General features: G+C 61.5%; 56 protein-coding genes, 1 tRNA gene and 3 pseudogenes (2 of these 60 running past the window's edge). 30 read left to right on the top strand and 30 right to left on the bottom strand.

Annotation, left to right across the window (positions count from 1 at the left end; translation table 11 throughout):
- The 9 genes and pseudogenes from ureC to PAF12_RS11230 all read left to right on the top strand — a co-directional run.
- Positions 1-1,058 carry the 3' portion of an urease subunit alpha gene (gene ureC, locus PAF12_RS11265; RefSeq protein ID WP_271107031.1) on the top strand. Its footprint begins 646 nt before the window's first position, so 1,058 of the gene's 1,704 nt are visible here — the last part of the coding sequence; the start codon falls outside the window, past its left edge; it ends in the stop codon at positions 1,056-1,058.
- Positions 1,059-1,538: an urease accessory protein UreE gene (locus PAF12_RS11260; RefSeq protein WP_271107030.1), complete on the top strand. Its 480-nt coding sequence runs from the start codon at positions 1,059-1,061 to the stop codon at positions 1,536-1,538.
- Positions 1,504-2,169, top strand: a complete 666-nt coding sequence (locus PAF12_RS11255) for an urease accessory protein UreF (protein WP_271107029.1) — start codon at positions 1,504-1,506, stop codon at positions 2,167-2,169. The genes PAF12_RS11260 and PAF12_RS11255 overlap by 35 nt, the downstream gene beginning before the upstream one ends.
- Entirely contained in the window at positions 2,169-2,840 is a 672-nt protein-coding gene (gene ureG, locus PAF12_RS11250; protein WP_271109694.1) for an urease accessory protein UreG, read from the top strand. The genes PAF12_RS11255 and ureG overlap by 1 nt, the downstream gene beginning before the upstream one ends.
- Before the next feature lie 56 nt (positions 2,841-2,896).
- Positions 2,897-3,603, top strand: a pseudogene (locus tag PAF12_RS11245) (IS6 family transposase).
- Positions 3,604-3,624: 21 nt separating this feature from the next.
- Complete coding sequence (locus tag PAF12_RS19015; RefSeq protein ID WP_368045138.1) at positions 3,625-3,738, top strand: hypothetical protein; 114 nt, start codon at positions 3,625-3,627, stop codon at positions 3,736-3,738.
- Complete coding sequence (locus PAF12_RS11240; protein ID WP_271107028.1) at positions 3,722-4,429, top strand: ABC transporter ATP-binding protein; 708 nt, start codon at positions 3,722-3,724, stop codon at positions 4,427-4,429. The genes PAF12_RS19015 and PAF12_RS11240 overlap by 17 nt, the downstream gene beginning before the upstream one ends.
- Before the next feature lie 46 nt (positions 4,430-4,475).
- A complete protein-coding gene (locus PAF12_RS11235; RefSeq protein ID WP_271107027.1) occupies positions 4,476-5,693 on the top strand; it encodes an ABC transporter substrate-binding protein in 1,218 nt (405 codons plus the stop codon).
- Positions 5,694-5,842: 149 nt separating this feature from the next.
- Positions 5,843-6,643, top strand: a complete 801-nt coding sequence (locus tag PAF12_RS11230; RefSeq protein ID WP_271107026.1) for an N-acyl homoserine lactonase family protein — start codon at positions 5,843-5,845, stop codon at positions 6,641-6,643.
- On the opposite strand, the pseudogene PAF12_RS11225 reads toward PAF12_RS11230, so the two are convergent.
- The 7 genes and pseudogenes from PAF12_RS11225 to PAF12_RS11195 all read right to left on the bottom strand — a co-directional run.
- A pseudogene (locus PAF12_RS11225) lies at positions 6,540-6,865 on the bottom strand (transposase); the annotation flags it as partial. The gene PAF12_RS11230 and the pseudogene PAF12_RS11225 overlap by 104 nt on opposite strands.
- A 146-nt stretch (positions 6,866-7,011) precedes the next feature.
- Positions 7,012-8,019, bottom strand: a complete 1,008-nt coding sequence (locus PAF12_RS11220; RefSeq protein ID WP_271107025.1) for a phosphotransferase family protein — start codon at positions 8,017-8,019, stop codon at positions 7,012-7,014.
- Between the two features lie 17 nt (positions 8,020-8,036).
- A complete protein-coding gene (locus tag PAF12_RS11215; protein WP_271107023.1) occupies positions 8,037-9,245 on the bottom strand; it encodes an acyl-CoA dehydrogenase family protein in 1,209 nt (402 codons plus the stop codon).
- A 10-nt stretch (positions 9,246-9,255) separates the two neighbouring features.
- Entirely contained in the window at positions 9,256-9,987 is a 732-nt protein-coding gene (locus tag PAF12_RS11210) for an SDR family NAD(P)-dependent oxidoreductase (protein WP_271107022.1), read from the bottom strand.
- Positions 9,988-9,995: 8 nt separating this feature from the next.
- Positions 9,996-11,183, bottom strand: coding sequence for an acyl-CoA dehydrogenase family protein (locus PAF12_RS11205; protein ID WP_271107021.1), 1,188 nt, complete (start codon positions 11,181-11,183; stop codon positions 9,996-9,998).
- A gap of 44 nt (positions 11,184-11,227) precedes the next feature.
- Complete coding sequence (locus tag PAF12_RS11200; RefSeq protein WP_271107020.1) at positions 11,228-12,178, bottom strand: hydroxymethylglutaryl-CoA lyase; 951 nt, start codon at positions 12,176-12,178, stop codon at positions 11,228-11,230.
- Positions 12,163-12,537 (bottom strand): annotated as a pseudogene (locus PAF12_RS11195) (enoyl-CoA hydratase-related protein); the annotation flags it as partial. The pseudogene PAF12_RS11195 and the gene PAF12_RS11200, both read right to left, overlap by 16 nt.
- Before the next feature lie 97 nt (positions 12,538-12,634).
- On the opposite strand from PAF12_RS11195, the gene PAF12_RS11190 reads away from it, so the two are divergent.
- Positions 12,635-13,998, top strand: a protein-coding gene (locus PAF12_RS11190) for an IS3 family transposase (protein WP_271106531.1) whose coding sequence is annotated in 2 segments (ribosomal slippage) — positions 12,635-12,982 and positions 12,985-13,998 — 1,362 coding nt in all. Because the reading frame shifts where the segments join, the coding sequence is not laid out codon by codon here.
- A gap of 35 nt (positions 13,999-14,033) precedes the next feature.
- Here PAF12_RS11190 and PAF12_RS11185 read toward each other — a convergent pair.
- Entirely contained in the window at positions 14,034-14,477 is a 444-nt protein-coding gene (locus PAF12_RS11185; RefSeq protein ID WP_271107019.1) for an enoyl-CoA hydratase-related protein, read from the bottom strand.
- Positions 14,464-15,411, bottom strand: a complete 948-nt coding sequence (locus PAF12_RS11180; RefSeq protein ID WP_271107018.1) for a 3-keto-5-aminohexanoate cleavage protein — start codon at positions 15,409-15,411, stop codon at positions 14,464-14,466. The genes PAF12_RS11185 and PAF12_RS11180 overlap by 14 nt, the downstream gene beginning before the upstream one ends.
- A 619-nt stretch (positions 15,412-16,030) precedes the next feature.
- Between PAF12_RS11180 and PAF12_RS11175 the strand changes: the two genes are divergently transcribed.
- Complete coding sequence (locus PAF12_RS11175; RefSeq protein ID WP_271107017.1) at positions 16,031-16,564, top strand: TRAP transporter small permease; 534 nt, start codon at positions 16,031-16,033, stop codon at positions 16,562-16,564.
- Between the two features lie 2 nt (positions 16,565-16,566).
- The gene (locus tag PAF12_RS11170; protein WP_271107016.1) at positions 16,567-17,256 is read left to right on the top strand and encodes a TRAP transporter large permease subunit; all 690 of its coding nucleotides are present in this window, start codon (positions 16,567-16,569) and stop codon (positions 17,254-17,256) included.
- Positions 17,257-17,286: 30 nt separating this feature from the next.
- On the opposite strand, the gene PAF12_RS11165 is transcribed toward PAF12_RS11170, so the two are convergent.
- Positions 17,287-18,650 (bottom strand): IS3 family transposase gene (locus PAF12_RS11165; protein ID WP_271106531.1). Its coding sequence is split into 2 segments (ribosomal slippage): positions 17,287-18,300 and positions 18,303-18,650, totalling 1,362 coding nucleotides; the frame shifts between segments, so codons are not numbered across the junction.
- Between the two features lie 85 nt (positions 18,651-18,735).
- Between PAF12_RS11165 and PAF12_RS11160 the strand changes: the two genes are divergently transcribed.
- The 4 genes from PAF12_RS11160 to PAF12_RS11145 are packed head-to-tail and all read left to right on the top strand — an operon-like array spanning position 18,736 to position 23,105.
- Positions 18,736-19,800, top strand: a complete 1,065-nt coding sequence (locus PAF12_RS11160; RefSeq protein WP_271107014.1) for a thiolase family protein — start codon at positions 18,736-18,738, stop codon at positions 19,798-19,800.
- The gene (locus PAF12_RS11155) at positions 19,800-21,407 is read left to right on the top strand and encodes an AMP-binding protein (protein ID WP_271107012.1); all 1,608 of its coding nucleotides are present in this window, start codon (positions 19,800-19,802) and stop codon (positions 21,405-21,407) included. Before PAF12_RS11160 ends, PAF12_RS11155 begins: the two co-directional genes overlap by 1 nt.
- A 13-nt stretch (positions 21,408-21,420) precedes the next feature.
- Positions 21,421-22,179, top strand: coding sequence for an electron transfer flavoprotein subunit beta/FixA family protein (locus PAF12_RS11150; protein ID WP_271107011.1), 759 nt, complete (start codon positions 21,421-21,423; stop codon positions 22,177-22,179).
- Positions 22,179-23,105, top strand: a complete 927-nt coding sequence (locus PAF12_RS11145; protein WP_271107010.1) for an electron transfer flavoprotein subunit alpha/FixB family protein — start codon at positions 22,179-22,181, stop codon at positions 23,103-23,105. Before PAF12_RS11150 ends, PAF12_RS11145 begins: the two co-directional genes overlap by 1 nt.
- A 186-nt stretch (positions 23,106-23,291) precedes the next feature.
- Here the strand turns inward: PAF12_RS11145 and PAF12_RS11140 are convergent, their stop codons facing one another.
- The 11 genes from PAF12_RS11140 to PAF12_RS11090 all read right to left on the bottom strand — a co-directional run bounded on the left by PAF12_RS11140 (position 23,292) and on the right by PAF12_RS11090 (position 33,074).
- Complete coding sequence (locus tag PAF12_RS11140) at positions 23,292-24,233, bottom strand: AEC family transporter (protein ID WP_271107009.1); 942 nt, start codon at positions 24,231-24,233, stop codon at positions 23,292-23,294.
- Positions 24,230-25,033, bottom strand: coding sequence for an MBL fold metallo-hydrolase (locus PAF12_RS11135; RefSeq protein WP_271107008.1), 804 nt, complete (start codon positions 25,031-25,033; stop codon positions 24,230-24,232). The genes PAF12_RS11140 and PAF12_RS11135 overlap by 4 nt, the downstream gene beginning before the upstream one ends.
- Positions 25,030-25,836: a TatD family hydrolase gene (locus PAF12_RS11130; RefSeq protein ID WP_271107007.1), complete on the bottom strand. Its 807-nt coding sequence runs from the start codon at positions 25,834-25,836 to the stop codon at positions 25,030-25,032. Before PAF12_RS11130 ends, PAF12_RS11135 begins: the two co-directional genes overlap by 4 nt.
- A gap of 3 nt (positions 25,837-25,839) precedes the next feature.
- A complete protein-coding gene (locus PAF12_RS11125; RefSeq protein ID WP_271107006.1) occupies positions 25,840-26,934 on the bottom strand; it encodes a DNA polymerase III subunit delta' in 1,095 nt (364 codons plus the stop codon).
- Positions 26,931-27,668, bottom strand: a complete 738-nt coding sequence (gene tmk, locus PAF12_RS11120; protein ID WP_271107004.1) for a dTMP kinase — start codon at positions 27,666-27,668, stop codon at positions 26,931-26,933. The genes PAF12_RS11125 and tmk overlap by 4 nt, the downstream gene beginning before the upstream one ends.
- A gap of 7 nt (positions 27,669-27,675) precedes the next feature.
- The gene (locus PAF12_RS11115; RefSeq protein ID WP_271107003.1) at positions 27,676-28,818 is read right to left on the bottom strand and encodes a D-alanyl-D-alanine carboxypeptidase family protein; all 1,143 of its coding nucleotides are present in this window, start codon (positions 28,816-28,818) and stop codon (positions 27,676-27,678) included.
- A gap of 136 nt (positions 28,819-28,954) precedes the next feature.
- Positions 28,955-29,629: a DUF2270 domain-containing protein gene (locus tag PAF12_RS11110; RefSeq protein WP_271107002.1), complete on the bottom strand. Its 675-nt coding sequence runs from the start codon at positions 29,627-29,629 to the stop codon at positions 28,955-28,957.
- 81 nt (positions 29,630-29,710) lie between these two features.
- Positions 29,711-30,283 (bottom strand): thymidine kinase, encoded by a 573-nt coding sequence (locus PAF12_RS11105; protein WP_271107001.1) that lies wholly within the window; start codon positions 30,281-30,283, stop codon positions 29,711-29,713.
- A gap of 116 nt (positions 30,284-30,399) precedes the next feature.
- Positions 30,400-31,641: a DEAD/DEAH box helicase gene (locus tag PAF12_RS11100; RefSeq protein WP_271109693.1), complete on the bottom strand. Its 1,242-nt coding sequence runs from the start codon at positions 31,639-31,641 to the stop codon at positions 30,400-30,402.
- Positions 31,642-32,055: 414 nt separating this feature from the next.
- A complete protein-coding gene (gene dtd / locus PAF12_RS11095; RefSeq protein ID WP_271107000.1) occupies positions 32,056-32,505 on the bottom strand; it encodes a D-aminoacyl-tRNA deacylase in 450 nt (149 codons plus the stop codon).
- 119 nt (positions 32,506-32,624) lie between these two features.
- A complete protein-coding gene (locus tag PAF12_RS11090) occupies positions 32,625-33,074 on the bottom strand; it encodes a hypothetical protein (protein ID WP_271106999.1) in 450 nt (149 codons plus the stop codon).
- Positions 33,075-33,148: 74 nt separating this feature from the next.
- On the opposite strand from PAF12_RS11090, the gene PAF12_RS11085 reads away from it, so the two are divergent.
- On the top strand, positions 33,149-33,592 hold the full coding sequence (locus tag PAF12_RS11085) for a MarR family winged helix-turn-helix transcriptional regulator (protein ID WP_271106998.1): 444 nt from the start codon (positions 33,149-33,151) through the stop codon (positions 33,590-33,592).
- Between the two features lie 35 nt (positions 33,593-33,627).
- Here PAF12_RS11085 and PAF12_RS11080 read toward each other — a convergent pair whose 3' ends face one another.
- Positions 33,628-34,578, bottom strand: coding sequence for a 1-phosphofructokinase family hexose kinase (locus tag PAF12_RS11080; protein WP_271106997.1), 951 nt, complete (start codon positions 34,576-34,578; stop codon positions 33,628-33,630).
- A complete protein-coding gene (locus PAF12_RS11075) occupies positions 34,575-34,982 on the bottom strand; it encodes a metallopeptidase family protein (protein WP_271106996.1) in 408 nt (135 codons plus the stop codon). Before PAF12_RS11075 ends, PAF12_RS11080 begins: the two co-directional genes overlap by 4 nt.
- Positions 34,983-35,061: 79 nt before the next feature.
- On the opposite strand from PAF12_RS11075, the gene gltX reads away from it, so the two are divergent.
- Positions 35,062-36,384 carry a glutamate--tRNA ligase gene (gene gltX / locus PAF12_RS11070; RefSeq protein ID WP_271106995.1) on the top strand — a complete coding sequence of 441 codons (1,323 nt, stop codon included), beginning with the start codon at positions 35,062-35,064 and terminating at the stop codon, positions 36,382-36,384.
- A 71-nt stretch (positions 36,385-36,455) separates the two neighbouring features.
- Here gltX and PAF12_RS11065 read toward each other — a convergent pair whose 3' ends face one another.
- Positions 36,456-37,313: an inositol monophosphatase gene (locus PAF12_RS11065; RefSeq protein WP_271106994.1), complete on the bottom strand. Its 858-nt coding sequence runs from the start codon at positions 37,311-37,313 to the stop codon at positions 36,456-36,458.
- 274 nt (positions 37,314-37,587) lie between these two features.
- Here PAF12_RS11065 and PAF12_RS11060 point away from each other — a divergent pair.
- Positions 37,588-37,664, top strand: a tRNA-Met gene (locus tag PAF12_RS11060).
- Positions 37,665-37,705: 41 nt separating this feature from the next.
- Here the strand turns inward: PAF12_RS11060 and PAF12_RS11055 are convergent.
- The gene (locus tag PAF12_RS11055; protein ID WP_271106993.1) at positions 37,706-39,031 is read right to left on the bottom strand and encodes a lipopolysaccharide biosynthesis protein; all 1,326 of its coding nucleotides are present in this window, start codon (positions 39,029-39,031) and stop codon (positions 37,706-37,708) included.
- A gap of 21 nt (positions 39,032-39,052) precedes the next feature.
- Between PAF12_RS11055 and PAF12_RS11050 the strand changes: the two genes are divergently transcribed.
- The 9 genes from PAF12_RS11050 (at position 39,053) to PAF12_RS11010 (ending at position 48,000) form a co-directional block, all read left to right on the top strand.
- Positions 39,053-39,265, top strand: a complete 213-nt coding sequence (locus PAF12_RS11050) for a hypothetical protein (RefSeq protein WP_271106992.1) — start codon at positions 39,053-39,055, stop codon at positions 39,263-39,265.
- 350 nt (positions 39,266-39,615) lie between these two features.
- Positions 39,616-40,032, top strand: a complete 417-nt coding sequence (locus tag PAF12_RS11045; protein WP_368045136.1) for a GtrA family protein — start codon at positions 39,616-39,618, stop codon at positions 40,030-40,032.
- On the top strand, positions 40,029-41,666 hold the full coding sequence (locus PAF12_RS11040) for a hypothetical protein (protein ID WP_271106990.1): 1,638 nt from the start codon (positions 40,029-40,031) through the stop codon (positions 41,664-41,666). The genes PAF12_RS11045 and PAF12_RS11040 overlap by 4 nt, the downstream gene beginning before the upstream one ends.
- The gene (gene rfbF / locus PAF12_RS11035) at positions 41,663-42,478 is read left to right on the top strand and encodes a glucose-1-phosphate cytidylyltransferase (RefSeq protein ID WP_271106989.1); all 816 of its coding nucleotides are present in this window, start codon (positions 41,663-41,665) and stop codon (positions 42,476-42,478) included. Before PAF12_RS11040 ends, rfbF begins: the two co-directional genes overlap by 4 nt.
- Complete coding sequence (rfbG, locus tag PAF12_RS11030) at positions 42,478-43,605, top strand: CDP-glucose 4,6-dehydratase (RefSeq protein ID WP_271106987.1); 1,128 nt, start codon at positions 42,478-42,480, stop codon at positions 43,603-43,605. The genes rfbF and rfbG overlap by 1 nt, the downstream gene beginning before the upstream one ends.
- Before the next feature lie 9 nt (positions 43,606-43,614).
- The gene (locus tag PAF12_RS11025; RefSeq protein WP_271106986.1) at positions 43,615-44,820 is read left to right on the top strand and encodes a DegT/DnrJ/EryC1/StrS aminotransferase family protein; all 1,206 of its coding nucleotides are present in this window, start codon (positions 43,615-43,617) and stop codon (positions 44,818-44,820) included.
- A 1-nt stretch (position 44,821) separates the two neighbouring features.
- Positions 44,822-46,060 (top strand): class I SAM-dependent methyltransferase, encoded by a 1,239-nt coding sequence (locus PAF12_RS11020; protein ID WP_271106985.1) that lies wholly within the window; start codon positions 44,822-44,824, stop codon positions 46,058-46,060.
- An 18-nt stretch (positions 46,061-46,078) separates the two neighbouring features.
- Positions 46,079-47,017, top strand: a complete 939-nt coding sequence (locus tag PAF12_RS11015) for an NAD(P)-dependent oxidoreductase (RefSeq protein WP_271106984.1) — start codon at positions 46,079-46,081, stop codon at positions 47,015-47,017.
- Positions 47,014-48,000 (top strand): glycosyltransferase family 2 protein, encoded by a 987-nt coding sequence (locus tag PAF12_RS11010; RefSeq protein WP_271106983.1) that lies wholly within the window; start codon positions 47,014-47,016, stop codon positions 47,998-48,000. Before PAF12_RS11015 ends, PAF12_RS11010 begins: the two co-directional genes overlap by 4 nt.
- Positions 48,001-48,006: 6 nt before the next feature.
- Here PAF12_RS11010 and lpdA read toward each other — a convergent pair whose 3' ends face one another.
- Genes lpdA through PAF12_RS10985 form a run of 5 tightly spaced genes read right to left on the bottom strand, consistent with a single transcriptional unit; the run spans position 48,007 to position 53,969 of the window.
- Positions 48,007-49,362 carry a dihydrolipoyl dehydrogenase gene (gene lpdA / locus PAF12_RS11005; protein WP_271106981.1) on the bottom strand — a complete coding sequence of 452 codons (1,356 nt, stop codon included), beginning with the start codon at positions 49,360-49,362 and terminating at the stop codon, positions 48,007-48,009.
- Position 49,363: 1 nt separating this feature from the next.
- On the bottom strand, positions 49,364-50,662 hold the full coding sequence (locus tag PAF12_RS11000; protein ID WP_271106979.1) for a dihydrolipoamide acetyltransferase family protein: 1,299 nt from the start codon (positions 50,660-50,662) through the stop codon (positions 49,364-49,366).
- A gap of 1 nt (position 50,663) precedes the next feature.
- Positions 50,664-51,677, bottom strand: a complete 1,014-nt coding sequence (locus tag PAF12_RS10995; protein ID WP_271106978.1) for an alpha-ketoacid dehydrogenase subunit beta — start codon at positions 51,675-51,677, stop codon at positions 50,664-50,666.
- A 1-nt stretch (position 51,678) separates the two neighbouring features.
- The gene (locus tag PAF12_RS10990; protein ID WP_271106977.1) at positions 51,679-52,911 is read right to left on the bottom strand and encodes a 3-methyl-2-oxobutanoate dehydrogenase (2-methylpropanoyl-transferring) subunit alpha; all 1,233 of its coding nucleotides are present in this window, start codon (positions 52,909-52,911) and stop codon (positions 51,679-51,681) included.
- A complete protein-coding gene (locus PAF12_RS10985; RefSeq protein ID WP_271106976.1) occupies positions 52,908-53,969 on the bottom strand; it encodes a Glu/Leu/Phe/Val dehydrogenase dimerization domain-containing protein in 1,062 nt (353 codons plus the stop codon). Before PAF12_RS10985 ends, PAF12_RS10990 begins: the two co-directional genes overlap by 4 nt.
- Before the next feature lie 125 nt (positions 53,970-54,094).
- Between PAF12_RS10985 and PAF12_RS10980 the strand changes: the two genes are divergently transcribed.
- Together PAF12_RS10980 and PAF12_RS10975 are read left to right on the top strand one after the other, a co-directional pair.
- Positions 54,095-54,556, top strand: coding sequence for an Lrp/AsnC family transcriptional regulator (locus PAF12_RS10980; protein ID WP_271106974.1), 462 nt, complete (start codon positions 54,095-54,097; stop codon positions 54,554-54,556).
- Positions 54,557-54,756: 200 nt separating this feature from the next.
- On the top strand, positions 54,757-55,690 hold the 5' portion of the coding sequence (locus tag PAF12_RS10975; protein ID WP_271106972.1) for a GAF domain-containing protein. 17 nt of this gene lie beyond the right edge of the window; 934 of the gene's 951 nt are visible here — the first part of the coding sequence; its start codon is at positions 54,757-54,759; its stop codon lies off the right edge, out of view.

The following is a 55,690-nucleotide window of genomic DNA, read 5'->3' as shown; positions in this document are numbered from 1 at the left end:
GCGCGCTGAAGCTGCACGAGGACTGGGGGACCACCCCTGCGGCCATCGACTGCTGCCTGAACGTGGCAGATGAGATGGACGTTCAGGTTATGATCCACACGGACACGCTGAACGAATCCGGCTTTGTCGAGAACACGCTTCGCGCCATCGCGGGCCGCACGATCCATGCCTATCACACCGAAGGTGCGGGCGGCGGGCATGCGCCCGACATTATGCGCGTTGTCGGCAGCCAGAACGTCATTCCCTCCTCAACCAACCCGACACGGCCCTATACGATAAACACGATCGAGGAACATCTGGATATGCTGATGGTCTGCCACCACCTCGACCGCGCCATCCCCGAGGATGTGGCCTTTGCCGAATCCCGCATCCGGCGCGAAACAATCGCAGCAGAGGACATACTCCACGATCTGGGCGCCTTCTCGATCATCAGCAGCGACAGCCAGGCCATGGGTCGCGTTGGCGAAGTCATTATGCGGACGTGGCAGACCGCACATAAGATGAAGCAGCAGCGCGGACGGCTGGCGGGCGAGACCGGAGAGAACGACAATCTCCGCGCCCGGCGGTATATCGCGAAATACAGCATTAACCCGGCTGTAGCGCATGGGGTCAGCAGCCATGTCGGCAGTGTCGAGACCGGCAAGCGCGCCGATCTGGTGATCTGGTCGCCTGCCTTCTTCGGCGCGAAACCCGAAATGTCGCTCATCGGCGGACAGATTGTCATGGCGCAGATGGGTGACCCGAATGCCTCGATTCCCACACCGCAGCCGATGTACTCGCGCCCGATGTTCGGCGCACTCGGCCGGGCCGCGCAATCGGCTGCGGTCCATTTCGTTAGCGCGGCAGGGCTGGAAACCGGGGCGACCGATGGGCTGATGAAGCAGGCAGTTGCGGTTCAGAACACACGCGACATCGGCAAGCGGGATATGCGCCTGAACGGCGCCACGCCGGATATCGAAGTCGATCCGGAAACCTACGAGGTCCGGGCAGACGGCGAATTGCTCACCTGCGAACCGGCACGGGAGTTGCCGCTTGCGCAACGGTATTTTCTTTATTGAGTGAGGTCCGAGATGAATTTCATGACGAATGGCGATCAGATCGGCGTGGCGGTTTGCGTCCTTCCCGCCAATCATGGCCGCAAGATCGTGGGCCGCGTGGTCCTTGATTACGAATCCCGCTGCCTGCGGCGAAAGCGGCTGTCGACCGAAGGCGGCGCGGCATTCATGGTCGATCTGCCGCAGACGATCAGCCTCGATCCCGGCGCAGCGTTTGGCCTGTCAGACGGGACCGCCATAGAGGTGACGGAAGCGCATGAACCGGTGTTGCGGATCGAGGGTGACCTGCCGCGCCTCGCCTGGCATATCGGTAACCGGCATTGCCCTTGCGAGATTGCGCCAAATCATCTGGTGATCCGTGCCGATCCGGTGCTGGAGGATATGCTGGGCAAGCTGGGCGCAACGATCACGAAAGGCTTTTCTCCCTTCCGTCCCGAAGGCGGTGCTTATGGACATGGACGGACATTCGGTCATTCCCACTGATGCCGGTCGGCTGCTGGCTGTCCAGCTTCTGTCTCCGGTATTTCCGACCGGCGCCTTCGCGTATTCACAGGGGCTGGAATATGCGATGGATTCCGGCATCATCCGCGACGGTGCGACGCTATCGGCATGGATTGCGGATGTGCTGGAGTACGGCACCGGTTGGTCGGACGCCGTAATCCTGTCGCTCTGCCTGCGACCGGGCGCGGATTATCCGGCGCTCGACGATCTCGCCCGCGCCATGTGCCTGACCGCTGAGCGGCTGACCGAAACGGTAGAACAAGGAACAGCCTTCGTCGCAATGGCTGGCCCGCTGACCGCAACGGAGGCCGCGCCTGCCGCCCTGCCAGTGGCTGTCGGTCGAGCCTGCGCCCGTCTCGAGCTGCCGCGCAGGGAGGTGATCGGGCTCTATCTTCACGGGCTGGCGTTCAACCTGATACAAGCGGCGGTCAGGTTCATGCCGCTCGGCCAGGCAGAGGGGCAGCGGCTTCTGGCGGCATTGTCTCCCCAGATACTGAACATCGCAGCGCAGGCCGCGGACGCCACCGAAAGCAATCTCGGCGGTTGTGCAATCGGTGCAGAGATCGCCCAGGCACGGCATGAAACCATGACAACAAGGATTTTCCGCACATGATGAACCAAATAAACGGCCCCCTCCGCGTCGGCATCGGTGGGCCGGTCGGGGCTGGCAAGACAACATTGACCATAGAGCTTGCGCGCGCGCTCGCCCCTCGGCTGTCGATGGCCGTGGTCACGAATGACATCTACACGCGAGAGGACGCCGAAGCCCTTATGCGCGCGCAGGTGCTTCCGCAAGAACGCGTGCACGGTGTGGAGACCGGAGGCTGCCCGCATACGGCAATCCGGGAGGATGCGAGCATCAACCTCGCCGCGATTGCGGACCTGACTGACAATCTGCCCGGCTTGGACCTTGTGCTGGTCGAATCCGGCGGCGACAATCTCGCCGCCACCTTCAGCCCGGAACTGGCCGACCTCACGATCTATGTGATCGACACGGCTGCGGGCCAGGACATACCGCGCAAACGAGGTCCGGGGCTGACTCGCTCCGACCTGCTGGTGGTGAACAAAATCGACCTTGCGCCGCATGTGGGTGTTGATATCGGGCTGCTTCAAAAGGACGCCCAGGCTGCACGCGGCGTACTACCAGTAGTCATGACCAGCCTCCGTTCAGGAAATGGCATAGATGCAATCACTGATTTTATTGTTCTTGAGGGTGGGTTGAGGTTCGAGAGGCCGACCTTGCATCAGGCTATGTTGACAAAAGGTATTCGCTGGGCGGGCTGAGGCTCTGTCAAGAGAACCGAACTTGCGTGCGATCGCCTGCCCCCTACCTTCGCGGTATGCCGAAAACTTCTCCCTTCCGCTACTTTAAAACCTCACCCGAAATCATCCGTCTCGCGGTGATGATGTAATCCGGTTTCCGCTGTCGCTTCGAAATGTCGAGGATCTGCTGCATGAACGCGGCATCGACATCTGCCACGAGACCGTCCGGTTCTGGTGGCAACGGTTCGGCCCCGTCTTCGCCCACAAAATCCGCCGGAAACGGCTTGCCCAGTTTCACAATGGACCGCAGTGGCGTTGCCATCTGGACGAGGTCTTCGTGAAGATCAACGGTGTGCAGCATTATATGTGGCGCGCCGTCGATCACGAGGGTGAGGTTCTTGATGTGTATCTCAGCAAACGGCGGGACCGGAAGGCGGCATTAAAATTTCTCAAGAAAATGATCAGGCGATACGGCATACCTGAAAAAATCGTCACGGATCTGCTGCGATCCTACCCTGCTGCCTTGCGCGAGATCGGTGCAACAGATCGGCACATGACGGGGCGGCACCTGAACAACAGGGCCGAGAATTCGCATCAGCCCTTCCGGCGACGAGAGCGGGCGATGATGGGTTTTCGTAGCATGGGCAACCTGCAGAAATTCGCCGCTGTCCATGCTGATATAAGCAACCATTTCAATCTCGATCGCCACCTCACGCAACGCCAACATTTCAAAACGAGCCGAACCGACGCCCTTGCCGAGTGGCGTCAACTTTGCGCGGGATAAGAATGGGCTTGGGTCGGCAATTTGAGACGGGTTAGAATTCGTCTGACGCCACCTCAGGATGTCGTCAAGGACACGCGTGTCATCGAAGCATATCTTGGCAAGAAATGGAGCACGGCTCATGCTCAACATCAATAACTTGACTTCAGGGTACTCTGAAACCCCGGTGCTCAAGGAAATAACCATAGCCGTTGAGCAGGGCCAGTTCGTATCTATCGTGGGGCCGAACGGTGCGGGCAAAAGTACTCTTTTCAAAACAATCTCGGGCACGGTAACGGCCATGTCGGGCTCGATTGAGTTCCTGGACCAGGATCTGCTTGCGCTTGAACCTTTCGAGCGCGCGCGAGCGGGAATCGCGCATGTCCCGGAGGGCCGACAGGTCTTTCCTTCGCTCTCGGTGCTGGAGAACCTGGAGCTGGGCTCCTATCCGAAGTCTGGCCAGAGGAACTGGGACCAGAACAGAAAGAGGGTTTTCGAATGGTTCCCGGTACTGGAACAGCGGCAGACCCAATTGGCCGGAACGCTCTCTGGCGGAGAGCAGCAGATGTTGGCGATTGGTCGTGGGCTGGCTTCGTCCCCCTCGCTGCTGATGCTAGACGAGCCGTCCATGGGGCTTGCACCTGCCGTTGCCGATTTTATCTTCGATAAGCTCATGGACATACGCCGGGATACGGGGCTCACGATTCTGCTCGTCGAGCAACGTGTCGCCGAAGCGCTCGAGTTCGCGGACCACGGCTATGTGCTCGAAACAGGTCGAATTGTTCTCCAGGGCGACAATAGCGCGCTGCGGGCCGATGATCGCATCAGGGAGGCGTATCTCGGCATGTGATGCGCTACCGATTGCCAGTATTTCAAAGACAGGGAGGAGTTTAATGATGAGAAATCTGCTGCAAAAAATGAGAATGTTGGTGGCGGTCGCAGCGCTGAGTACAGCGATGCTATTACCGGCAAGCCCCGGCCAGGCGCAGGATAAAGTCAGTGTTGGCCTTATCGCCCCAATGTCCGGACTCTATGCGCGCTTCGGCCAATTAATGGAAATGGGCGCAAAGATGGCCATCGAGGATATCAATGCCGCCGGAGGCATCCAATCACTGGGCGGCGCTCAGCTTGACCTCGTTGTCATCGATACGGGAGATTCCACGGACAAAGCAAAGGCCGCCGCCCAGAGAATGGTTGCCGATTATCCCGATATCGTGGCCGCAACAGGCTCATACCTGTCATCGTTCACGCTTGCGGTCACAGAGGTTACCGAACGTGCAAAACTGCCGGTCCTGACGCTGTCATACTCCAATCTGATCACGGAACGCGGTTTCGAATATGTTTTTCAGACCTCGGCTCCGGGAAACAAGCAGGCAGGGCTTGCGATACCGATCATGCTCGACCTTGCTGAAGAAGCCACCGGCAAACGGCCTACCAGTGTCGGCATTATCAGCGATAACACGGCAGCATCCTCGTCCTTGTACGATGCCATGACAACCGGGGGCTTGCTGGCCGCCAATAATCTAGAGCTGAGCGTTGGCGAGGTTTTCACTCCACCATTGGTAGATGCCACTTCGTTGATTCAAAAATTGCGTGCCCGAAAACCTGACGTCATTTTCCTTCTTCCAACCGTGGTTTCAGATATCAAGCTGGTTCTCGAAAAGATGAAAGAACTTCGTGTTGATATTCCCATCGTTTCATTCGGCTCGACGATCGGTGAGCGCGACATGATCGACACGGTTGGAGCAGAGCGGCTTGAGGGTGTGATTTTCGCCGCCGGGAATTTTGGTTTCAAAGGCCATGAGGATTTGGTCGAACGCATGTCGAGCGAATTTAACGAGCCTTGGATGACTCAAAACGCCATATCGACCTACGGCGATATGTTTCTTTTAAAGCAAGCTATTGAAGAAGCGGATGAACCTAGCAGGGAAGCCGTCGCGGAAGCGCTGAGAAATCTCCGGGGTGGACCGGCAAAATACTATCCGGGTGGTGAACTTGCTTTCGATGAAGCCGGTCGGCGGATCGATGCCAGCGTCGTTATTGTCCAGTGGATTGACGGGGTGCCGCAGGCCGTATTCCCAGAGTCGCTTGCTGTGACAGCGCCAAAGTTTTGACTTTGAGGAGTTCGCTGAACCCCTGTTGTCCACGGCGCTAACTTTGCGCTGTTCAGATACTTGCACCTCGGCATCGTCCTTTCCTGAACGTGAAGGGGCAACGCCAAATCAGATCACTGCCAAATTTACAGGCGAACCGGAGAGCCACAATGAGTGATGATGTTTATGAGGCGTTCGCCGTTCGGTACGCTGAAGGAGATCGGAACGGTGCCGAAGTGTTCATAGGGGGAGATCCGCATGACCAGCCCATCCCGATTAGCTACTATATCTGGATACTGTGCAATTCGTCACGAACGATCGTAGTCGATACGGGTTTCGATGAGGTGTCGGCGCGAAAGCGAAAGCGAAAAATTTCGCGACCGGTTGCGGAAGGGCTCGAGGCGCTGGGAATCGACCGGAATGCCGTTACCGATGTGATAATAAGTCATATGCATTACGACCATGCCGGCAATGATGGCCTGTTTCCGAACGCCTGCTTCCACTTGCAAGATAGCGAAATGGCCTTCGCAACCGGGCGCTGTATGTGCCACAGGGCGTTAAATCTGCCATATGACGCTGAAGATGTCGTAAACATGGTTCGACGTGTCTATGCAGGCTCGGTCCGTTTCCATGACGGGGACACCGAGTTGTTCCCAGGAATTACGTTGCATCATATGGGCGGTCACTCTAGGGGCCTGCAATCTGTTCGCGTGAAGACGAAGAGGGGCAATGTTATTATTGCGTCAGACGTAGCTCATTTCTACGCACATCTCGAAGATCGCCGCGTATTTCCGTATCTGGATTCGGTTTCGGATGCATTGGAAGGCTACGAATCTGTCAAACGGTTGGCCGATAGTTTCGATCATATCATACCTGGTCATGATCCCTTGGTTTCCGTTCGATATCCGGCGCTTTCACCCCTGACCAAGGACTGGATTGTACGCCTGGATCATGCGCCCGGAACCCCCTGAATCGCGCCGGGAGAGCTTGCCCCGGGGCAAAGCCCCCGACCATCATGTCGCGGCTTGCGGTCTGCCTCTCGTCATTTTGTTCGAACAGCACGGCGCCGATCAGAAGCATGAAGCCTTGTTCGGAAAGGTCCCGACAACGCCGGCGCGGCGCTCGAGCTTGACCTCCTTATTGAAGCGCTTGATCGGGTTCGTGCTGCGCAGTTTCGGACGATGCTGCCGGGGAGTTTGCTGAACTGACAGGGGGCAGAATGCCCAAATGAGTCATCATCCTGGGGGTATGCGTGCCGCCATCGGCACCTCTCGCAACTCGCTTGTAGGGGTCGCATCAACCGAGCCGGGTAAGGCCACGCCTATAGACGTCCGCAGTCTTACACTTCCCTGGTGACCTCGTTCCCCCGTACCGCAAACCGACGGGCCAGATGCAGTGGGTCTGCCCGGTCGGCGCTTGCGGCTGTTCCGGTTCGGACGCGGTCGGCGATGCCAACCCAGATCACTGAGAACCGGAACAGGGCAAAGGCCTTATGGAATTTGGTCAGCGGTGCCATGCCGGGATTTGCCGCCATGTAGCGGGCTACGAATTCTTCTTCCGTTGGCAGGCCATTGGCCGCCAGGTTGAGGCCGAGGAGGCCGCCGTATTCCTCCGGCGACGTGTGCCAGGCCATGCAGCAGTAACCAAGATCGGCAAGAGGATGCCCAAGCGTGGACAGTTCCCAATCAAGGATCGCCGCGACCCGGGGCCCGATCGGGTGAAAGATCACGTTGCCCATACGATAGTCACCGTGCGCCAGGCTGACCCGTCCGTCATCTTCGGGCTGGTTTGCCAGCAGCCAGTCGGCCAGCGCGTCGAGCTCGGGGATCGGGCCGCTCTGGCTCTCGCGCCATTGCCTCAGCCAGCGCGAGACCTGGCGGTCAAAGTAGTTACCCGGACGACCGAAATCTCCCAGGCCCGCCTCCTCTGGCCGTACGGAGTGCATAGTGGCCATCGCATCGGCAAGCCCCATCCACATTGCATACCGTTCGGACGGGTCTGCATCCTTCAACGCACCGTCTGCAAAGACCCGGCCCTCGACACGCTTCATCAGGTAGAACGGCGTGCCGACGACATCGCGGTCTTCGTGAAACAGGACGGGCTCTGCCACAGGAACGCCGGCCGGATGCAGCGCGCGGAGCACGCGATATTCCCGGTCGATGGCATGCGCGCCTTTCAGGATCGGACCGTTGGGTTGCTTGCGCAAGACCAGCCGCTGATCGCCGAACGTCAGGAAATAGGTCGGGTTGGACTGTCCGCCGGCTATCCGGTCCAGCTTGATGGTCTCTGTCGCACCAAAGGTCTGCCGAAGGTAGGCCGCCAGCGCCGACGTATCGAAATCAGCCATGCCAGTGGTCGTTACAGTCATACGCCCACGCCCCACTTCCAGAAGTCGCGGCCTTCGGCTTCCATGTTGCGGTGCAGCAACATCTTGTGGACCTCGTCGGCCCCGTCGACCAGCCGCGCCTGGCGGGCATAACGGTAGATCCACTCAAGCGGCGTGTCCTTCGAATAGCCGCGCGCGCCGTTGATCTGGATCGCGGTATCGGCGGCCTTGTGCAGAAGATTCGCCACGTGGACCTTGGCCATCGAGACCTCCTTGCGTGCGAAACTGCCCTGGTCCAGCTCCCAGGCCGCCTTGGCCACTAACATGCGCCCGACCTCGATCTGCATCGCCAGATCGCCCATCATCATCTGAACGCTCTCGCGCTGCGACAGGCGCTCGCCGAAGGCAAAGCGGTTATGGGCATATTCGCTGGCCACCTCGACACAGCGCTTCGACAGGCCCAGCCAGCGCATGCAATGGGTCAGCCGCGCGGGCCCGAGACGGATCTGGGTCAGCTTGAGGCCGTCACCCTCTTCCATCAGCAGGTTCTCGGCGGGGATCTCCACGTCCTCGTAGACCACCTCGCAGTGACCGCCATGTTCTTCCGGGCCCATGATTGGGATGCGCCGTTCGATGCGGAAGCCCGGTGTGTCGCGGCGGTGCAGGAAGGCCGAAAGGCCTTTGCGCGGGTCGTCGGAGGTGCGGGCGATGAGGATGAAATGATCGCTGTCCTCGGCCCCGGTGATGAACCACTTGCGGCCGCGGATGATGTAGCGGTCATTCTTCTTCTCGGCCTTGGTCAGCATCATGCCGCCCGGATCCGAGCCCGAGCCCGGCGCCGGCTCGGTCATCACGAAGGCTGATTGAACGTCACCGCGCACGATGGGCTGGAGCCATTCCTCCTTCTGCGCCGCGGTCCCGACCTTCTCGAGCACCTGCATGTTACCGTCGTCGGGGGCTGCCGCGTTGAAGACGACGGGCCCGAAAATCGAGCGGTTCATCTCTTCGTAGCAGACGGCCATGCCGACCTTGTTCAGCCCCTGCCCGCCGGTTTTCTTCTTCAGTTGCAGGCACCAGAGCCCCTCGGCCTTCGCCCGCGCGCGCATGGTATTCAGGACATCCGTCCTGATGTTCTCGTGCGGGTCGTAGTTAGACCGGTCCTCTTCCAGCGGCAGCAGTTCGCGTTCGACGAACTTCGCAATCCTCGCGCGGTAATCCTCGACCTCGGGTGAGATGGTGAAATCCATGGGTACTTTCCTACAGCGAAGAGACGAGATGCCCGCCGTCGACGACAATCTCTGCTCCGGTCATGAAGCTGCTGTCGTCGGATGCGAGCAGCAGGAGGGGGCCGTCGAGGTCGGACATCTGGCCTAGGCGGCGTTGGGGGACGCGTTTGATGAGGGATTTGCCGGCGTCGGAGGCGAAGAAATCGCGGTTGAGGTCGGTTTCGATGTAGCCCGGGCAAAGCGCGTTGACGCGGATGCCGTGGCGGGCCCATTCGAGCGCGAGGCTCTTCGTCATCTGCACCACGCCTGCCTTTGCCGTGGCATAGGCCGAGAGGTTCCCCGCCACGCGCAGGCCCAGGATCGAGGCGATGTTGATGATGCTGCCGCCCTTCTCGGCGGCCACAAGGGACTTCGCCGCGCCCTGGGCCACGCGGAAGACGCCGTTCAGGTCGGTGTTGATGACCCAGGACCAGTTGTCCTCGGTGGTCGTCAGCGCCGGGCCGTCATGGGTGACGCCGGCGTTGTTGATCACGATGTCATAGGCGCGGCCCTCGAAGGCTGCCGCCACGCTGCCCGGGTCGGTCACGTCCAGCGCCACGGCGCGGGCACGGGCACCGATTTCGGTGACCAGCACCTCCAAGCGCTCGACACGGCGGGCGACACAGGTTACATGCGCTCCTTGCATGGCCAAAACCCTCGCAAAATGGGCGCCAAGGCCCGACGAAGCTCCGGTAATCAGCGCTGACTTGCCATCCAGTTTCATTACGGGCCTCAATAGGATTTGGGCAATTCAAGCACGCGCTCCGCTATGAATGACATGATGAGTTCACGTGTCACCGGGGCTATGCGCGGTAGCATGATTTCACGCATATAACGTTCCACGTGGTATTCCTTGGCGTAGCCAAAGCCGCCATGGGTGCGCACCGCGCGGTCACAGGCATCGAACGCAGCATCGGCGGCGAGGAATTTCGCGCTATTTGCCTCGGCCCCACAGGACTGACCGGTGTCATAAAGACGCGCTGCATGCCAGACCATCAGATCGGCGGCCTCCAGCGCCATCCAGCTTTGCGCCAGCGGGTGCTGGATCGACTGGTTCTGCCCAATGGGACGGCCGAACACGACACGTTCGTTAGCGTAGTCAGCGGCCTTTTCCAGCGCCCGGCGACCGACGCCTATCGCCTCCGCGGCGACCAAAACACGCTCGGGGTTCAGGCTATCGAGCAGCAGTTTGAAGCCCGCGCCCTCGTCGCCGATCCGGTCCTCTTCCGGAACCTTCAGGTCCTCGATGAAAATCGAATTCGAATTCACCGCCGCACGGCCCATCTTTTCAATCGGAGTGACCTTAATCCTAGAACGGTCGAGGTCCGTGTAGAAGAGAGTCATACCGTCGATCGGACGCTTGCACTCCTCAATGGGCGTGGTGCGTGTCAGCAACAGTATTTTATGTGCCTGCTGCGCGGTTGAGGTCCAGACCTTCTGGCCATTTACGATGTAGTGATCGCGGTTCTTGACGGCCCGGGTTGTGATGTGCGTAGTGTCGAGCCCGGCATCCGGTTCGGTCACGCCAAAACAAGCGATATGCTTTCCCGTAACCAGCGGCGGGATCATGCGATCCTTTTGCTCTTTGGTGCCGTGCCTAACCATGGCATGCGGACCGAAGAGGTTAATATGGATCGACGAGCAGGCAGCCATCGCTCCCGCCGAATTGCCAATCAGTTGCATCAGAAGCGCCGCGTCGGTCACCCCGAGGTTCGCGCCGCCATATGTCTCAGGCATGGTGATTCCGAGCCAGCCAGCCTCGGCCATGGCTTGATGAAATTCGTGCGGGAACTCTGCCCTCCGCTCCTTTTCCAGCCACCAGTCATCATCAAATTTGTCGCAGATACGGCGGACGGAGTCTGCAATCTGGCAGCGTTCGTCGGTTTGCTCAATGCCAGCGGGCAATCTTGGTTTCTTCATCTTTCTCATCCTCGTCTGTCGGGCGGCTTGCCTTGTGCTGCGCCTCAGAGGGTTGCGTTGAACAGACCCGCCTTCGAAAGCCTGCCCGGCAGCGGGTGGCTGACGATTTCTTCGGCAAGGCTGGCGACCTCGACGAGCGCACCAAGATCAATACCAGTCTCGACACCCATACGATCGCACATCAGAGCCAGTTCTTCCGTTGCGACGTTTCCTGCGGCGGACCGGTTGCCTGCGAAAGGACAGCCGCCCAAGCCGCCCACCGAACTGTCGAACCGCGCCACGCCCAACTCCAGCCCGGCAAGTGCGTTTGCGATACCGAGGCCCCTCGTGTCATGCAGGTGCAGCGCGACCGGGTAGTCCCAGCGCTCGCGGACGGCGGACACCAGCGCGCGGACATCTGCGGGACCGGCGGCCCCTATGGTATCACAGAGCGTTATGTTGGCCGGCGGCACCCCTGCCTCTTCGCAGATATGAACGAGCTCAGCGCAGCGCTGCAGGGCCTTTTTGACCGGGATCGCGCCCTCGTAGTTGCAGCCAAATGCGGTGAAAAGGTAGACTGGCCCGCTGCCCAGACCGTTTTCATTATAGACGTGCCGAAGCTTGCGCTGACGTTCCAGCTGCTGATCCGGGCTGCTGTTATTATTCTTCAGCAGAAACGTGTCGGAAGCGGACCCGGAGGTCAGCGCAGGCGTGTCAAACCCGCTGCCGAGCGCCTGCAAAAAGCCTTTCTCGTTTAACCAGATGCAGCGGTAGGCCACTCTGTCATGTCTGGTGATGCCCTCCGCGATGGCGAAAGCGTCGGCCATTTGTGGCACGACCTTAGGGTTCACGAACGACGCACATTCTATCTCGGGCAAGCCGGTCTGGGACAGAGCATCAACCAACCGGATCTTGTTAGCGGTCGTGATATGCGGCGGCTCGAACTGAAAGCCCTCGCGCGGACCAACCTCCGTGATATGAGCGCGGCTTGGGAGATCGTTCATTTGCCCGTCCACCGCGGTGCGCGTTTCTCGGCAAAGGCTGCAAGACCCTCGCGGGCGTCTTCGGTCATCGGCATCAGACCGGCCTGCGCCTCCATGTAAGCGATACGCTGCTCGAACGTCATACCCGCCATCGCGGTCAGCGCATACTTGCCGCGCCGGATCGCCGACGGGGAGTTCTTGGCCACGGAGGCCGCCATCGCGTCGGTGGCAGCGCTCAGTTCATCCGGCGGGACCACGCGACTTACGAGCCCGCAAGCCAGTGCATCGGCAGCGCTCAGCCTCTCCCCAGTATAGCACATCTCCGCAAAGACGCGCGGCGGCAGCATGGTCTGCATCAATGCCGCGACCTGCATCGGGAAGAGTCCAACCCTAACTTCTGGAAGTGTCCCCCGTCAGCGGCTATGGCACAGATTTGAGGTTGTGATTTAAGGAGGATTTGGGCTTCGTCGTAGTGACGAAGGAACGAAGATGAAGCCCAAATCCTCCAATTCAAAATCGCCGACCAAGCCCCCTGCAGATCGGGTGGTCAAGGACATCCGGCGTCAGACCCGCCGCCACTTCTCGGCCGAAGACAAGATCCGCATCGTGCTTGAAGGTCTTCGCGGTGACGACAGTATCGCCGAGTTGTGCCGCAAAGAGGGCATCGCGCAGAGTCTGTACTACAGCTGGTCCAAGGAGTTCATGGAAGCCGGCAAACGCCGCCTGGCCGGGGACACCGCCCGTGCGGCGACCTCCGGTGACGTGCAGGACTTGCGCCGCGAAGCCCGTGCGCTGAAGGAGTGCGTGGCGGACCTGACGCTGGAAAACCGCTTGCTTAAAAAAAGCATGATCGCGGATGGGGGCGACGACGAATGAGGTATCCCGCATCCGAGAAGCTGGAGATCATCCGTATCGTCGAGCAGTCGCACCTGCCGGCCAGGCGGACGCTGGACCAGCTCGGCATTGCCCGCCGGACCTTCTACCGCTGGTATGACCGCTACCGGGAAGGTGGGCCGGAAGCGCTGGAGGATCGCCCTTCGGCACCGAACCGGGTGTGGAACCGCATTGGCGAGGACATCCAGGACCAGATCGTCGAGATGGCGTTGGAGGCGACCGACCTCAGCCCACGCGAACTGGCCGTGCGCTTCACCGACGAGAAACACTACTTCGTGTCGGAAGCCACGGTCTACCGGTTGCTCAAGGCCCATGACCTGATCACCAGCCCAGCCTATACGGTAATCAAGGCGGCCGATCAGTTCCACACCAAGACCACGCGGCCGAATGAGATGTGGCAGACCGACTTCACCTACTTCAAGATCATCGGGTGGGGCTGGATGTACCTCTCGACGGTGCTTGACGACTTCTCGCGCTACATCATCGCCTGGAAGCTATGCACCAACATGCGGGCCGAGGACGTGACCGACACGCTGGACCTCGCGCTCGCCGCCTCGGGCTGCGACAGCGCCACCGTTCTACACAAACCCAGGCTGCTATCGGACAATGGCCCCAGCTACATCGCGGGCGAGCTGGCCGAATACATCGAGTCCAACAAGATGAGCCATGTGCGCGGCGCGCCGTGCCACCCGCAGACCCAGGGCAAGATCGAGCGCTGGCACCAGACCCTGAAGAACCGCATCCTGTTGGAGAACTACTTCCTGCCCGGCGACCTCGAGTCCCAGATCGAGGCCTTCGTCGAGCACTACAACAACCAGCGTTACCACGAGAGCCTGGCCAACGTGACGCCTGCCGATGTCTACTTCGGCAGGGCACAGGCCATCATCAAACAGCGCGAAAGGATCAAACGAAAAACCATCGAATATCGGCGCTTGCAGCACCGCAAGCTCACAGCCTAACATCAAATCCCAGACGAGGCCCGCTCTCCGCTAGTCTACGCCCCAATCTGCGCCAAATGTTCTGACGACGGACATTCTGGAAGGCCGAATTCAGCCGTATCACCCGCGACCGCCATATCACAGATCGCCAGCAACCCCATACCACCCGCAAGGCAGAAACCATTGATCCGACCAATCACCGGAACAGCGGTTTTTCGTGCAGTTCGCAGTAGTTCGGCATAGGTGGTGGTTGGTTCAGAGTAATCGAAACCGAAGGTACCGGCACTGGGATTCAGGTCAGCCCCGGCGCAGAATGCTTTATCGCCGACCGCACTCAGCACTAGCACCCGAACCTCGGGATCCAGCGATGCAGAAACAAAGGCTTGGGTCAATTGCGCAATCAGCGCGTCGTTCAGCGCGTTACGCCTTTCCGGACGATTGATTGTAAGCCGCAAAATGCCATCCGCTTTTTCGGTCTTCAGAACCTCAGAAGTTGACATCGTGACCGCCCTTAAGCCCCAGCATTTCACGCGCCTGACCGGGGGTTGCGACCTCCATCCCAAGCGCCTCAATCATTTGGACCGCGGCACGGACCTGCGCCGCATTGCTTTCCGCCAGCTTGCCGCGTCCCAGCCACAGTGAGTCCTCAAGCCCGACCCGGACGTTGCCACCCAACATCACCGACTGCGTGGCGATCTGCATCTGCCGGGCCCCGGCGCCCAGTACCGACCACCGGTAGTCATCGCCGAAAAGCCGGTCGGCAGTACGCTTCATGTGCATGACGTCTTCGGGATGCTGACCGATGCCACCGAGGATGCCGAAGACCGACTGGATGAAGAACGGCGGCTTGATAAGGCCTCGGTCAACGAAGTGTTTACAGGTATAGAGATGGCCGATGTCGTAACACTCTACCTCAAAACGTGTGCCATTGTCGGCGCATTTGGTCAGTATCAGCTCGATGTCCCTGAAAGTGTTCCTGAACACCCGGTCATCGGATGTGCGCAGATATTCCTCCTCCCAGTCGTATTTGAAGTTCTTGAATCGGTTCAGCATCGGATAAAGGCCGAAGTTCATCGAGCCCATGTTCAGGCTCGCAACCTCGGGTTTGTAATGCAGCGCGGGCCCGAGCCGTTCTTCGGTGCTCATCAAGGTCGAACCGCCGGTGGTGATATTCAGGACAGCCCCGGTCTGCTGCTTTATAACCGGGAGAATGTTCTTATAGGCGTCGATAGACTGATCCGGCACGCCGTTTTCCGGGTTCCGGGCATGCAGATGAATAATCGCGGCTCCAGCCTCGGCAGCTCCTATAGCCGCGTCACTGATTTCGTGTGGGGTAACCGGGAGATGCGGAGACATCGATGGAGTGTGAATCGATCCCGTAACAGCACAGGTAATGATCACCTTTCGAACAGGCTTCTTTAAAGGCTCAGTCATCGCTCCCCCAAAGGCAAAACTGATGCTTCGGCATCACGCCCTCTGTTTGTAAGATACACACCGCAAATCTGAACGCTCAGCCGGCAAGCAGAAAAGCCCTACCGCACTGGCACCACCGCGGTACGCAGAAGTCCGCGCTCGCCGGACACATCTATATTATTTCCATAGGATGGTCAATGGGTTTATTAGTATTGTATTGGAAAGAGCTACGCCGATGCTGCATAACAGGCTTTTACCTGTTGCACCGTTTTGGTCTTCTTCGGGATTGCCCGAGTTGCGGTGCCGCTTCTCCCGCGCCGAAGCTGTTAGAACGGCGTGCCCAGAGTTGCAGCAACCTTGAAAGGCGAGGGCCGACGAGGCGATCTAAAGTGGAAGATCTGGTCCGTATTTGACATTTATTTCTTCTTCCCGAAACTGACCGCCCTTACGATCCATCTTGCTTCGACCGCTGCGATGACAAATATCTTGATTATATAGTCTTATTATACTAACATTGGTTTATTCATGGTCTGGCCGCCATACAGGGAGGGAATAGTGCGATGCAGTTCGACCACATTCTGTGTGGACTTGCCCGGCCGGTGGTTCTCACGATCGAAGTCGAATCACAGGGAGGCAGGTCATGGGTCCGATACCCCGATTTCTCGACAAGCTTGAGAAATTGCTCTCGTCTATAGCGGTTTTAGCGCTGGTCATCATGATGCTTGCGGTAACGGCGGACGCAGCCATGCGTTATGCGTTCAATGCGCCGATCCATGGCACCCAGGATCTCGTTGCCCACTACCTGATGGTTGCCGCGTATTTCTGCATTTTGTCCGGCGCGTATTCACGCGGAGCCCAGATCCGGATCGACTTTGTGCTTGGTTCACTTGCACCGGGGCTTCAGCACGCTGTGGAAGCAGTCGGATGTTTTGCGACCACCGTTTTGTTTGCGCTGATCGCGTGGCTTTCGGGCAGTCGGGCCTGGAACAGCTTTCTGCGCGAAGAAGTGCTTCCGGGGTCAATCCCTTGGCCAATCTGGCTGACATACGCTCTTGTGTCAGGCGGCAGCGCACTGCTTGCATTTCGTCTGTTCGTAAACGGTATTGGCCATGTGGCGGCCGCCTTGGGTCGTGGTAACGGCCCCGCTCTTCCATCCACATTTTCGGGTCATTAGCTATGCTTGTTTTCACAATTACTGCGCTGATGCTCTTTCTTTTGGTCCTGGGCATTCCGGTCGCCTTCAGTATGGGTATCGCCGGAGCTGTCGGGCTCTACCTAGCAGGTAGTACACCCTTTCTTTTCGGCATCTTGGATACCACACCGCTTGCGACCGTTTCGGTTTACGAACTGATTACGATCCCAATGTTCCTGGTGATGGCGGAACTGGTTCTGCTAAGCGGGATCGCCGAAGATATGTTCAAGACAGCCGCCGCATGGCTGAGCCGCATCAGGGGTGGACTCGCCATGGCGACCGCGGTGGCCGGAGCTGGCTTTGCAGCCATCTGCGGCAGTTCTACCGGTGCCGCCGCGACCCTCTCGGCGTCTACCATTCCCTCAATGCTTAGGCAGGGCTACGAGCCTAAGCTTGCCGGAGGCGTCGTTGCAATTTCCGGGACACTCGCAATGCTTATACCGCCATCGGTCGGTCTCATCGTCTATGGTTTTATGGCAGAAGTCTCAATCGCCAAGCTGTTCGTAGCCGGAGTCATTCCAGGCTTCCTCGTTATGCTTACAATCATGGCGACAGTTGGAATTTTAGTCACAATCTATCCCGATTCTGCCCCGAGAACCAAATCTCTCCCGATGCGTGTGCGCTTCGCACTGTCCGTCGTCAGAACATTTGGCGCAGATTGGGGCGTAGACTAGCGGAGAGCGGGCCTCGTCTGGGATTTGATGTTAGGCTGTGAGCTTGCGGTGCTGCAAGCGCCGATATTCGATGGTTTTTCGTTTGATCCTTTCGCGCTGTTTGATGATGGCCTGTGCCCTGCCGAAGTAGACATCGGCAGGCGTCACGTTGGCCAGGCTCTCGTGGTAACGCTGGTTGTTGTAGTGCTCGACGAAGGCCTCGATCTGGGACTCGAGGTCGCCGGGCAGGAAGTAGTTCTCCAACAGGATGCGGTTCTTCAGGGTCTGGTGCCAGCGCTCGATCTTGCCCTGGGTCTGCGGGTGGCACGGCGCGCCGCGCACATGGCTCATCTTGTTGGACTCGATGTATTCGGCCAGCTCGCCCGCGATGTAGCTGGGGCCATTGTCCGATAGCAGCCTGGGTTTGTGTAGAACGGTGGCGCTGTCGCAGCCCGAGGCGGCGAGCGCGAGGTCCAGCGTGTCGGTCACGTCCTCGGCCCGCATGTTGGTGCATAGCTTCCAGGCGATGATGTAGCGCGAGAAGTCGTCAAGCACCGTCGAGAGGTACATCCAGCCCCACCCGATGATCTTGAAGTAGGTGAAGTCGGTCTGCCACATCTCATTCGGCCGCGTGGTCTTGGTGTGGAACTGATCGGCCGCCTTGATTACCGTATAGGCTGGGCTGGTGATCAGGTCATGGGCCTTGAGCAACCGGTAGACCGTGGCTTCCGACACGAAGTAGTGTTTCTCGTCGGTGAAGCGCACGGCCAGTTCGCGTGGGCTGAGGTCGGTCGCCTCCAACGCCATCTCGACGATCTGGTCCTGGATGTCCTCGCCAATGCGGTTCCACACCCGGTTCGGTGCCGAAGGGCGATCCTCCAGCGCTTCCGGCCCACCTTCCCGGTAGCGGTCATACCAGCGGTAGAAGGTCCGGCGGGCAATGCCGAGCTGGTCCAGCGTCCGCCTGGCCGGCAGGTGCGACTGCTCGACGATACGGATGATCTCCAGCTTCTCGGATGCGGGATACCTCATTCGTCGTCGCCCCCATCCGCGATCATGCTTTTTTTAAGCAAGCGGTTTTCCAGCGTCAGGTCCGCCACGCACTCCTTCAGCGCACGGGCTTCGCGGCGCAAGTCCTGCACGTCACCGGAGGTCGCCGCACGGGCGGTGTCCCCGGCCAGGCGGCGTTTGCCGGCTTCCATGAACTCCTTGGACCAGCTGTAGTACAGACTCTGCGCGATGCCCTCTTTGCGGCACAACTCGGCGATACTGTCGTCACCGCGAAGACCTTCAAGCACGATGCGGATCTTGTCTTCGGCCGAGAAGTGGCGGCGGGTCTGACGCCGGATGTCCTTGACCACCCGATCTGCAGGGGGCTTGGTCGGCGATTTTGAATTGGAGGATTTGGGCTTCATCTTCGTTCCTTCGTCACTACGACGAAGCCCAAATCCTCCTTAAATCACAACCTCAAATCTGTGCCATAGCCGCTGACGGGGGACAGTGCTGAATGCATTGGCCCGGAAAGCCGATCTCGACCCGGCAATGGTTGAAGACGTGATCTGGGGATGTGTCGGTCAGGTCGGCGAACAGGCCGGTAATATCGGGCGCAATTCGGTGCTTGCCGCTGGCTGGCCCGAGCATGTGCCGGGTACGACCATTGAACGGCAATGCGGCTCCAGCCAGCAGGCGATCCATTTTGCTGCGGCAGTGATCGGCTCGGGACAGGCCGATATCGTCGTCGCTGGCGGCGTGGAAAGCATGAGCCGGATCCCGATGGGGTCAGCGCGCCGGGTCAATCTGGGCGATCCGAACAGCCCCCGTATTCAGGAGCGCTATGAGGGCATTCAGTTCAATCAAGGCAAAAGCGCCGAGATGCTGGCCCGGAAATACGACCTGTCGCGACAATGGCTGGATGAATACAGCGTCAAATCCCATGAACGTGCAGCACGGGCTGAGGATGACGGGCTGTTTGAGGCCGAAATTACCCCTATCACGAATCCCGAAGGCGCGGTCCTGTCAAAAGATGAGGGCATCCGGCGTGGCTCCAACGTGGAAAAGCTGGCGACGCTGAACCCGGCCTTCGATCCGGAGGGGGTGGTGACTGCGGCCAACTCCTCCCAGATCTCCGATGGCTCGGCGGCAGTGCTGATGATGTCCGCCGAAAAGGCGAAGAAACTTGGGCTGACGCCGCTGGTCCGGGTCCGCGCGGCGACGATCATCGGCAGTGAGCCGGTGATCATGCTGGACGGGCCGATCCGGGCGACCCAGCAGGTGCTGAAAAAGGCCGGTCTGGTCATGAATGACATCGGTGCGTTCGAGGTGAACGAAGCCTTTGCCAGTGTCGTCGGCGCTTGGTTGCACGAAACAAATGCCGATCCCGCTCTGGTGAATTCCACGGGTGGTGCGATTGCGCTTGGTCATCCGCTGGGCGGCTCGGGGGCGCGACTGACTACCACCCTGATCCACCGGATGGCGCGGGATGGAATCCGTTACGGTCTGCAAACCATGTGCGAGGGCGGAGGCATGGCAAACGCGACGATTTACGAAAACCTGGCAGTAGGGTGATGATCGATATCATCACCTCCAACGGGCCAGAGCCGCCGACCTCTCCGGCCCGCCCTGCGGCGGCGATGCCATTTTTTGGCGATGTCGCCGCACAGGATCCCGCGCGTCTGGCCATTGTCGAACCCGCCCGGGGCAGCATGACATTTGGCGAGTTGCGTGACAGGGTCAACCAGCTGTCGAACGCCTTTGCGCGGGAAGGGCTGCAGACCGGCGACCGGATCCTCGCCATGATCCCGAACCGCCGCGAATATTTCGAACTGCGGCTGGCGGCAGAGCAGAGCGGCCTCTATTTCGTTCCCGTCAGTGCCCAGCTTACCAGCCGCGAACTTGCCCATGTTCTCACCGACAGTCAGGCGCGTTGCTTTTTCGTCGATGCAACGCTTCTGGACGGGATCGGCGGCGTGATCCGGGATCTGGGCCTGAAACCCGAACAGGTGATTGTCCTAGATGGCGACGGGGGATCGGTCAGGTCATATTCCGCGTTCCACGCTGGCTTGCCGACCGAAGCGCCGCCCTCTGGCGTGCGTGGCGAATTCATGGGCTATACATCCGGAACGACGGGCGTTCCGAAGGCCGTACGCAAACCGCTGCGCAAAGGGCCGCCCGGCGTCGGCGCGCCGCTCATCAATTTCTTCGGCCGTCTTGGCATGCATCCCGGGGCCGGTGTCCATCTTGCGGCCTTGCCGCTTTACCATGCGGCACCGGGACGTCAGGCAATGACTGCGCTGCATTTCGGGCATACGGTGGTCGTCGCCGAACGTCCTTCGGCAGAGGAACAACTCGCACTGATCGCACGCTACCGTGTCACGACCGTTTTCACTGTTCCGACGATAATCGGCCGCTGGTTGCGGCTTTCCCCAGAGTTACGGGGCAGTCATGATCTGTCGTCGCTTGAGGCGGTTGTCCACGGCGGCGCCCCCTGTCCGGTCGGGATCAAGCATGCTGCAATCGAATGGTTCGGGCCGATCGTCAATGAATTCTACGGCGCAACAGAGGGCTCGACCGCCGCTGTCACATCAAGCGAATGGCTCGAACGACCCGGAACGGTCGGCTGCGCGCTGGACGGCACCTCGATACATATCCTCGATCCCGATGGAAAAGAACTGCCGGCGGGGGTTATCGGGACGGTCTATTTCCGCCCGCATGGCGGCTTTGAATATCTCAATGATCCGGGCAAGACGGCGGATGCTCATCATGGTGAGCTGATCACGGTTGGCGATCTCGGCTACCTTGACGAAGATGGGTGGCTGTTTCTGGCGTCAAGACGCGGCGACGTCGTCATCTCCGGCGGTGTCAATATCTATCCCGCCGAGGTTGAGGGTATTCTGGCCGGACATCCATTCGTGAAGGATGCAGCTGTGACCGGTATTCCCGATGACGATCTGGGCGAACGCCTCGTGGCGCTGGTGGCGCTTGAGGATGGCATTGCTGCGAATGATGACACCCGTTCACAGCTTGAGGCGTGTTGCCGGGCAGAACTCGCTGCTTTCAAGATACCCCGCGATATCCGCTTTATCGATCACCTCCCACGGACAACCAGCGGAAAATTACTGCGCCGCGACCTGCCAGATCGATATGCAGGCGTCAAACCAAACCGTCCCTTATGAAAAGGAGGCCTCCATGAACATCCTCGTGCCGGTTAAGCGCGTGATTGACTATAATGTGAAGCCGAAGGTTAAATCTGACGGCTCCGGTGTTGATCTTGCGAATGTGAAGATGTCGATGAACCCGTTTGACGAGATTGCCGTGGAAGAGGCGATCCGTCTGAAGGAGGCGGGGACGGCGGAAGAGGTCGTGGTGGTCTCGATCGGCGTCAAGCAGGCGCAGGAGACGCTGCGCACGGCGCTGGCCATGGGCGCAGACCGGGCCATTCTGGTGGTCGCGGCGGATGATGTGCATCAGGATATCGAGCCGCTGGCGGTCGCGAAGATCCTGAAAGCGGTGATCGACGCGGAACAGCCGAAGCTGGTCATCGCCGGGAAACAGGCCATCGACAACGACATGAACGCGACCGGCCAGATGCTGGCAGCCCTGCTCGGCTGGGGTCAGGCGACATTCGCGTCCAAGCTGGAGATTGCAGGCGATGCGGCCAAGGTCACCCGCGAGGTCGATGGCGGGTTGCAGACCATCGAGGTGAAACTGCCCGCCATCGTGACGGCGGATCTGCGGCTGAACGAACCGCGCTATGCCTCGCTGCCGAACATCATGAAGGCGAAGAAGAAGCCGCTCGATGAAAAGACGGCGGCGGATTACGGCGTGGACGTGACCCCGCGGCTGGAGATTACCCACACCGCCGAACCCGAGGGCCGCAAGGCCGGGATCATCGTCGGCGATGTCGACGAGCTTGTCTCGAAACTGAAAGAAGCGGGGGTTGTGTGATGGCTGTTCTGCTGCTGGGTGAAGTCACCAATGGGGAACTCAACGCGGATGCCACGGGCAAGGCGGTCAATGCGCTGAAGGGTCTGGGCGATGTGACGGTGCTCTGTGCCGGATCGTCGGCCAAGGCTGCCGCTGAGGAAGCCGCGAAGATCGACGGCGTGGCCAAGGTGCTGGTCGCCGAGGATGCGCTCTATGGTCACCGTCTGGCCGAACCGACCGCCGCGCTGCTGGTCGAGTTGGCGGGCGATTACGACCATATCGCGGTCCCTGCGACGACCGATGCCAAGAACATCATGCCGCGCGTGGCGGCTTTGCTGGACGTCATGGTGATCTCGGATGTCTCCGAGGTGGTCGATGCCGACACGTTCAAGCGTCCGGTCTATGCCGGGAATGCCATCCAGACGGTGAAGTCGAAGGACGCCAAGAAGGTGCTGACCGTGCGCACCGCCAGCTTCGATGCGGCAGGCGCGGGCGGCTCTGCATCCGTCACCGATCAGGCGATCGGCCCGGACCCGGCGCTGTCTGCCTGGGTCTCGGATGAGGTGGCCGAAAGCGACCGCCCCGAACTGACCTCGGCGGGCCGCGTGGTCTCCGGCGGTCGCGGCGTCGGCTCGGAAGAGAACTTCGCCATCATCGAGGCGCTCGCCGACAAGCTCGGCGCTGCCGTCGGTGCCAGCCGCGCGGCGGTCGATTCAGGCTTCGCCCCGAATGACTGGCAGGTCGGCCAGACCGGCAAGGTGGTCGCGCCGGAGCTTTACATCGCCATCGGCATCTCCGGCGCGATCCAGCACCTTGCGGGGATGAAGGATTCGAAGGTCATCGTGGCGATCAACAAGGACGAGGAAGCCCCGATCTTCCAGATCGCCGATTACGGCCTCGTCGGCGACCTGTTCAACATCGTCCCGGAACTGACCGAAAAGTTGTGAGCCTTTCAGCCTGGCCTAAATATCCATGAACCGCGCGGTGCCAAAGCTCAGGAGATGCTGGTTTTCGCTGCGTCTACGATGCTGAGGTCTATACGGTCCACGCAATTCCAGCATGTCCGCGATTCCGCGACATCCAATCCCAAACGGTGGACTTGTGGGGGCGCCGTCACTTCACCGATCACAAAATCAAGGCAATACCTCAAGCCACAGCGAGATCGTCAGGATCGACAGCGCCGTCGCGATCAGGACAGACGATGCCGCGACCCGCTTGCCGACGCCGTAAATCGAGGCGAACAGATAGGCGTTCACCCCCGGCGCCATCGCCGCTGTCATGACGGACGAACGGAGTGCCGCGATCTCCAACCCGAAGATCTGTCCCAGCCCGTAGGTGATGACCGGATGCAGGACCAGCGAGGCGGAGCAGCACATGAAGATCGCGCGGCTGTCGCCCTCTGGCTTGTAGCGGTAAAGCACCCCTCCAAGGGCGAACAGCGCTGATGGCAGGGCGGCCCGTGCCATCATCCCGACCGCATCCCAGAATCCTGATGGCAGTACCAGCCCGGCCTGCCGCAGCAGGTTCATGACAGCGCCCGCCAGAATGCCGATGACCAGCGGCGTGCGAATAACCCCGGTCATCGCACGCAAGGCGACACGGCCAATGGACAGGTTCTGCCCGCGGGCGCGGGTGAACTCCATCACCGTGATGCCGAAGGTGTAGAGCAAGGGCGAATGTATCGCGATGATGGTCCAGTTTCCCGCCAGAGCCCCGCTGCCATAGGCATTTTCGGTGATCGGTACGCCGAGAAGAAGCGAGTTTGAAAACAGGCAGATGAACCCGATGGCAACCGAATCCTCCGGCGGTCGCCCGATCCATCGCGCGCCCAGTGCGCCGACCGTGAAAGAAGAAAACGCCCCGATATAGAATGCCGCCAGCATTGGCAGGTTGAATTCCGCCGACAGGTCGAGCTTGGCGATGGATTGAAACAGCAGAACCGGCACAGCAAAATTCTGAGCAAACCGCATGACGCCATCGACGGCAGCCTCTGAAAACAGGCCCCGCCACGCAACCAGATAACCGAAGCCGACCACCAGAAACACTGGCAGGACGACGTCGAACAGCGTGCTCACGGCTGTGCCTCGATCACCATGCCGTCATAGGCCGGGGTAATGTGGCCCGGTGTTTCGGCATCGGTCGCGGCGTAATCCATGTCGATATGCATATTGGTCAGCACGCCGCGCGGCGTACCCGACCGCTCAATCCATTCGAGCGTCTGGGCCAGATGGGCGTGGCTGGGATGCGGATCGTGGCGCAGCGCGTCGCAGATGAAGACCTCCGGCGTGCCGATGATCCGCCACGCAGCTTCCGGGATGGTCTGCACATCCGGAAGATAGACGATGCCGCCGCCGGATGTCGTGATCTTGACCCCAAGGGCCACGATTTCGCCATGCGGCACCTCGAACGGTTCGATTATCACCGGACCGCCCGCGCCGTCAAATGTCATCGTTTCCTCGAACGGATGAAGGTCGCAGATTGGCGGATAGTTCGATCCCGGCGGCGAGGCGAAGATATAGTCGAACCTGTCGCGCAGCGCCTGTGTGGTCGGTGTGTCGGCATATCCCTGTACCCGAGCGCGCGCGTTATAGGCCAACTGGCGCAGGTCGTCGATGCCGTGGATATGATCGGCATGGGGGTGCGTCCAGATCACGGCGTCCAGCGTCACCACATCGGTGCCGAGAAGCTGCGGCACCAGATCGGGGCCGGTGTCGATCAGTATCCGCGTCTTGCCCTTGGGCCCGATCCGGTCAATCAGGATGGAGCAGCGGCGGCGGCGGTTCTTCGGGTTTGCCGGATCGCATGCGCCCCAATTGCCGCCGATCCGTGGTACCCCCCCGGAGGACCCGCAGCCGAGGATGGTGACGCGGATCATGCCGCGGCCTTCGTGAACAGCCGGTCAAAATTCGCCGATGTCTGGGCAGCGAATTCGGCGTAGGAAAGCCCAAAAACCTCCGCACCCTTCGCGGCAGTGCGGGTCACGAATGCAGGCTCGTTTCGTTTTCCCCGGTGTGGGGGCGGGGCGAGATAGGGCGCGTCGGTTTCCACCAGAATGCGATCCAGCGGGGCCGCTGTGAAAATCTCCCGCAGCTCGGACGAGCGTGGAAATGCCGCGATCCCCGACATCGACAGGTAAAACCCGAGATTGAGCGCCGCTTGTGCCAGCCCCGCACCGGACGAGAAGCAATGCATGACACAGCCATATGCACCCGCGCGGTGTTCTTCGGTCAGGATCCGCGCCATATCCTCATCGGCGTCGCGGGCGTGAATGATCAGTGGCAGGCGGGTGCGGCGCGCGGCCTCGATATGGATGCGCAGGCTCTCCTGCTGCGCCGCTGCCGATTCCGCTGTGTAGTGATAATCCAGCCCGGTCTCACCGATGCCGACAAATTTCGGATGTGCGGCCAGCGCGACCAGATCATCGACCGTTGCCATCGGTTCATCCGCCACGCTCATCGGGTGGGTCCCGGCGGCGTAAAACACCCCGTCATGCGCTTCGGCAATCGCGCGAACCTGCGGCTCGGCGCGCAGCTTGGTGCAGATCGTGACCATCCGGGTCACACCCGCCGACCGCGCACGGGCGATCAGATCGTCGCGATCCCCGTCGAAATTCGGAAAGTCGAGATGGCAGTGGCTGTCCACGATCGGGACCGCCTCGCCGGCATCGGGAAAAGGCATCGGTCAGGCTTTCGTGTGCGCCGGGGCCTGCCCGGCAAGTTGGGTCAGCATATCCATCACAAGCGCGGCAGGGTCAAGATTGACTGCCCGCCCGGTTCTGGCCCGCGCCGAAAGCTCCGCCTGCGCACCAGCCCAGATGCGCGCTGCATCGGCGTCCGGGCAGAGGCGGGCCATCAGTTCAGCCTCACCCGGCACGGCCTCCGGCACCGGCGCGCCCATCAGCCCGGCGCGGGCAAGACGGGTCAGGAAGCGGTCCAGCAGAGTGACCGTCAGATCGAACGGGTCGCCATCGGCAGTCGCGCGCGCCCCTGCGGCCTCGGCCAGGGCGCGTGCCTTTGTCCTGTCGAAACGTGGCAGCGTGGCGAACAGGGCGACAATATTGGCATAGGCTTCCAACCCGTCCTGTCCCGCCAGCCGCAGAGCCTCCCCCGCCGATCCGCCGGAAAGCGCGGCCAAGGCCTGCGCATCCCCGTCAATTTCAAGCGCTGCGAAAACCCGTTGCATCTCCTCGGGCGGTAACGGTGCAAGCCGCAACTCTCGACAGCGCGAACGGATGGTCGGCAGCAATCGGGCAGGCTGATGGGCGATCAGCAGGATCACCCCGCCTGCGGGCGGTTCTTCGAGTATCTTCAGAAGCGCGTTCGACGCGGCACCATTCAGCTCGTCCGCTGCATCGACAATGGCCACCCGCCGTCCGCCCTCTGCGGCGCTCAGATGAAAGAAGGACAGAAGCGCGCGGATATCATCCACCCCGATTTCCGCCCGCAATCTGCCGGTCTTCTGATCGAAGCCACGCCGGACCAGATGCAGTCTTGGCTCTGACAGTGCAGCCATCCGACGTGCCACCGGGTCATCGGGCGGGGCTGTCAGGGATTTCGCATCCCCGTCCGCCAGCAGCCAGCGCCCGATCTGCCAGGCCAGCGTCGCCTTGCCGACGCCTCGTGGGCCGGTGATCAGCCATGCGTGATGCAGCCGCTTCGCGTCGACGGCACCCAGAAAATCTGCGACCGCGTGATCCTGACCAATAATCGTCGGGCTATGGCGCGGGTGCGGCGCGCCGGGAACGCGGTCGGATTCGGGGGCTTCGTCGCTGCTCATAGCGCGGCCCGGACGCGCGCCGCGACCTGCTCGGCGGTGCCGCTGCCGTCGATGATCCGGACGCGGGCCGAATTGGCGTGTGCCAACTCTCGAAATCCATCTTGTAGCTGTCGCTGAAACTGAGCGCCCATCGATTCAAACCGATCTTCGAGCTCTACTTCCGAAAGCTCGGCATATCTTGCCGCTTCCGCGGCATGTCCTGCTGCAAGTGATGCCTGTTGTGCAGCGTCAGAGACTTTCTCCGCTGCCGCCGCCGCCGCTGCAGATGCCGCAGCGGCTTCCGCAAACGCCGACGACGCGCGTTGCAGTAGCCGCTTTGCGGCAATGTTCAATGTTACGTCGACAATAAAGGTCCGATCCGGTTCAATGCCGATCATCATTTCATGCAGCGCCTCGACCTTATCCTTCAGGTCGCCACGCGTCGCGCCCTGATAAACGCGGGTCGAGTCAGCGAAACGGTCTGTGATCACAATCGCGCCGCGCGCAAGCGCGGGCCTGATCGTGCGTTCAAGGTGATCGCGACGGGCGGCATTGAACAGCAGAAGCTCAGTTTCGGCGGACCAGCGTTCGGCACCGCCTTCGACCAGCAATCGCCGGATTGCCTCCGCCCCGTCGGAACCGCCCGGCTCGCGGGTCAGCACGACGTCATGCCCCTCGGCCCGCAACGCCTCGGCGAGAAGGCGGGACTGGGTGGACTTGCCGCTGCCGTCGATCCCCTCGAAACTGATGAACATGCCAGCCTTACTGCCGCGCTGCCTGCCAGGCCTCGCCGCCCAGACGCATCGCGGCGCTGCGCATCCGCCCGAAGAAACCCGCCTTCGCCACATCCTCCGCCGCGATCAGCGGGACATTGGCCGGGCCGACGCCGGGGATTTCGATCTGCAACATGCCCAGCCGGTCGCCCGCAGTGATCGGCGCGGAGAGGGGGCCGGAATAAACCGCCTCTGCCGTTACGCCCGATTCCGCGCCGACCGGCATCAGCACGTTCAGCCCGTTCTGCGTGGTCAGCGCCACGCTGGATTTCGCCCCCAGCCAGACGGGGGCGGAGGCGACGGTTTCGCCCTGCGGCACGACCTCCTTCATGGTGAAGTCGCGAAAGGCCCAGGCGGCGATCCGCTCTGCCTCCTCGGCGCGGGCCTGCTCCGTCGCCAGCCCGGTCACGACGAAGATCACCCGCCGCTCGCCCTGCACGGCCGAGCCGACCAGCCCGTATCCCGCTTCCTCCGTGTGGCCGGTTTTCAGCCCGTCCGCGCCGATACCGAGAGCCAGCAGCGGGTTGCGGTTAAAACGGTTGGCAGGTGCGCGGTCATCGAAGCGGAACTCCTTGAGTGCGAAAAATTTATAAAGCTCCGGGAAGTCGTCGATCAGATGTTCGGCCAGAATGCCCAGATCATGCGCGCTCATGACGTGATCGGGATGCGGCCAGCCGGAGCTGTTCGCGAAATTGGAGTTGTTCATGCCCAGCGATTTCGCCTTCTCGTTCATCTGCCGGGCGAAAGCCTCCTCCGTCCCGGCCAGCCCCTCGGCCACGACCACGCAGGCGTCGTTGCCCGACAGCACGATGATGCCCTTGATAAGCTCCTCGACCGTGGGGCGGTCCTGCTCGTTCAGGAACATGGTCGATCCGGCCATTTCCCGTGCCTTGGTCGACACCGGCAGGCGGGTGTCCATCTGAAGCCGGCCATCGCTTACCGCCTCGAACAGCATGTAAACCGTCATAAGCTTCGACATGGATGCTGGCGGTATGGCCCGGTCGGCGTTTTTTTCCAGAAGGACAGTGCCGGTGCCGACGTCATAAACCCATGCCGTCCGGGCATTGGTGTCGAATGCCAGCGCCTGAAGCGGCAAGAGCAGGGTGAGAACGGCGATCAGGGCTGCGCGCATGAGAATTTGCCTGTGTCAGAAACAAGATTATATTTTGGTTTATAGCTACCCCATGATGCCGCCCGTCGCAACGACTGCTGCGAATTCGGGCTGCCATAATCCCGCGCCTGAAACCGCTGCAATTGCTGGCTGCGCGCTATCCCATCCCCAGCGGATCGCTGCGGGCCCTCGCGCGGCGGGTGTCTGCAAGCTCGCTCATCAGGGCAATTGCACCCCATGTCAGGCAATAGCTGCCCCCGATCAGCAGGATCAGCCAGCCGGGGAAGGGGCCGATTGCCGCCCGCTCGAAGAGCTGCGCCGTCGAGTCCAGCGGCGTCGGGTGTACGATCAACTTGCCCAGATACGCCGCCGACTGGATCAGCAGAATCCAGAAGTAATTCCGCCGGATCCGCCGCCCGATCGCCGTCCACATGCTGACGTGATAATGCGGATGCAGGTAGTCATCGGCCAGCCGGTCCTGCCAATGCTCCTCCAGATGCAGATCGCCTTCCTTCAGCATCGGTGCGTAGAAATGCAGCTCCATCCAGCGGCAGCGCGCCCGCCAGACATTGAAATAACGATAGCGCCGCGCCTCCAGCATCAGGAAGAAGATGATGAGAATCCCGACCAGTACTAGCGGCAATGGCGATGCCTGCGGCGAGGAATAGGTGATCGACAGCGCCACCCCCAGCGTGACGACCGACCAGTTCGTCGTCGTATCGAGCCGCGTGCGCCAGATGGTCGAGCGGTAGACCTCGCCCCGGTAAAGATGGGCAATTGCCCCGATCTCCGCCGGGTCCAGCTTCTTGCGTGTTTTGGTCGCGCCGTCCATGTCCTGCCTCCCCTTTGTGCAGGCTGGCAGGCAAAAGCCTATCCGGCAAGCATAAGTTGGCGGGCGTTTTAGACGTCTCGGCTATTTCCCGACCGCTTCGCGCCAATGGCGGCGGCAGAGCGAGACATAGGTTTCGTTCCCGCCGACCTGCACCTGCGCGCCATCGGTCACGGCGACACCATCCGCGCCGCGCCGGATCACCATCGTTGCCTTGCGCCCGCAATGGCAGATCGTGCGTACCTCCCGCAGGTCATCCGCCAGCGCCAGTAGCGCGGCGGAGCCGGGGAATAACTCGCCCCGGAAATCCACGCGCAATCCGTAAGCCATGACCGGGATTCCCAGATCATCTGCCACGCGGGCAAGCTGCCAGACCTGATCGCGGGTCAGGAACTGGGCCTCGTCGATGAACACACAGGCGAGTTCACGGGGGTCAGCCTCGATCAGGGCGAACAGGTCCTGCTGCGGGTCAAACGCCGTCGCCTCCGCCGAAATCCCGATGCGCGACCCGATCCGCCCCGCCCCCGCCCGCGTGTCGAGCGCGGCAAGCAGCAGCAGCGTTTCCATCCCCCGCTCGCGGTAGTTGTAGGACGCCTGAAGGAGCAGCGTGCTTTTGCCCGCATTCATGGTGGAATAGTGGAAATACAGCTTGGCCATGCGACCGGATAACGTCCCCGGCTTAGCCTATCAAGTATGCCGAATATGGGCGGTCCTGTCCGCCGCTCAAAGGAAGGGCCGCAGAAACAGACAGTCTGCGGCCCCCCGTTGCGATGTTACGCGTTTTGCTGGCTTCTCGGGCGGCGTGATGGCCTGCGGGCGGGGCGTTTGTTCGGCGCGGCTTCGCCACCCTGACGGGGTTTCTGGGGGCCGCGTCCCCGGCGGCGCGGTGCCGGGCGTTCCTCTGCCGGTGCTTCGCCGCCGATCACCGGGATTTGCGCCTTCATCGCCTTTTCAATACCGCGCAGCTCGCCGATTTCACCCGGCGCGCAGAAGGCAACCGCTCGGCCATCACGACCCGCGCGGGCGGTCCGGCCGATCCGGTGGACATAGTTCTCCGGCACATTCGGAAGGTCGAAGTTATAGACATGCGCGACCTGCGGGATATCGAGGCCACGGGCCGCGACATCGGTCGCAACCAGCACCTTAGCCTTTTCGTCACGGAAGGCCGAAAGCGCGCGTTCACGCTGCCCCTGCGACTTGTTGCCGTGAATGGCGACCACATCGAAGCCCCATTTCTCCAGCAGCTTCGCCAGCTTCTCAGAGCCGTATTTGGTGCGCCCGAAAACAATCGCTAATTCGCGCGGATGCTTCGCCAGATATTCTGCCAGAAGCGTCGCCTTATCGCCCTGATTGACGAAATGCACGCCCTGATCGATTTTCTCGGCTGCCTGTCCGGGCGGGTTGACCTGAACGCGGACCGGGTCGTTGAGATAGGTCCCGGCAAGCTCCTCCATCAGCTTCGGCATGGTGGCGGAAAACAGCAGCGTCTGACGCTGTGCGGGCAGGGTTTTGGCGATCCGGCGTAGGGCGTGGATGAAGCCGATATCCAGCATCTGATCGGCCTCGTCCAGCACCAGATATTCGGTTTTCGACAGGTCGACAGCCTTGCGGTCCATCAGGTCGATCAGCCGGCCCGGCGTGGCGATCAGCACGTCGATACCGCGCGAAATACGCTGCATTTGCACGTTGATCGAGGCGCCGCCGACAACGCGGAAACTGCGGATCGGGGTGCCTTGCGCGAAGCCGTCCACGGCCTCTGCAATCTGCGTGGCAAGCTCTCGCGTGGGCGCGAGGATCAGGGCGCGGCAGGTGCCGGGCTCCGGTTTGCGGCCATGTTCGAGAAGGCGCGTCAGCATCGGCAGGCTGAATGCGGCGGTCTTGCCGGAGCCGGTCTGGGCTAGGCCGAGGATGTCGCGGCCGTTGACGGTTTTGGGGATGGACTGTGCCTGAATCGGGGTTGGCTCGGTCAGGCCGAGCGGGCCGAGATTGGCGTTGATGCGCGGGTCGATGCCCATATCCGCGAAAGGCCCGGTCGGGACCGGCTCGCGCGCGGGGGCGCGGCGGCGGTTCACGTCATCGGGGCGGGGGCCGCGATGCGATTGCGGGCGGGGCTTCTGGCCGCGACGAGGGCGGCGTTTTTCGGTATTCATTTCAAACACTTACATATTCCGCGCACCCGTATCGGGCGCGGCGTGCGGCATCTGCCGCGAGAGGGGTGCGGGCCGTGATACGGGTGGCCCGACGGTGCCCCTGCGTGTCGGTGGGAACCTGTCGAAATCCCGGCGCGACTGGCTGCACACGCGGCAGCACGCGGAACGGGGTTGGGTGGCAGATGGGCCCTGCCGCGCCGAAAGTCAAGCGGTTAATCTGCGTACACCGCGCGTACACCGGGCGTACACCGGGCGTACACAGATCGTCGTGACAAGCTGTCAACCGCGATCGGCGCTGTCCATCCAGATGGTGACAGGGCCGTCATTGACCAGCGAGACCTTCATTTCCGCCCCGAACTCACCTGTTTCGACGTGCGGGCCGAGCGCGCGGAGAGCGGCGGCGAAAAGTTCATACAGAAATCGTCCCTGATCGGGCGGCGCGGCGGCGGAAAAGCCGGGGCGGTTGCCCGATTTCGTATCGGCGGCAAGGGTGAACTGGCTGACCACGAGCGCGCCGCCCCCGGTATCGGCAAGGGAGCGGTTCATCTTTCCCGCGTCGTCCCGGAAAATCCGCAGCTTCGCAATTCGTGCGGCGAGTTTTTCTGCCGCGGTTTCGTCGTCGCCCTGCATGGCGCAGACGAGGATCATCAGGCCGGGGCCGGTCTGACCGATGATCTGGCCGTCGACGCTGACGGAGGCTTCGGTGACTCGCTGGATCAGGGCGCGCATGGGAATCCTTCAGTCTGTTTTCACGATGTCCGCTATAAGGTGGTTTCGTGCGCGATGCACGGGTGCGACAGCAGGGTCGCGATCCGGGTCAGGTGTCGGCCTGGGGTTTTCGGCAATGATCAGCACGGCACGCGACGCCGCAGCTTTCCGGTCATGCGCAGCCCGTCGCGCATGTTGAGGCTGAGCAGGGTGATATTGACGGCACCCGCGACCAGCTCGATCAGTTGGACGGCGTAAAAGCCTGTGTCGAAATCGCCCGACCGCGCCTTGGCCGAGAGGTAAAGCGCCGAGGGGATCAGGATCAGCAGGCCATTGGCGGCGATGACCGGCATGCGGCGCTTCTTGGCCGAGATCAGCTTGCCGCGCCATTTTCCACTCATGCGGAAACCCGTTGCCCCGGTGGCGATCAGCGACGGGATCAGGATCAGAAAACCCCAGGGAATGGCGGTTTTGACGGCGATGATTGCGGGTTTCGGCAGGAATATTTCGGCAAGCACGGTGGACAGCCAAAAGCTCAGGATCGTTGCGAGGGCGATGCTTCCGGCAATGGGATGGATCAGCTTGGGCATTGTCTTTCCTCCTTGGATCGGCTTATTTAATAGCAAGCTATATATTAACATAGCATGCTATGCAATGAGGCGATATGGAATTCGTGAAAGAGGAGTCGGCGGGGTATCTGGTCAATCACATGGCGCGGATATTCGCGCAGGGATTGTCGTCGCGGATCAAGCCCCTGGGGCTGAGCACGGGGACGTTTCCGGCGCTGCTGGAGCTATGGGATCAGGATGGGCTGACGCAGAGGGATCTGGTGAAGCGGCTGGATATAGAACAGGCGACGATGGCCAATACGCTGAACCGGATGGCGCGGGACGGGCTGGTGATTCGGAAGAAAGACCCGAATGACGGGCGTGCGCAGCGTATATGGCTGACGGATCACGCGCGGGGTTTGCAGGAACCGGCGGTCGCGGCGGCGATGGCGGTGAATGATGCCGCTCTGGCGGGGCTTGATCCGCAGGAGCGGCAGCTTTTGATGTCGCTGATGCGTCGGGTGATTGCGGGGGCGGCTGAGGGCAATCCGTTGAAATAGTCCGGGCCTTGTCAGGCTTGCGATCCCGAGGCCGATCAGAGTTGTGTGATAACCCGTTCACTGAAAAGTTTCTCCACGTCGGCCCTGCGGCAAAGCGCGGTCGCCTGCGTCATGCAGGCGGCGGAGGCCATTGCGGCGGCGAGGCCAAGCGCGTCCTGTGTGTTCATACCGCGCGCGCAGGCGAGGGTGAAACCGGCAAGGAAGCTGTCGCCCGCGCCGACCTTGCTGACGATTTCCACCTTTGCGGCTTCGGCGTGCCATGCCGCATCTTCTGTGGCGATGATATTGCCGTCACTGCCACGCGCCACGATGACCGATTGCGCCGCCCCGGCCTTGACCAGCGATCTGGCGAAAGCGGCGGTATCGGCCCGTGCAGGCAGGGGGCGGGCGGCGAGGGTTTCCGCCTCGTGCCGGTCCATCCGAAGAAGTGCGATATTATATCCGCCGCCTGCCAGTTCAGAAAGCGCGGGGCCGGAGGTGTCGGCGAAAAGATGTGCCGCGCTGCCGGATAGCCGTTTGGCAAGGCTCGCCGCATAATCATGTGGCACACCCGGCGGGTTTGAGCCTGACAGAACGATAAACCCGTCGGCGGGGGCGTTTTCCGCGATGGCGTCGAGTGAGCGGGTTACGAAACTGTCGCTCCACGCCGGGCCGGGCATGGTGAAGCGGTATTGCTGGTTGTTGGAGGCATCGGTGACCGCGACCGATTGCCGGGTTTCGCCGGGGGCGGGCAGGGTGATCGGGTCCAGCCCCAAATCGGCCAGCATCCGCGCCATGCGCAGCCCGGTATGGCCGCCAAGCGCCACCAAAGGCCGGGACTGACCGTCCATGATCGCGATGGCGCGGCTGATATTGATGCCGCCCCCGCCCGGATCGAAGGAGGGTGCGGCGCAGCGCAGCTTGACCTCCGGCGTTACCTCTGGCGCTTCGGTCGATATGTCGAGTGCCGGGTTGAGCGTGACGGTCAGGATCGGCTTCTGGGTCATTCCCACCACCTGTCGATTTTCGCGATGTCATCGTCGGACCAGCCGAAATGATGGGCGAGTTCGTGGACCGTCACATGGGCCACCAGATCATGCAGCGTGACGTCGCCGCGTTCGGCCCATTCGTCGATGATGGCGCGACGGAACAGCCAGATCGTGTCGGGGAAATGCTGCGGTTCGGACGGTGATTTCTCGGTCATTGGGATGCCGTCATAGATGCCGGTGAGTTCCAGCGGGTCGTCGGTTTCCAGCTCGTCCAGCATATCGTCGGGTGCGACATCCTCGATGCGCAGGACGATGTCCTTGGCGTGCGGGGCGAAGGCGGGTGGCAGGGTCGCGATGACCTGCCGCGCGACGGTTTCGATGTCGTCGCTGGAGGGGGCGGTGCTTTGGGTCAGGTCGGTCATCGGTATCACCTCATTTGTCCCTGATATGGACAAAATCCCCCCCATATGAAAGAGCAGGCGAACCCAGAGGAATGATGCCATGACCACCACCCGTTTTGCGCCCTCGCCCACGGGGCACATCCATGTCGGCAACCTGCGCGCGGCGCTGTTCAACTATCTGATCGCCCGCAAGGCCGGCGGGACGTTTATCCTGCGGTTCGACGACACCGACCGGGAGCGGTCGAAGCAGGAATATATGGACGGCATCCGCCGCGATCTGGAATGGCTGGGGATCGGCTGGGACCGGGTCGAGCAGCAGTCGAAGCGGCTGGACCGCTATGAAGCAGTGCGCGAGCAGTTGCGCGCCGATGGCCGCATCTATGAGGTGTTCGAGACGCCGGGCGAGCTTGATCTGAAGCGCAAGAAGCAGCTCAATATGGGCAAGCCGCCGGTCTATGACCGCGCCGGGCTGGCGCTGTCGGATGCCGAGAAGGAGAAGCTGCGCGGAGAGGGGCGTCAGGGCTACTGGCGTTTCAAGCTGGCGCATGAGCGGATCGAGTGGAATGACCGCATTCTGGGCGATATTTCCATCGACGCGGCCTCTGTCAGCGATCCGGTGCTGATCCGGGCGGACGGGCAGGTTCTGTATACCTTCGCCTCCTCGGTGGATGACACCGATATGGGGGTGACCGATATCGTGCGCGGATCGGACCATGTGACCAACACGGCCACGCAGATCCAGATTATCGAGGCGATTGGCGGGACGGCGCCGGTTTTCGGGCATCACTCGCTGCTGACCGGACCGCAGGGTGAGGAGCTGTCAAAACGGCTCGGCTCGCTGGCGATCAAGGATCTGCGCGAGGCGGGCGTCGCGCCGGAGGCTCTGGTGTCGATGATGTCGCGGCTGGGCTCGTCGTTGCCGGTTGAGCTGCTGAGCATGGATGAGGTGGCGGAGAGCTTCGATCTGTCGAATTTCGGCGCCTCGCCGACGAAATTCGATGCCGAGGATCTGTGGCCGCTGACACGTGCGCGCAACCAGTCGCTGTCCTTCGATAGCGTGAAGGGCCGGATCGCGGAACTGGGCGTGCCGGACGAACAGGCGGCGCGGTTCTGGCGCGTGGCCAGCCAGAATATCACCAAGCTGGATGATCTGGCCGGCTGGTGGGTGATCTTCAGCGAAGGGGCCGAACCGGAAATCGCGCCGGAAGATCAGGATTTCATCGCCGAGGCCATGACCCTGCTGCCGCCGCCGCCCTATGACGACAACACCTGGTCGGAATTTACCGGGCGCGTGAAAGAGGCGACGGGCCGCAAGGGCAAGGGGCTGTTCATGCCGCTGCGCAAGGCGCTGACCGGACAGGCCCACGGGCCGGATATGAGCGATCTGATGCCGCTGTTGCAGGTGGTGAAGGCGAAGGGGTAGGGGGTGTTGTGGGTGCGCTGAAGGTGGTGGTGCGCTGAAGCGCACCCTACGGGGGTATGCGATACGGGGGGCTATGCGTTAGGCGGGGTGTTTTTGATGAACTTGTCGCCAAACAGTGTATCTCGCGCGGCCACCCAACTGTCCCGGTCCGGGGCGCAAATAAGCCCGCCGGTGGTATGCGTCGGATGATAGACGGAACCATCGAAATGGGCGCTGTAACCGCCTGCCTCACGGTGTAGCAGCCAGCCTGCGGCGTGATCCCAGGGCATCAGCCGGTTATAGACCAGCAATTCGCAATGCCCGCCTGCCGCCATGCGATATTCATGCGCGGCGCATCGCAGCCAGAAATTCATCGCGAATTTTGGCAGGTTCCTTTGCACGGCTGGCAACAGTTCCGGTGGCAGGAAATTCGTCCCGGCCACGATGTTCATATGCTCGGGAGTGCAGAGAAGCGCGACCCTGAGTTCCGTTTCCGCCCCTTCGGTGCGCAGCATCCAACTTCCCTCCCCACGAAGGGCGAGCGCGGTTTCCTTGCAGACCGGATCATGGATGGCGGCGAAAACGACTTCCCCCCGTCGCAAACCCGCGATCATCATCCCGAACAGCGGCACGCCCGAGGTGAAATTCTTGGTTCCGTCGATCGGGTCGATCAGAATAGCGATTTCAGCAGTCCCGAGCTTCGCTATCGCATCCGGGTCGTGACCGGTCGCCTCTTCGCCGACCACGGTGACACCGGGAAAGATCTTGGCGATCTGATCGGTCAGTTGCTGCTCGGCGGCCTGATCGGCCTCGCTGCAGACATCGAAAGCCGAGGTTTTCTCGAAGACCCGATTGGGAAGCTGCGCCAGGAACCGGGGCATCAATTCCCGCTCGCCGACATCGGTCAGCATTTCGGCGATCTGCTGAATGCGGGTGCGTGTCAAATCCATGTCGAGCACCCAGTCCAGATGGTCATCTTCGCCCCCGCAATGTTGCGTCTTGCTTTATAGTGGCATTGGTGTTGCTCGGCCAGCCAGTCGGCATCGGGTTGCGAAACCCGGTTCGTCTTGCGGGGCGGTCCTGGCCGACCCGGCAGCCGCCGCACGGTCGATCCCGGTGGACCGGCCCGCCCGCCGGCCCCGCCCTCGCTAAAATTTCCACAGAATCCCGCTTGACGCCCCCCGTGCCCTCCCTTACATCGCCTCCACCCCACGAGGTGATCGGGGCGGAGTAGCTCAGTTGGTTAGAGCAGAGGAATCATAATCCTTGTGTCGGGGGTTCAAGTCCCTCCTCCGCTACCAGTTCCGGTTTTTCCAGGAATAATCGTAGCTTTACTGCCGGATCAATCGTCCCCGGTTCGTGTCCGGCGCGCGCGAATGCCGCGAAGCCCGAATGCACAGCCGATTGTCCAGCTGACGTTGAACAGCAGGTTGGCGTAAGCCGCCCCCTCGACACCGAAGAGTTTGACCAGCGGCAGGAAACTGACGGCAAAGATCGCCGTCGCGCCAAGCGTGACCAGGACCAGCAGCCTGTCCTTGCCCATGCTGAGCAGCGCCGGGTTCAGTGCGACGCCGGATGCAATGACGATGGATGACGCGAGCAGGATATTCATCACCGGCCCCGCACCCGCGAATTCCGGGCCGAATATGATGTGGATGATCGGCTCGATATTCAGCATGACGGGGATGGCGAAGACGAGCTGCAGGCTTAGCAGCGATGCGGAAACGATCACGATCAGCCGGTTGAAGGCGGCGATCCTGCCCTGTTCCCACAGCCGCGACATCTCGGGGTATATGGTCTGGCGCACCGGCGCCGACAACTTGGTGACCCGGTTCATGACCCGTTTGCCAAGCTGATACATGCCGACTGCGGTCGGATTGGTCATAGCCCCCAGAATCAGCACGTCGAACCGGTTGACCGATTGCCGCAGGATGACGTTGACATTGGAATTCCAGACCAGCCGCAGAAAGCCGGGATTCTCCCTGATCGCGGCGAGGCCGTTCGCGTTCAGGAAACCGCCATAGCCGCGATTGCGCATGACGCGCATGGCGAAGGGCAGGCCGAATACGCCGTCAAATATGCTCTGGATCAGCAGAATGGCAAGAAACGCCCAGACGTCCAGCCCGCTGAGCCAAGCAATGAGGCTGAGGATCATGCGGATCGTCGCCGAGGCGATGTCGAGCTTTGCCAGCACGTCGAACCGGTCAAACACCCGCAGCATCGCCACGGTGGTGGGTCGGAACGTGACAAACAGACCTGCCGCGACAAGATAGATGTAGTTTGCGCCATTCTCGGACGGCAGGCCGATTCTGGGTGCGACGATACCGGCGAAGAGGACGCAGATCGTTCCGGTCAGCAGGCTGCCAAAGGCGTCGATCATCAGTGACAGCTTGAACAATCGCTGCATTGCGCCGTGATCGTTTTTGTTTTGCGCCCTGATGGCGAAGCGAATGACCGCCTGCCACGGCTCCAGCCGGAAAATCAGATCGACAAGCCGCACGAAGGTTTCGGCAAGCGCCACGATACCCAGACCTGCGGGGCCAAGCGCGCGGGCTGCGATAAAAAGCGTGACGATCGCGGCGAGCGAGATGAATATCTGGCTCGCGAATGTCCAGGACATATTGCGCGCCAGCCTGGAACGCAAAGACCCGATGGCGCTTTCAGACATGCCCCAATACTCTCCCGATCAATGCTGCGGCTTCCGAAAATCTGCCTGAATTTCTTCCTGAAAGTAATGGCATTTTTTGCCATTGTTTTCTGTGGAGGCGCTTGGGTTAAAGGAATACACAGGCCGATATTTGGTGCAAGCATGTTGCACCTATCAGAATTGATAGGTGTTGAGGGGCTGCGGGAATGCTGCTGCGAAGGAATGGCCCGCTTTCTAGAATTGATTTTGATCTGAAAGAAATGCCCATTTTGAGGCGGAACAGTGGGTATGGATTTCGTTTGCGATGAAGTTGATGGAGGCTGGATCAATCGAAGGGTGTATAAATTACACTGTACAGTTCATAAATGTGGATCGTTTTTGCGTATTGATAAAATTGATTAAAATACAGTGTAAAAATCTACGACCTGCGAAAAATACAGGTGCTGATTTTCTTGCAAAATGAATGAGTCTCTCGCAAGCTATTCATGAAGGGGTGGCGTATTTCCGGTGTTTATTATGGTTGAGTTTATATTTTGTTTTCAATTGCTGAGGAATGTATTTCTCCCGCTGACACAGGGCGTTCATCGGTCGCGCGTGTTTTTGTAATGGTGGGCGGGCCCAGAAATACCACGCAGGGATTTTCGACGCCGGCGACGATGTTGCGGTTCTTCTTGGCTGGCGTGGCAAATACAGCGGTTGGTTATTCGATTTACGCGGTTGCGGTGCTGATGGGGTTGCCGGCGCAACTGGCTCTGGCGGTTCAGTTCGTTCTTGGTTCGCTGTGGAATTTCCGCGTTCACGCGCGGCATGTGTTTCTGGTGCGTGGCTGGGACAGGCTTCCCGCCTATCTGGCCAGCTATTTGCTGCTTTATGCGGGCAACGCGCTGGCGCTCAGGCTGGTGATGGGGCAGGGGCTTGGCCCGCTTTTGGCGCAGCTGGTCGTGCTGCCGTTCGTCGTGGTCGCCTCGTGGTTGCTGATCGGACGGGTCATGGGCTTCCGTCGCGGGAAGGGCGCAGCATGAGTGGGGGTGCCGATACATTGTCAGCGGGGGGGGCGTCGCGGCGTTCTGGTCTGATCGCGGCTGGCGCGGTGATTCTGAGCCTGATCCTGCTGGCCAGCCTGTTCGGCCGGATCATGGATTACGATCTGCGCCGTGATGAATTCATGTTCGTCCCGCCCGCGGTTTTGCTGGGCGAGTACGAGCTTTACCGCGATATATTCTTCAACCATGTGCCATATTCGGCCTGGCTGTTTCGCGGCATGCATCTGCTGCTGCCCTCTTTCGGGCTACTGGCGGTCGCGCGGCTGACGGTATTTATGGCCTGGCTGCTGCTGCTCGGGTGCACTGGTTGGATCGGCTGGCGATTGACTGGATCAAGGCTGGTGGCGTTTTTCGGTCCCGCCGGGCTGATGGCGACAGATGTCTTTCTGGGCCAGACCGGTATGGTCGCGACGAACAACCTTCTGCCGTTGCCATTCGTGGTCCTTGGGCTTGGCCTGTTCGCGATTGCGCTGGCAGAGGGGCGGCCGACATTCTGGCCTCTGTTCGTCGCAGGGGTGTCGCTGTCAATCGCATGCGGTCTGAAGATCAGCGCCATCGCCTTTGTGCCAGCCGTGGCAATAGGCTGCTTTCTGGTGCCGCGCGAACTGACCTTCACTGAAAGGTTGCGTTTCCTTGTGTTGCCGGTCGGCCTGGGGGGCATCGTCGGTGCGCTGCCGCTGTTCTGGCTGGCCCTGACCCAGACAGAGCTGTTTTTCGCCCATATCGCAGGCTACCATACAGGTCCCCATGTCGCCTATTGGCAGGCAAACGCGGCGATGGAGCCGGGGCTTGCCCTGCGTGCAGCGCAAAAATTCCAGCTGGCGCTATCGGTCTGGTTCTTTGGTGCTGCGATGTTGTTGCTGTTCGTCACCATATTTTCGTGGGTGATGTCTCGCCGGGGTGAAAGCGCATCGGGCTGGCCGGGTCAGGCGGCTGTGGTGATCGCGGCTGTAACCATCAGTGCGGCGGCGTTCGGGTTTCTGCCAACGCCGGGGTTTCCGCAATATTATGCGGCGCCCTTGGCAGGATTGCCCATCCTGATCGCACTTTTCTATCGCCGTTGCGCTTCGGAAAACCGGCGCCATCTCGGCCTCGCAATGTCGGTTGCGCTGGTTTTGATGGTGTTCAGCGGCGGCACCCGCCTTGCGCTCGGGCTGAATGCGCTTCGCGACCCCGCCGGGTTTACGACTGCGAATGTTGTGCGTGGCGCGCAGGCGCTGCGTACTGCTTTTGCCGAAGCCGGGTTATCCGCTCAGGGGCCTGTGGCGACCCTGGCACCGATCTATCCGCTGGAGGCTGGACTGCGCATATACCCGGAATTTTCCGCCGGACCTTTTGGCTACCGTGTGGTACCCTACGCGGCACCGGAGGAGTTGACGCAGTTTGCCATCACCGGGCCGGACGGTGTGGAAACGCTGTTCTACGATGACCCGCCGGTCGCGCTGCTGACCGGTTTTGACGCCGTGCTTGATCAGGCTCTGGTCGATTATGCGCAAGCGAACGGATATGTGGCGCGCGCCTTCCCCCAGATCACCGACCGCTATGGCGAGGCGGTTCTCTGGCTCGCACCTACGAAAGACGCTGCTGCGACAACGGATGGAGGAGACGGATGAAAACGATCCTGTTGGCAGGCGGTCTCGGCTCCCGGCTGGCCGAGGAAACGGTGTCGATCCCCAAACCGATGGTTGAGGTGGGCGGACGTCCGATCATCGCGCGGGTGATGGATATCTACAGCCATTTCGGTCACAACGAGTTCATTGTGGCGGCAGGCTATAAATGCCTGATGCTGAAGAAATTTTTCTCCGATTATCACCTGATTGCCAATGATATCACGGTCGATGTCGATACCGGCGATCTGCGGCTGAAGCCGATTTCTTCCGGCGGCTGGAATGTCAGCGTTGTCGATACCGGCGCGCTGACCATGACCAGCGGGCGTATCCGCCGCCTGCGCGACTGGGTCGGGGACGAGACCTTCATGGTCACCTATTCCGACGGCCTGGGAAATGTGCAGATCGACCGGCTGCTGGAGTTTCATCGCCGCCACGGCAAGCTTGCCACCGTGACCGCCGTGCAGCCTCCGGCGCGTTTTGGCAATATGGAACTTGGGGAGAACGATCTGGTCAGCGCCTTCACCGAAAAGGTGCGCCGGTATGAAACCTGGATCAATGGCGGCTTCTTTGTGTTCGAGCCGGGGGTCTTCGACTACCTTGTCGACGATATGGAACCGTTGGAGCAATCCCCGATGGTCAATCTGACGGCGGACGCACAGCTGGTCGCGTTCAAGCATTACGGGTTCTGGCATCCGATGGACACGATCCGCGACCGAAATGCGCTGAACGAGGTCAGTGACCGGACCCCGCCGCCCTGGCTGGACTTTGATAACATCGCGACCGATGTGGCCTCCGCGCCTCGGGCGGTGATCTGATGAATATCGCCACCCAGGAAGAATGGCCCGCGCTGCGCGATGTCTTCGCCGGTCGGCGGGTGCTTCTGACCGGGCACTCGGGGTTCAAGGGTGGCTGGCTGACGCTGTGGTTGCATATGCTGGGTGCGGAGGTGCGCGGCATTTCGCTGGCACCGCAGACCCGGCCGGCGCTGTTCGATCTGGCGAGGGTGGCGGAAAGCTGCGACAGCCGGATTGCGGATATTAATGATCCGATGGCGCTGAGTGCTGCGGCAGCGGATTTCGACGCCGATCTGGTCATTCACATGGCGGCGGAGGCGATCGTCCGTGACAGCTACGACGGGCCGGTCCAGACCTTCATGACCAATGTCGTCGGCACCGCCAATGTGTTGGAGGTGGCGCGGCGTATCCCCTCTCTTCGGGGCATTGTCGTCGTAACCAGCGATAAATGCTATGAGAACAACGAATGGGATTGGGGCTATCGGGAGGTCGACCCGCTCGGTGGGTCCGATCCCTACAGCGCCTCCAAAGGCTGCACGGAACTGGTGGCGCAGGCCTATCGGCGCTCGTTCTTTCGCGATCAGGATGGGGCGCAGCTGGCCTCGGTCCGGGCGGGGAATGTCATTGGCGGCGGCGACTGGGCGCCGCACCGGCTGATCCCCGATATTGTGCGGGCCACTGCCGCCCGGCAGGAGACGCTGATCCGCAACCCCCGCAGCGTCCGCCCGTGGCAGCATGTGCTCGAACCTCTGGCCGGATATCTGGCCGTGGCCGCCGGTTTGCTGGGCGGAGACAGGGGGCGGATGGCCGGGGCGTGGAATTTCGGCCCGGATGCGGAGGCGACGGTGCCGGTCGGTCAGCTTTGCCGGATTTTCGCGCAGGAATGGGGTCCGGGCGCGCCGCGTTTCGCCTTCGGAACCGACGCTGCAGGTCCGCCGGAGGCCGGGCTGCTCAGGCTCGACAGCACAAAGGCGCGGCTGCATCTGGCCTGGCGACCGCGGCTGAGCCTTCAGACGGCTTTGCGGATGACAGCCGAATGGTATCGCGCGCATGCAGGCGGCGCCGATATGCGGCGCGTCACCACCGATCAGATCGCGGAATATGAAAGACTGATGGCGCAGTCGCCGGATTTGGAAATCGCAGGATAGGAAGCAAAGATGCGCGTGAATTATGGTCAGACCGTACATGGCGAGGAAGAGATCGAGGCGGTTGTGAAGGTCCTGCGCAGCTCGACCCAGATGGGCAGGCATGTGCGCGAGATGCAGGACAAGGTCGCGGCGCTGTTCGACAAGCGGCATGGGATAATGGTCAATTCCGGGTCATCCGCGAATTTCATTGCTGTGGCCCTGCTCGATCTGCCGGAAGGGGCGGAGGTGATCACCCCGGCGCTGACCTTCGCGACGACGGTTGGCCCGATTGTCCAGCACGGGCTGGTTCCCGCTTTCGTCGACGCGGCGGAAGGGACGTATAACACCGATGTCGGGCAGATCGAATCCATGATCGGGCCAAAGACGCGGGCCATCATGATCCCGTCGCTGATCGGCAACCTGCCGGACTGGCAGCAGATCGGCGAGATTGCGAAGAAGCACGATCTCAAGGTGATCGAGGACAGCGCCGACACGCTCGGCGCGACGATCGACGGGGTCAGCACGGGCGTGAATTCCGACATCTCGACCACCAGCTTTTACGGCAGCCATGTCATCAACGGCGCGGGCAATGGCGGGATGTTATGCGTGAACGACGATGATCTGGCACGCCGGGCGCTTCTTTTGCGCAGCTGGGGGCGGACCTCGTCCCTGTTTCAGGAGGGCAGCGAGGCGATTGAGAACCGCTTCAACGTGGAACTCGACGGGATTTCCTATGATGCAAAATTCCTGTTCGAGGAATTAGGGTATAATCTTGAGCCCTCCGAAATCAGCGCCGCATTCGGTCTGGTTCAACTCGGCAAACTGGACAACAATATCACAGCACGGGAGCAGAACTTCGCCCAGCACGAGGCGTTTTTCCGTGATTATGAAGACTGGTTCATCCTGCCCCGGCAACTGCCCAGCTCCCGCACCGGCTGGCTGGCTTTCCCGCTGACGCTGCGCGAGGACGCGCCCTTCAGCCGACGTGACCTGCAAATCTGGATGGAGGAGCGGGAGATCCAGACCCGCCCGGTCTTTACCGGCAATATCCTGCGCCAGCCTGCGATGAAGAAGATCACAGCGCGAACCCGGCCCGAAGGCTATCCGATCGCCGACACCGTGATGCGGGGCGGGATTCTGCTGGCCTGCCATCACGGGCTGGATCAGCCGCAGATCGACTATATGCACGATACCTTCCGCGATTTCGCCCGCCAATACAGTAAGGAGACGGTCTGACATGGTCGATCCCGTTGCATCCATCATGACGCATTGCCGGGCCTGCGGGTCTGACAGGCTGTTCCTGTTCCTGCCGATGGGCGATCATCTGCCAGCGAATATGCTGGTCCGGCCCGAGGATGCGGGCCAGCCGCAGCCGGGTTTTCCACTGAATTCGCAGGCCTGTCTGGATTGCGGCATGATTCAGGTCGCCGATCAGATCCCGGAGGGGTTTTTCCGCCATTATCTGTATATTCCCTCGGGTGCGGTCACGATGCATGGCCATTTTGAGGAACTGGCGCAGGTGCTTGTCGAAAAAGCCGAAGGTGGGCTGATTGCCGATATTGGCTGCAATGACGGGCTGATGCTGGGCTTTGCTAATCGGATGGGCGCAAAAACGCTGGGCATCGATCCGGCGGCCAATCTGGCCGAGCGTGCCGCGGAAAACGGGGTCGAGGTTCACGTCGCCTATTTCGGTCCCGAAACCGCAGACGAGGTGCGGGCGAAATATGGCCGCGCCAAGGTGATTTCGACGACCAACACGCTCAATCATATCGGTGATCTGGCCGGTTTCATGGACGCCATCGGTCGCTTGCTGACGGATGATGGCTGGTTCGTGGTGGAGGTGCCCTGGGGCCGCGATATTATCCGCACCAACCAGTTCGATAACATCTATCACGAACATCTGTCGGAGATGAGCCTCCGCTCGCTCGTCCGCATGGCGGAGCGGGCGGGGATGGCGGTTCAGCATGTGACCTATCTGCCGGTGCATGGCGGTTCGATGCGGGTTTTCATCCGGCGGGCCGACATGGTGACAGACCCAAGCGAGGAGGTGACAAGGATGCTCGCCGCTGAGGACGAGGCGGGCATGACCGAACAAGCGACGTTCGAGGGGTTTGCAGATCGCGCCCGAAAAGTCGGCGAGGAATTGCACGATCTTCTCGGCCGTCTCAAGGCAGAGGGGGCGAGCATCGCCGGTTACGGCGCGCCGGCCAAGGGCAATACGCTGCTGAATTTTTTCCGCATCGGGCCAGAGACGGTTGAATATCTTGTCGACCGCAACCCGCTTAAACAGGGGATGCTGTCGCCGGGGATGCAAATCCCGATCCATGACCCCTCCGTGATCGCCGAAAGGAAGCCGGATTACCTGCTCGTGCTGGCCTGGAATTTCTTTGATGAAATCCGCACCCAGCTTGCGGATTACGAAGCGGCCGGGGGTCGTTTCATCCTGCCGCTGCCCTTTCCGAAAATCGTGGAATAACCGGGGCGGATCGGGATAGTGGCACGCGTCGTCATCACCGGGGGGACCGGGTTCATCGGGTCGCATCTTGTTCGCGACTGCCTGTGCAGGGGCGATCAGGTCACAATATTTGCGCGGCCCGGTAGTGATCTGTGGCGTCTGCGTGATGTCCTCGGTCAGTTGCGGGTCGAACGGCTCGATTTTGGTGATCGGGCGACAATGGCGGCGGCGTTGCGGCGTGCCCGGGCGGAGCGGATGTTTCTGCTTGCCTCCGAAATCAGGTTTCGTGAGGGCGGGATGGATGGCCTGCCGGAAGCAATCGACCAGAACCTGCGCCCGCTGCACCTTCTGCTTCAGGAGATCGCCGCGCTCGATACGCCGCCCGACAGCATTGTGCGGGCCGGAACACTGGCGGAACTTGCGAAGGGGGATCCGGATTGTGAGCATCCCGACGGGGTTTATGGGCTGTCGATCCTCATCGGCACAAATATGCTGCGTATCTGGCGCGCGGAAAGCGGGATTCCAGCGGTCACGGCGCGGCTCGGTCTGGTTTACGGCGCGACCCAACCGACCAGTTTTTTCATTCCCTACGCGGTCAATCAGGCCCTGACGGGCAGGCTTGATCCGCCGCGGCAACCGATGGCGCAGCGCGATCTGCTGTATGTGTCGGACGCCGTTTCGGCGCTGCAACTCATCGCCGATCACGCGCCGGATTTGCCACCATCGGTCACTGTCTCGACGGGCAAACCGCATTGTCTGGCGGAGATCACGGAACGTATTGCGCGACTGACCGGACAACCTTTTGATCCGATTTCGGGCGACAGCAGCGCCCCCCGCAATATCGTTTCGGCACCGCCATCGCCGGAACTGATCGGATATGGCTGGCGCCCGCGCGTTCCGCTTGATGACGGGTTGCGTGAGCTTGTCGATTGGGAAACCCGGCGGCTGGCCCTGAACACTGCGAGTATCAGCCAATGACCATGATTTCAGTTCTCGTCCCCGCCTATAACGAGGAAGAAAATGTCCGTGCCTGTTACGACCGGATCGCTGCCGTGCTCGCGGGCCCGCCGGATTACGAGGCGGAGATCATCTTTACCGACAACCATTCGACCGACCGCACATTCGCAATTTTGTCGGAGATCGCGGCGGCGGATAAACGGGTCCGTGCCTTCCGGTTCTCGCGCAATGTCGGTTACCAGAATTCGGTCATGTTCGCCTATAAGGCGGCGCGTGGTGACTGTGCCATCCAGCTCGATTGCGACCTTCAGGACCCGCCGGAGTTGATCCCGCAGATGCTCGATCTGTGGAAACAGGGCAATCAGGTCGTCTACGGCATCCGCCGTAAGCTGCCCGACGGTCCGGTCGTGGCGACGCTCCGGCGCGGGTTTTACTGGCTTATCGACCGGATCAGCCCCGATGATCTGCCCCGCAATGCCGGGGAGTTCCGTCTGACCGACCGCCGGGTGCTGGACCAGATCCGGCTGAGCGAGGACCGCTCCCCCTATATGCGCGGCATGATCAGCGCCATGGGCTTCAAACAGGTCGGCTTTGAATATGATCGCGCGGCCAGAACGGCCGGGGAGTCGAAATTCCCGCTGAAGGCGATGATCTCTCTGGCCGTTGACGGCATGGTAAATCACTCCCTCGTGCCGCTCAGGATCGCATCGACCGTGTCGCTGATCGTGGGGCTGGTGACCTTCCTCGTGCTGCTCGGCTATCTGGTCGGCAAGCTGCTTTTCGGGCAGGACTGGCCCCCCGGCTTCGCGACGACCGTGATCCTGCTGCTGATGTCGATGACGCTGAATGCGATGTTCCTTGGCATTCTGGGCGAATATATCGGGCGCATCTTCATGCAGACCAAGAACATCAACGCCCCGATTGTGGAGGCGACGCTGAACGCCGATGCCAGCCCGGCGGAGCCTGTCGTCGCCCCGCCCGATATGGTCGCCGTCCGGCGATAGCGTGCTTCAGATATGCAGCGCGTGGCCCAGCCCGCGAAGTGCCGCCTCTTGCAGCCCTTCCGACTGGGTCGGATGTGCGTGGATCGTCGCGGCAATATCGTCGAGCGTGGCGCCCATCTCGATGGCAAGGGAAAACGCCGCCGAAAGCTCCGAGATACCCGCGCCGACCGCCTGAATGCCCAGCACGGCCTTATCCGCCTCGCGCCACACCACGCGGACGAACCCGTCCTCCCGCGTCGTCGTCATGGCGCGACCATTGGCCTGAAACGGGAACTCCGATGCCTTGGTCCCTTCCGCCCCCGGTAACGCACCGCAGGTCACGATTTCCGGGTCGGTGAAACACACCGCCGGCATGGCCAGCCGGTCCCAGCTTACATTCCGGCCCGCGACATGCTCTGCCACCATCTCGCCCTGTGCCATGGCGCGATGCGCCAGCATCGGCTCGCCGGTTACGTCGCCGATCGCATAAACCCCCCGCATGGAGGTGTGGCAGGCGGCGTTGATCTTGATAAACGGCCCGTTCATGGTCAGCGACAGCTCTTCGATGCGGATGCCGCCGGTACGGGGGCGTCGGCCCACGGTGACCAGCACCTTGTCGGCCGGAATCTCGCCGTCATCGGTCAGCAGCGCGCCGTTTTCATAGCCCTGCGCCTTCACCCCGGTTTTCACGGTCACGCCCAGATCTTTCAGCCGGGCCAGAACCGGGCGGGTCAGGGCTGCGTCGTATTGCGACAGAATGCGCTCCTCCGCCTCGATCACGGTAACCTCTGTGCCCAGCTTGGCGAAGGCCGTGCCGATCTCCAGACCGATATAGCCGCCGCCGACGACCGCCAGCCGCGCGGGCAGTTCCGTCAGCGCCAGCGCATCGGTCGAGGACAGGATCGGGCCACCAAATGGCAGGAACGGCAGTTCGACGGGGGCGGAGCCGGTTGCGATGACGATATATTCGGCCCGGATTCGCCGCGTCTCACCCCCGTCCGTGACCTTCACCGTCTTGCCGTCGATGAACTCCGCCTGTCCCTTGACCAGCTTTGTCCCGGCTTTCTTCAACAGCCCCGTCACGCCGCTGTTCAGCCGCTTGACGATGCCGTCCTTCCATTCGACCGTCCGCGCCAGATCAATCGACGGCGCCGCGACGGAAATGCCCAGAGGCCCCGTTGGCGCATGGGCGATATTGTAAAACTCATCCGCCGCATGGATCAGCGCCTTGGACGGGATGCAGCCGACATTCAGGCAGGTGCCGCCCGGCGCTTGCGGGTCGACCACCACGGTGTCGATGCCCAGTTGCCCGGCACGGATGCCACAGACATAGCCGCCCGGTCCGGCGCCGATCACCAGCAATTTACAGCTCAGATCGCTCATCTCAGCCCTCCACGAACAGCATGGCCGGGGTCTCCAGCAGGGTTTTCAGTTTCTGGACAAACACCGCCGCATCCCAACCGTCGATCACCCGATGATCGAAGGAGCAGGACAGGTTCATCATTTTACGCGGCTGGAATTGCTGGCCGTCCCAGACCGGGCGGATCGCCATCTTGTTGACGCCGACAATCGCCACCTCCGGGTGGTTGATGATCGGTGTGGTGACGATGGCACCCAGCGGACCCAGCGAGGTCACGGTGATCGTGCCCCCGCTCAGCGCCTCGCGCGGGATGGAGCCGTCGCGCGCCGCCTCCGCCAGTTCAGCCACCTGTCCGGCATTGTCCCACAGGCTGCCCGATTCCGCGTGATGGACGACCGGCACATTCAGCCCCGCCGGGGTCTGCGTTGCGATGCCGATATGCACGCCGCCATGCCGATGCACCACGCCTGCCTCGTCATCATAGCGGGCATTGATTTCCGGCTGCTCGCGCACCGCCTCGACAATGGCGCGCATGATGAAGGGCAGCATGGTCAGCTTGACCCGCTTGCCTTCATATTTCTTGTTGAGCGCCGCGCGAAGGTCTTCAAGCGCGGAGACATCGACCTCCTCGACAATCGTGATATGCGGAATACGTTCATTGGCCAGCGCCATTTTCTCCGCGATCCGGCGGCGCATGCCGACGACGCGAATTTCCTCGACCCCGGCATTCTTGCCGCGCGTCACGCCGCCCTGTTGAATCCCGCCGGAGGCGATGAACTGGTCCAGATCTTCATGGCTGATCCGCCCTGCCGGGCCGGTGCCGGGGACGTGGCGCAGATCAATCCCTTCTTCGCGTGCGCGCGCACGGACAGAAGGCGCGGCCAGCGGTTTCGTGCCGCGCGCCCGCGTCACCGGGGCCGCCTGTGGCTTCGCGGCAGGTTTCGCGGCGGGCTTCTTCTGGGCCGCAGCTTCCGGTTTGGCGGGTGCTGGCTCTGGGGTTTCCGGTTCGGGTGGCGTTTCCACCTTCGCAGGCTTCGGCTCTGCTGCAGGTGCTGCAGGTGCCGCAATCTCGTTGCCGTCGCCGTCAATCTCGATCCGTATCAGAACCGCGCCAACGGCGATCATGTCTCCGATCTCGCCGCCCAGATCGACCACGGTGCCGGAGACCGAGCTTGGCACCTCGATGGAGGCCTTGTCGGTCATGACCGCCGCCAGAACGTCGTCTTCCTGCACGACATCGCCGGGCTTCACATGCCATTCGGTCAGTTCGGCCTCTGCCACGCCTTCGCCAATATCCGGCAGGCGGATTGCATGAACCCCCATCTCAGCCCTCCATCACGGTTTTCAGCGCCGCGCCAACGCGGGCGGGGCCGGGGAAATAATCCCATTCCTGCGCATGCGGATAAGGTGTGTCCCAGCCGGTCACGCGAATGATCGGCGCTTCCAGATTGTAGAAACAAGCCTCCTGCACGATGGCCGACAGTTCCGCCCCGAAACCCGAGGTCCGCGTCGCCTCATGCACGATCACACAGCGCCCGGTTTTCTTCACCGATTCCTCGATGGCGTCGACATCCAGCGGCAGGAGTGTACGCAGATCAATGATCTCCGCATCGACGCCGGTTTCCTCTGCCGCGGCTTCCGCAACATAAACCATCGTGCCGTAAGCCAGTACGGTCACATCCTTGCCCTCGCGCCGGACCGCTGCCTTGCCGAGCGGCACAATCTCGTTCCCCTCCGGCACCTCGCCCCAGGGGTGCTTCTTCCAGCTTTCCACCGGCTTGTCGTGATGGCCGTCAAACGGGCCGTTATAAAGCCGCTTCGGCTCCAGAAAGATCACCGGATCGGGATCGGCAATCGCGGCGAGCAGCAGCCCCTTGGCGTCATGCGGGTTCGACGGCACCACGGTTTTCAGCCCCGAGCAATGGGTGAAAAACGCCTCCGGCGACTGGCTGTGTGTCTGGCCGCCGAAGATGCCGCCGCCCGTGGGCATGCGGATCACCAGCGGGCAGGTGAAATCCCCCGCCGAGCGGTGCCGGATCCGCGCCGCCTCCGACACGATCTGGTCGATGGCGGGATAGACGTAATCGGCGAACTGGATCTCGATCACCGGGCGCAGCCCGTACGCCGCCATCCCGATGGCGGTGCCGACGATCCCCAGCTCATTGATCGGCGCGTCGAAACAGCGCGACTTGCCGAATTTCTGCTGCAAACCGGCGGTCACCCGGAACACGCCGCCGAAATAGCCCACATCCTCGCCAAACACGACGACGCGGTCATCGGCTTCCATGGCAACCTCATGGGCGCTGCGCAGCGCCTCGATCATGGTCATTTGCGCCATCTCAGAACCCCGCTTCCTGACGCTGCCGGACCAGATGCGGCGGCATGGTCTCGAACACACCTTCGAACATGTCACGGGCCGACGGCGCCGTGCCCTGACCCAGCGTGCCATTCTTCTCGGCCGCTTTCTGCGCCGCCATGACCTCATCCTTGATCTGCGCTTCGGACTGGGTATGCCGCTCCTCCGACCAGGCACCGATGCGGATCAGATGCCGCTTCAGCCGGTCAATGGGATCACCAAGCGGCCACGCCGCCCCTTCCTCGACCGAGCGATAGGCCGAAGGGTCGTCGCTCGTCGAATGCCCGCCCGCGCGATAGGTCACATGCTCGATCAGCGTCGGCCCATGACCCAGCCGTGCCCGCTCCGCCGCCCATTTGGCAACGGCATGCACCGCCAGATAATCATTCCCGTCCACCCGGACCGAGGCGATGCCGAACCCGTGCCCCCGTGCGGCAAACGTCCCGACGCCGCCACGCGCGATCCCCTGAAAGGTGGAAATCGCCCACTGATTGTTCACGATGTTCAGCACCACCGGGGCGTTATAGGTCGAGGCGAACACCATCGCTGCGTGAAAATCACTCTCCGCGGTCGAGCCGTCCCCGATCCACCCCGCGGCAATCTTCGTGTCGCCCGCAATGGCCGACGCCATCGCCCAGCCCACGGCCTGCACGAATTGCGTCCCGAGATTGCCCGAGATGGTAAAGAACCCATGCTCCTTAGACGAATACAGGATCGGCAATTGCCGCCCATGCAGCGGATCTTTCTCGTTCGAATAGATCTGGTTCATCATCGTCTGCATCGGGTAGTCCCGCGCGATCAGCAGACCGGCCTGACGATAGGTCGGGAAATTCATGTCGCCCGGCTCAAGCGCCATGGCGAAGGCGCAACTGACCGCCTCTTCCCCAAGATGCTGCATGTAAAAGCTGGTCTTGCCCTGACGCTGCGCTGTCAGCATCCGCGCGTCAAAGGCGCGCAGCAGCATCATGTGCCGCAGCCCCTGCAACAACTCCTCCTGCGACAGTCCTTCGGCCCACGGGCCGACCGCCTCACCCTCCTTGTTCAGAACCCGGACGATGGAAAACGCCATCTCGCGAATATCGTCGGGATCGACATCGACAGGCGGGCGGTCCACGGCCCCGGCACGCGGGATCACGAAATCCGAAAAATCGGGCGTGTCACCGGGGCGGCAACCCGGTTCGGGCACGTTCAGCGACAGCGGCGGGGTCTTGGTCATGCGACGTTCCTTTTCGCGGCGTCCAGAATTTCTTTTACCATATCGCCGGCGATTTCGGTGGTGCTTCGACCCTCGTCATCGGCGCGTTTCAGCATTGCCTCGATCCTTGCGGCGATGCCTGACAGTCGTTCCTGCCGGTATCCCGGCCCGGCCTTGTGGATTTCGCCCGCGACGCTGATGATCCCTCCGGCATTGACGACGTAATCCGGCAGGTAGCGGATGCCGCGCTGGCGCAAAGATGTCGCGATGCCGGGATGGGCAAGCTGGTTATTCGCCGCCCCGCAGACCAGCTTCGCGGTCAGCTTCGGCACGGTTTCGTCATTCAGCACCGCCCCCAGGGCACAGGGCGCGAAAATATCCATCTGCTGCGCGAACACCGCCTCGGGCGCGATGTTTTCCGCGCCGAGATCGCGAACCGCGCGCGCCAAGGCTTCATTATTTATATCCGTCACCAGCAACCGCGCCCCGGCAGCATGCAGCTTTTCCGCCAGCGCGTAACCGACATGGCCCAGCCCCTGCACCAGCACGCGCCGGCCGCCCAGATCGTCGCTGCCGAACACATGCGCGGCACCGACCCGCATGCACTGAAACACCCCTTCGGCGGTAAATGGCGACGGATCGCCACTGCCATAACGCCCGCCTTCCAGCCCGACGGCATAGCCGGTTTCCGTCGCGACCTGCGCCATGTCATCGGGCGAGATGCCGACATCCTCCGCCGTGTAGTAGCGGCCATTCAGCGCCTCGATCGCCTGCCCGAAGGCGCGGAACATTTCCGGGCTTTTATCCTTGCCCGCATCGCCAAGGATGACCGATTTGCCGCCGCCAAGCCCCAGATCGGCCATCGCGTTCTTGCTGGTCATCCCCTCGGCCAGCCGCTGTACATCCTCGCGCGCCGCCTCCCAACTCGGGTAATCCCACATCCGGCAACCGCCCGCCGCAGGACCAAGCACCGTGGAGTGAATGCAGATCAGGGCCCGCAATCCGGCCTCAGGTGCCTCGACCCGGATCAGTCGCTCAAATCCGGCAGCGGGGGTTTCATCCGTCAGTGTCAGGGTCATGATACAGAATCCACATGGCAGCGTTTCTTCCAGCCTATATCCGGGCCTGTAGCGAAAACAGCCGCCGCACCCTTGGAAATCGCAGAAATTTTAGTGATATTCGCTCAAGTATAGCGGATAGACATATGAAAATCACCATAGACAGCATAGATCGCAGGATTCTCAGTGAATTGCAGCGGGACGGGCGCATCAGCCTGACCGATCTGGCAGAACGTGTCGGACTGTCCGCGACGCCCTGCAAACGCCGCGTTGCCCGGCTGGAGGAAAGCGGGATCATCAGCGGCTATCACGCCCGCGTCGATCCGGGGGCGAGCGGTTTCGGCATTACGGTTTTCGTGTTCGTGGAGCTGGAGCGTCAGCATGTCGATGCGCTTAAGGGCTTCCAGCGGGCCGTCGCCGGGTTCGCCGAGGTCGTCACCGGGACATTGATGACCGGCAGTCAGGATTTCGTGCTGGAGGTGGTGGTGGAAAGCCTCGACGAATATGAACGCTTCCTGCAAAACCGGCTGCTGAAGCTTGAGGGCATCCGGGCCGTCCGCTCCCGCTTCGCGCTGCGCAAATTCATCGACCGCGCCCGCATCCCCTGAGCCCGCCTGTGCTGCGTGACGGCGGCCCGGTGTACGCTCGGTGTACAGCCTGTGTACGCGCTGTGTACGCCCTGTGCGGGCCGGGATAAGGGGATTTGCGTGCCCTGTCGCCGGTGGCCAATTTATGCCGCTTATGGCGCGCCATGAATATAATTTCGCACCCCGGCGCCGATTTGCTACACTGCTGGGCGGGAGGAAATATGGCGCCGAAAAATCACGCCGATCTGGTGGCGGAGCGGTCTGCTTCGTCCAGTGCCGTCTCTGCGGTCGTGTCATCATGGCGCCGCTCGCTGGTGAAACACGGGCTCGATCCGGCGGAATCCCCACATGCCCAGCGGATGAGTTCGGCAGAGTTGAACGCGCTTCGCGACCGGCTCGGCCTGCTGCTGCATGTCGCCAATCCACAGCTCGATCAGCTCTTTGAATTGGTGGGCCAGCCAGGCTGTAACGTGCTTCTGACCGATGCCGGGGGCTGGGTGCTGGAACAGCGCGTGCGCGACGGCGATGCCCCGGAATTCAGCGATTGCGGCCTCAGCAACGGCCATGAGTGGTCCGAGGCCGCACAGGGCACGAACGGCATCGGCACCTGTCTGGCAGAGCAGCGGGTGCTGACCATCCGGCGCGACGAACATTTCCGCACCCGGAACACCTCGATGACCTGCATGGACGCGCCGATCTGGGGTCCGGATGGCAGGCTGATCGGCGCGCTCGATGTCAGTTCCGTGCGCACCGATATGCTCGACGGCTATATCCGGCTGATCGAGGCGCAGGTGGCCCAGACCGCGCGGATCATTGAAACCGCCCTCTTCCGCGCCAGCTTCCCCAAGGCGCGGATTATGCTGGCGGGCGAGGACGGTTCCAACCCCGCGGCACTCATCGCCGTCGACAAAAATGACCTCACCATAGGCGCAACCCGCGCTGCACGCCGTCTGCTGGGGCTGGCGCGGGAGGGGGAGATCAGCCCGCGCCCGGTGGCGGACCTTATGCATCGGGATGATGAGATGCGCGGCTTCGAGAAGGGTGAGAGGGCGGCGATAGCGCGCGCTTTGGCCCGCAGCAACGGCAATGTCACGGCAGCCGCCAAGGCGCTCGGGATCGGGCGGGCAACGCTTTATCGGCGCATGGCCCGGCTGG

Source organism: Paracoccus sp. SCSIO 75233, from assembly GCF_027912675.1.
Taxonomy (GTDB): domain Bacteria; phylum Pseudomonadota; class Alphaproteobacteria; order Rhodobacterales; family Rhodobacteraceae; genus Paracoccus.
The sequence above is the reverse complement of the archived record's forward strand: the minus strand, read 5'-3'. Positions and strand labels throughout refer to the sequence as shown.

Excerpts from the sequence above, each read along its gene's own strand:
- PAF12_RS11090 (WP_271106999.1), bottom strand. The coding sequence starts at position 33,074 with ATGCCCAAGCTGATCCATCCCATTGCCGGAAGCATCGCCCTCGCAACG.
- PAF12_RS11065 (WP_271106994.1), bottom strand. The coding sequence starts at position 37,313 with ATGGATTTGACACGCACCCGCATTCAGCAGATCGCCGAAATGCTGACC.
- dtd (WP_271107000.1), bottom strand. The coding sequence starts at position 32,505 with ATGCGCGCCCTGATCCAGCGAGTCACCGAAGCCTCCGTCAGCGTCGAC.
- PAF12_RS10985 (WP_271106976.1), bottom strand. The coding sequence starts at position 53,969 with ATGACCCTGACACTGACGGATGAAACCCCCGCTGCCGGATTTGAGCGA.
- PAF12_RS10990 (WP_271106977.1), bottom strand. The coding sequence starts at position 52,911 with ATGACCAAGACCCCGCCGCTGTCGCTGAACGTGCCCGAACCGGGTTGC.
- PAF12_RS11100 (WP_271109693.1), bottom strand. The coding sequence starts at position 31,641 with ATGGGCATCGACCCGCGCATCAACGCCAATCTCGGCCCGCTCGGCCTG.
- PAF12_RS11145 (WP_271107010.1), top strand. The coding sequence starts at position 22,179 with ATGGCTGTTCTGCTGCTGGGTGAAGTCACCAATGGGGAACTCAACGCG.
- PAF12_RS10995 (WP_271106978.1), bottom strand. The coding sequence starts at position 51,677 with ATGGCGCAAATGACCATGATCGAGGCGCTGCGCAGCGCCCATGAGGTT.
- PAF12_RS11170 (WP_271107016.1), top strand. The coding sequence starts at position 16,567 with ATGCTTGTTTTCACAATTACTGCGCTGATGCTCTTTCTTTTGGTCCTG.
- PAF12_RS11155 (WP_271107012.1), top strand. The coding sequence starts at position 19,800 with ATGATCGATATCATCACCTCCAACGGGCCAGAGCCGCCGACCTCTCCG.
- PAF12_RS11125 (WP_271107006.1), bottom strand. The coding sequence starts at position 26,934 with ATGAGCAGCGACGAAGCCCCCGAATCCGACCGCGTTCCCGGCGCGCCG.
- PAF12_RS11040 (WP_271106990.1), top strand. The coding sequence starts at position 40,029 with ATGAGTGGGGGTGCCGATACATTGTCAGCGGGGGGGGCGTCGCGGCGT.
- PAF12_RS11185 (WP_271107019.1), bottom strand. The coding sequence starts at position 14,477 with ATGTCAACTTCTGAGGTTCTGAAGACCGAAAAAGCGGATGGCATTTTG.
- rfbF (WP_271106989.1), top strand. The coding sequence starts at position 41,663 with ATGAAAACGATCCTGTTGGCAGGCGGTCTCGGCTCCCGGCTGGCCGAG.
- PAF12_RS11210 (WP_271107022.1), bottom strand. The coding sequence starts at position 9,987 with ATGAAACTGGATGGCAAGTCAGCGCTGATTACCGGAGCTTCGTCGGGC.
- PAF12_RS11175 (WP_271107017.1), top strand. The coding sequence starts at position 16,031 with ATGGGTCCGATACCCCGATTTCTCGACAAGCTTGAGAAATTGCTCTCG.
- PAF12_RS11045 (WP_368045136.1), top strand. The coding sequence starts at position 39,616 with ATGGTGGGCGGGCCCAGAAATACCACGCAGGGATTTTCGACGCCGGCG.
- PAF12_RS11235 (WP_271107027.1), top strand. The coding sequence starts at position 4,476 with ATGAGAAATCTGCTGCAAAAAATGAGAATGTTGGTGGCGGTCGCAGCG.
- PAF12_RS11020 (WP_271106985.1), top strand. The coding sequence starts at position 44,822 with ATGGTCGATCCCGTTGCATCCATCATGACGCATTGCCGGGCCTGCGGG.
- PAF12_RS11075 (WP_271106996.1), bottom strand. The coding sequence starts at position 34,982 with ATGACCGACCTGACCCAAAGCACCGCCCCCTCCAGCGACGACATCGAA.
- PAF12_RS11000 (WP_271106979.1), bottom strand. The coding sequence starts at position 50,662 with ATGGGGGTTCATGCAATCCGCCTGCCGGATATTGGCGAAGGCGTGGCA.
- PAF12_RS11025 (WP_271106986.1), top strand. The coding sequence starts at position 43,615 with ATGCGCGTGAATTATGGTCAGACCGTACATGGCGAGGAAGAGATCGAG.
- PAF12_RS11130 (WP_271107007.1), bottom strand. The coding sequence starts at position 25,836 with ATGCCTTTTCCCGATGCCGGCGAGGCGGTCCCGATCGTGGACAGCCAC.
- PAF12_RS11105 (WP_271107001.1), bottom strand. The coding sequence starts at position 30,283 with ATGGCCAAGCTGTATTTCCACTATTCCACCATGAATGCGGGCAAAAGC.
- PAF12_RS11085 (WP_271106998.1), top strand. The coding sequence starts at position 33,149 with ATGGAATTCGTGAAAGAGGAGTCGGCGGGGTATCTGGTCAATCACATG.
- lpdA (WP_271106981.1), bottom strand. The coding sequence starts at position 49,362 with ATGAGCGATCTGAGCTGTAAATTGCTGGTGATCGGCGCCGGACCGGGC.
- tmk (WP_271107004.1), bottom strand. The coding sequence starts at position 27,668 with ATGTTCATCAGTTTCGAGGGGATCGACGGCAGCGGCAAGTCCACCCAG.
- rfbG (WP_271106987.1), top strand. The coding sequence starts at position 42,478 with ATGAATATCGCCACCCAGGAAGAATGGCCCGCGCTGCGCGATGTCTTC.
- PAF12_RS11055 (WP_271106993.1), bottom strand. The coding sequence starts at position 39,031 with ATGTCTGAAAGCGCCATCGGGTCTTTGCGTTCCAGGCTGGCGCGCAAT.
- PAF12_RS11255 (WP_271107029.1), top strand. The coding sequence starts at position 1,504 with ATGGACATGGACGGACATTCGGTCATTCCCACTGATGCCGGTCGGCTG.
- PAF12_RS11205 (WP_271107021.1), bottom strand. The coding sequence starts at position 11,183 with ATGAAGAAACCAAGATTGCCCGCTGGCATTGAGCAAACCGACGAACGC.
- PAF12_RS11010 (WP_271106983.1), top strand. The coding sequence starts at position 47,014 with ATGACCATGATTTCAGTTCTCGTCCCCGCCTATAACGAGGAAGAAAAT.
- gltX (WP_271106995.1), top strand. The coding sequence starts at position 35,062 with ATGACCACCACCCGTTTTGCGCCCTCGCCCACGGGGCACATCCATGTC.
- PAF12_RS11080 (WP_271106997.1), bottom strand. The coding sequence starts at position 34,578 with ATGACCCAGAAGCCGATCCTGACCGTCACGCTCAACCCGGCACTCGAC.
- PAF12_RS11215 (WP_271107023.1), bottom strand. The coding sequence starts at position 9,245 with ATGGATTTCACCATCTCACCCGAGGTCGAGGATTACCGCGCGAGGATT.
- ureG (WP_271109694.1), top strand. The coding sequence starts at position 2,169 with ATGAACCAAATAAACGGCCCCCTCCGCGTCGGCATCGGTGGGCCGGTC.
- PAF12_RS11180 (WP_271107018.1), bottom strand. The coding sequence starts at position 15,411 with ATGACTGAGCCTTTAAAGAAGCCTGTTCGAAAGGTGATCATTACCTGT.
- PAF12_RS11220 (WP_271107025.1), bottom strand. The coding sequence starts at position 8,019 with ATGGCTGATTTCGATACGTCGGCGCTGGCGGCCTACCTTCGGCAGACC.
- PAF12_RS11230 (WP_271107026.1), top strand. The coding sequence starts at position 5,843 with ATGAGTGATGATGTTTATGAGGCGTTCGCCGTTCGGTACGCTGAAGGA.
- PAF12_RS11240 (WP_271107028.1), top strand. The coding sequence starts at position 3,722 with ATGCTCAACATCAATAACTTGACTTCAGGGTACTCTGAAACCCCGGTG.
- PAF12_RS10980 (WP_271106974.1), top strand. The coding sequence starts at position 54,095 with ATGAAAATCACCATAGACAGCATAGATCGCAGGATTCTCAGTGAATTG.
- PAF12_RS11135 (WP_271107008.1), bottom strand. The coding sequence starts at position 25,033 with ATGATCCGCGTCACCATCCTCGGCTGCGGGTCCTCCGGGGGGGTACCA.
- PAF12_RS11110 (WP_271107002.1), bottom strand. The coding sequence starts at position 29,629 with ATGGACGGCGCGACCAAAACACGCAAGAAGCTGGACCCGGCGGAGATC.
- PAF12_RS11115 (WP_271107003.1), bottom strand. The coding sequence starts at position 28,818 with ATGCGCGCAGCCCTGATCGCCGTTCTCACCCTGCTCTTGCCGCTTCAG.
- PAF12_RS11050 (WP_271106992.1), top strand. The coding sequence starts at position 39,053 with ATGCTGCGGCTTCCGAAAATCTGCCTGAATTTCTTCCTGAAAGTAATG.
- PAF12_RS11150 (WP_271107011.1), top strand. The coding sequence starts at position 21,421 with ATGAACATCCTCGTGCCGGTTAAGCGCGTGATTGACTATAATGTGAAG.